We start from the raw sequence: 57671 nt of genomic DNA, 5'->3' as shown, positions 1-57671 counted from the left end.
ATTTATATGTTTGTGATAAAAATAGTGAAGAGTTAAGAAAACATATAGCGTTTCGGGATTACCTTCGTGAACATGACGATGTTGCTGGTGAATATGGACGTTTAAAGGAAGAGTTAGCAAGAGAGTCAAAAAGTAGAACTAGCTATAGTGAAGGTAAGACGAAATCTATTACAAATATATTAGAAGAAATAAACTAAGGCGGCATGGAATACATGCTGCCTATTCTTTTGAAATAGAACGCTGCCATTATAAAACAAATATAAACTGGCCCTGTTGAATGCTACGAGATTTAAATATAATGAGAAATAAAAGATCGGAAAAGAGGGAGCTTATGTACATACCAAAATATTTTGCAATACAAGATGAAGAGGTGAAGTATGAAATAATGGAACAAAATAGCTTTGCGACATTATTTTCTCAACATAACGGGGAACCATATGCAACACATTTGCCATTGTTGTTAAATAGGGAAACACTCACGTTACATGGTCACTTCGCACGGCCGAATGAACAGTGGAAAGATATTGGGACTCAGCAAGTACTAGCTATATTTCAAGGACCACATAGTTACATCTCTCCGTCATGGTATGAAACAAACAATGCAGTACCAACATGGAATTACGTTGCAGTGCATGTATATGGTGAATTAGAAATTGTTGAAGATGAACAGGAATTAATAAATTCTCTTCAAGATTTAGTACATACATATGAAGATCCACAGAGTGCCTACTCACTTGATGATGTAGATCCAAATTATATGGTGGGATTAAGTAAGGGGATAGTTGGTTTTAAAATTAAGATTAGTAAAATAGAAGGAAAAGCGAAGTTAAGTCAAAATCATTCTGTGGAAAGAAGAGCATTAGTTGTGGAGAAACTTGAGAAAGTTGGTAGTGAGGGGAGTAAGGGGATTGCGGAATTGATGAAAGAAACAAAATGAGTTTGGGAAAATAAAGGTGATTTACCGATTTTGTAGAAATATATTTTACTTGCAAGAAAAATGCCTCCGTAGCTCTAGAAGGGAAGAGCGCCGGAAAACATGTCGCACCGGGTCGCAAGGCGAAGGTTTCAGAAGCACCGAAAAGCAAATAAGCTGAGACAGGTGGAATTCCTGTCGGTGAAATTCCGTAGGGAAGCGTGTTCCCCTTAGCCTATGCTTACGAAAGGAGTGCGGGTTCGAATCCCGTCGGAGGTATATGGAAAAACTTGTATGAATAAAGAGTTTATTTATGTTATTCTCATTTAATGGTAAAATTAAAGTTAGGATGTTTTGTAGGAGGAAACAAAATGGAAGTGTTTTTAGTAGCTGCTTTTTCAGCTATTATCATAATGATGACAGTTTTTGTTATAATAAAAGCTTCTTTTACTGGGTACAAGAGGAATGATATATCATTTCGGAAATTTATCCTTTTATCTAGTGCTTCAATAATGATAGGCTGTATAGTGTCATTGGTACTACCATTTGGATATGAAAAAATATTCGAATACATTAACTAAATAAGCGCTTTAAAAAACGAAAGACCTTCTAAATTGAAGGTCTTTCGTTTTTTAAAGTGTCTTTTCAGTTGTTGTTGGGTTATAGTCTTTACTTGCGTCAACGGATTGAACAAGGTCAGGTCTTTGTGGTGCAGGGAGATCGGCGTGACTTGCTTGATATGTAAAAGAACTATTTATGCCAATAGAAATAATACCGATAACAGACAGTCCTAGAACGACAGAACAAATTTTTTTAATCATTTTAGAGCTCCTTTCTCAAACGTTTTTTCTTTTGCTTGTAACGCTTTATGAAAATACTCACTCGCTTTCACATGATTATTTTCATCATAAAATTTAGTTGCTAATTTCTCTGAATATTCTTGAGTGTAGTTATATAAAGATTCTTTGTCGAAATACGTAATTCCTTCAAGAATAATATTTTCTAAATCTTCAGTTGTCTCATTATTGTTAAGGGAATGTAAAATTTTAAAATGAAGTATATATTCAACATTGCTTAGTTCTGTACAAACTTCCAATCCTTTTTTAATAAGTTCTTCAGCAATGTTTATTTCACCAAGTTTATAATGCTCTCTGGCTTGTAAAAAGAGTGCTTTAAAGTGTGTAGGCACTTTGGTTGTTACCTCTGATAAATGTCGAATCGCTAGAGAAGACAGGTTTTGACTTGCATAGAGCCAACCTAGATTATTGCGAACGCTTAAAACTAAATCCTTTTCGTTTAGTTTTTGTAAAATTGAAAGAGCAGAATTGAATTTTTCCTCTGCTTGTTCATATTGCTTTAAAAATACACATGAGGAACCTATTATATTGTCGCAAAGTGCTAACTTGATCTCAAACCCATTTTCAGTCATGAAAATATTTCTGGCTTTTGTTGCTTGCTGAATTGCATCAATCGGTTTATAAAAATGTTGATTAAAGATAGCGAATCGGTAATTATATTCTGCTTCCTCTAGTTTATCTGAAACATTAACTAATAGCTTTTCAGCATGTTCATAATGTTCACCTGCTAAATTATAATTTGTTGTTAAAGTAGCATGAATTGCTTTAAATAAATGATAGTAGTAAGAAAGTTGGTGATTAGGTGAAATCGCGTAAGAATCTATTTTATTGAAACTGTCTTTTGTAATACTTAAACCATCAGTTAAAACTTTGAAACGAAAATCTAGTAGAGAATAGTATAATGCTAAGTTTTCATCTTCTGTAATGTTTAGTTGCTTTTCTTCAATTTCATGCTTTAAGTTTGTCGACTGGGACACATCTTGTTTTAGCATAGCTAAATACCAGTCATTAAATAATTTTGTAACTTGTTCATTACCTTGTAGTTGAACGTTCATGAAATCCCCTCACTTTTTGAATATTCTTATAAAATATAGTATCAAAAATAACAATATTTAGAAATATGATTTTTATTTCTCAATATTTGTTTAACAAATATTTTAGTAAGCCAATTGGAATAGTGATGTTTTTGTTTTGGAGTAAAGAAAGGAATTGGTGAAGAAGCATTTTAAAGTTCTAGTTGAGAGGTGAGGATATAAAAAAGGTGTGTTCACACAATTTGTATGAACACACCTTTTTACATATTAAACAATCAAGTCCCACAAAAAGTACGATAAGGACGATTCGTAGGCGCAGGTGGAACGCAGTATTCTTCTTGCTCTGTAGCATACGCATAAGGATTTGCTAGAGCCTCAAGAAGCTTCTCCATTACGCTATAGTCGCCATTTGTAACAGCTGCTTCTAATGCTTCTTCTACACGGTGGTTTCTTGGAATGATGGATGGGTTATTATTTTTCATCATTTCGTAGGCATTTTCTTTCAATTCTTCTTGTCTTTCTAATCGAGATTGCCACAGTTTGTACCATTCTTTAAATTCAGAACTATCGAATAGAGGGGTATTTTCTAACGTATTAAGAGTTAATGAACGGAATGTATTAGTGTAATCCGCTTTATATTTCTCCATCATTTTTAAAAGTTGCTCAATAAGTGAATGATCTTGTTCTTCGTTGCTAAATAGTCCTAATTTCTTTTTCATTCCAATGAACCACTGTTTTTCATACTGTACACTAAATTTTGAAATTTCATCTTGAGCAATTTTTAATGCTTTTTCTTCATCTTTGTGCAGAATTGGTATTAAAGATTCAGCTAATCGCGCAAGGTCCCATGCGGCCATATATGGCTGATTTCCATATGCGTAGCGACCTTGTGTATCAATAGAGCTAAATACGGTTCCTTGGTCGTAATTGTCCATAAATGCACAAGGGCCGTAATCAATCGTTTCACCGCTAATCGTTATATTGTCAGTATTCATTACGCCGTGAATAAATCCAACAAGTTGCCATTTAGCGATGAGGCTGGCTTGTTTCTTTATGACTTCTTGTAGCAATGCAGTATATTGGTTTTCATGATCTTCAATTTCTGGGTAATGTCTTTTTATTGTATAGTCAGCTAGCGATTGAAGATCTTCGATTGAGCCGCGAGCTGCAGCATATTGAAATGTGCCGACGCGTATATGGCTGCTTGCGACTCTAGTTAAAATAGCTCCAGGTAACTTTGTTTCACGATAGGTTGGTTCCCCAGTTGTGACAACTGCTAAGCTGCGGGTAGTTGGAATATCAAGTGCATACATTGCTTCGCTAATAATATATTCACGTAGCATCGGACCGAGTGCAGCACGACCATCACCACGGCGTGAATAAGGAGTAGGGCCAGAACCTTTCAGCTGAATGTCAAAACGTTTACCTGAAGGAGTAATTTGTTCACCAATTAAAAGAGCACGACCGTCGCCTAACATATTAAAATGTCCAAATTGATGACCAGCATACGCTTGAGCTAATGGATGAGCTCCTTCTGGTAGTGCATTACCGGCGAAAATCGCAATTTCGGTTTCTTTCTTCAGTTCTTCCGGATTAAAGCCAAGAGATATCGCAAGTGAATGGTTTAGCTTAACTAACTCCGGTGAACTTACGGGAGTAGGGGGGATTTCTGTATAAAATGAATGTGGTAAAGTAGCATAACTATTGTCTAAATTCCAACCTGCTTCATTATTTTTAGTCATTGTATCTCCTCCTTGTTTATTTTTTTATTATGTATTTGTACGTATGTATTCTTTGTCAAATTAGCTAAAAGTATAATATGATATTTCCCCTTGCAATCTATTGTAAGGACTTCACTGCACTATGTCTATTTAACAGTAAATATAAAAACTCCATTTTAAAAAATGGAGTTTTTATTATTACTTAATTTTTACGATTATTTTTCCTTTTGCTCTGCCAGCCTCTGAATATTCCATTGCTTTTTGAGCATCTTCAAATGAAAAAACTCGATCGATTACCGGTTTGATTTTTCCGGCTTCAATATAGTTTGCAATAGTACGTAGTTGATCTCCGCTTGGCTTCATAAATAAAAATGAATATTGAGCATTATGCTTCTTTTCAAGTGCAGTAAGTTTTTTGCTTGCTAATGAAAATAAGAGTGTTTTGAAAAATCCTGAACCGAATTCTTTACCGAATCGAGCATTCGGCGTACCTGAAACGGAAACAATGTTGCCACCGCTTTTTATAATGTTGAATGATTTTTCAAGTGTTGTACCGCCAATTGTATCAAATACTGCATCATAATTTGTTAGTATTTCTTCAAATTTTTCTGTTTTGTAATTAATAATTTCATCTGCACCAAGAGACTTGACTAAATTCGCACCAGCTTCACTAGCAGTCGTTGTAACAGTAGCACCCATTATTTTTGCTAACTGAATTGCGAAAGTACCAACACCACCAGATCCAGCGTGAATTAAAATCTTTTGACCTTTTTGTAAGTGCATGATGTCATGTAAAGCTTGATAGGATGTTAAGCCAACGAGTGGAATTGACGCAGCTTCCTCAAAACTTAAATTTTTCGGCTTTAAGGCTATATCATCTTCATGAATGGCTATATATTCCGCGAAAGTACCAATCTTATTTTTTCTTGGACGAGCATATATTTCATCACCGACTTTAAAACGAGTTACTTTTGATCCAACCTTCGTAATGACACCGGAAAAGTCATTCCCAAGGATTAGCGGCATTTCATATTTCAGTAACATTTTTACTTTTCCATCGCGTATTTTAAAATCAATTGGGTTAATGCTAGCTGCATGAATTTCTGCGAGCACTTCATACTCATTTATTTCAGGAGTAGGTACCTCTGTCATATGCATTGGGACTTTTCCGTATTTATCAATTATCATCGCTTTCATTTCTTATACCTCCAAATTTCAATAAAATGAAACTGTGGGGGGCTTCATCCCCCACTGATTATCAGCCCTCACCAATCGGACCTTTATGGGCAGTTAATCCCCTATCTAAATTATTTGCTTTCGCTGAATTTTGAGGTGGGGGTCTTACTGCCCGTTAAAGTGGGATAAAAGTTGTGCAATAGCTTTTCAATGTCTAATACAAGATTTTTTAATAAACTTAATTTTGTACGTATATCAATATAATAAAAGTTTTTTGTACCTTCTTTACGCATTAAAATAATACCGGCTTCTCGTAAAATCCTTAGGTGATGTGATACCGCTGGCCGAGAAAGGTGTGTTTGTTTCGTAATTTCTCCTACACGTAATCCGGTTTGACATTCCGTTTCCATGAGAACTAACAAAATAGCTTGACGTGTTTCATCGCCAATTGCCAATAATACTTTTTGAGAATCAATAAAATCTTTTTTTATAACATTTAATTGTTCTTGTTTATTCATTTCAATCACTTTACCTCCAAAAATTAGTCGAAAGGTTTAAAATGATGGACCATTATTTCGATACCGTAATGCTACATGATTGTTGTATGAACTGCAATATTGGGAAAGAAAATCGAGACGAATGAATTTTTTATGTTGAAAATGATAAAGGGGGTAGAAAAGAATTACATATTGGAATGGATAAAGTTTTAAAATAGAAAATGATTTAATAATACGTTGTTTCTAGATGAGGATAGTTAAGCCATTGAACAAAAAATTAAGCGGTCGTAACCCTGTATAATTTTTAGGGTTACGACCGCTTATCATGTTTTTATTATTTTAAAGTGAGTTGTTTCGTTTTACTCTTTCATACATACATAATACAAGCGGATTATAGATATATGAAAGAGTAAAAGTAATTTGGGGCGTAATCTATCTATATGATACTTTAAAATGAAATATAAGTCTATATTTTTGTTGTTTTTTTGATTATATTTATGTCACTGAGCTCAGAACAATGATGTGGAGGATAAATATATGAAATCGAATGATGTACCAGTTTTAATTGTTGGAGGGGGATTATCAGGATTAGCATCTGCGTTATTCCTTGCAAAACATAACATTAAGTACTTACTTATTGAAAGGCATCCGTCTACTGCAATTCATCCAAAAGCGGGTGGAATTACTTTTCGTACGATGGAGTTATTTCGAGAATTAGGTTTAGAACAAAGAATTAGATCAGCGGGTAAAGCGTTAGAAAATTGCCGAGGAAGAATAGCGGTTCATACAATAGCTGAGGCGAATCAGGAAGAATTAGCACAAATGAGGGCGAATCAGTATGAAAATGATGAAAAGTTACTTCAGAAAATAGAAGAGATTAGTCCATCAAAACAAACTGCTTGTTATCAAATTACTTTAGAAGAGATCATGTTACAAGAAGCGAGAACATTAGGCGGAGAATTATCTTTTTATCATGAATTAGTTTCTTATGAACAAAATGAGCAAGGGGTAATCGCAACGATTCGGAATCGCGAAACGGAAGAAGAAAGTATTATTCATTGTGATTATGTAATTGCAGCAGATGGAGCAAAAAGTAAAATACGTAAGGAATTAGGGATTACAACTGAGGGTCGTGGAACCATTGGCGGTTATTATATGAATATTTATTTTGAAGCGGATTTAAGTGAGTTTATACAAGGAGATGCATTTGGTTTTACTATGGTACTTCATCCGGAAGTTCTTGGTGCGTTCATTCCAGTCGATAACGAAAAAAGATGGATTTACCATGTATCCTATGATCCATTAAAAGGAGAGAGATCAGAGGATTTCGCTATAGAACGTTGTAAACAAATTATTCAAACCGCAATTGGAAGTACAAATGTTGAGTCAGAAATAGTAAGTGTTTTACCGTGGGAAGCGACTGAAAGTACTGCTACAAAATTTCAAGATAATCGCGTTTTTTTAGTTGGCGATTCTGCACATATTATGCCGCCAACTGGAGGGTTTGGTTCCAATACAGGAATACAAGATGCGCACAATTTAGCTTGGAAATTAGCGGCTGTTATAAAAGGCAAGGCAAAACCAAAATTGTTAGAAACATATCATGAAGAGAGATATCCTGTTGCAAAATTAACGACAGATTATGCGAGTAGTTTACTGTTTCGTGCTGCGAATAGAGAGGAAGGCAGTTTGAATAATATGGACGGTTTAGCTGTTACAGTTGGATATCAGTATTGTTCAGAGGCGATTATAGATGACTCAGTCATTCCACATAGAATGGATAGCGTAGAGTTGAACGGAAGACCTGGAACACGAGCACCGCACTTTTGGGGGATGTATAAAGGGAAAGAAGCTTCTATATTAGACTTATTTGGTAACAATTTTGTATTACTTACTGGAGTAGACAATAGCTCTTGGGCTGAAGCTGTATTTGATGTTTCATCTAAATTAGGAATAAATATTAAACTGTATCGAGTAGGGGGAAGTGGAGACTTTATTGCTCAAGAAGATATTTTTAGTAAATTATATGGGATAGAGAATGGCGGAGCTGTATTAATTAGACCAGATGGTTTTATAGGATGGCGTTTGGAAAAAGAGGTAGCAAATCCAGATGCAGTACTTAATGAAGTAATGAATCATTTATTATGTAATTTTTAAGTAACGAGGAAGAATTGTCTTATATAAGGCAATTCTTCTATTATGCTTTCAACTTACAAAATAAAAATATTGTAAGTTGAAAGAGGATGTGTTAATCTTATAACCTAATTGAAATAGTATTTTTTTGCACTTAGCTTACAAAAAATAAAAAATGTAAGTTGTTTTTGGAATGATATTGTTATGTAAATAAAATGGACGGTGAGAAAAATGACAGATAAGGCGTTAACGAAAAATGTTGTTTTAGATGCAGCGGAAAAAGAGTTAATGAAATATGGATGGAGCAGAACGACACTTGTTAGTATTGCGAAGTCACTTGATGTTAGTCATGCAGCTTTATATTCTTATTTTCGGAGTAAGGCCACGCTGCGCGATGCTATTTTAGAAAGGTGGCTGTTCAAATACTCGGATCAGCTTGAGAAAATTGCAGGAAAAGATGGAGAGACGGAAAGCATTTTACAAGAGTGGTTCTTTCGTTTATTTCAGCTTAAAAAGAAAGAGTTGCTGGAAAACGAAGAGTTATTTACATTGAATAGTTCATTAGTGCAGCAAAAGAATAAGGTAATTCAAAAGCATGAAGAAAGATTAGTTGGACAACTGGAGAATGTGATAAATCGCGGGATAGAGCGCAATGAGATTGAAAAACAAGATAGTTTGTTTTTAGCGCATACGCTATTTCGGTTACTTTCAGTGTTTTATCATCCTGCCTTTTCTGAGAGATGGAAAGAAGAGAGGATAAACGAAGAGTTCCAAAAGTCATGGGAGATTGTTACCTGTGGCATTTTTCGAAAGTAAAAAGTTACGTATCATATAAGGCTTTCAAACAGTATGAGAAGGGGAGATTATATGAGTCATTATAAAGAAGAGAAAAAACGTGTAAATATAGTCATTGAAAAAGTAGATGAAGAACTGAAAGAGCTTGATGGCCGAGTTGGATCGGTGAAGTCTGAAATTGTTAGTATTAGAAAAAACTTTTGGGAAGATGTAAAAGTAAATATAGATAATATTAAAGAAGCGGTTGAAACGGCGGCGAGTATTAGGCAAGAGGCAGAGCTTCTCGCTGAAAGAGAACATACACATCGTCATACGAAAAATGAATATAACCTTTTAATGAAAATAAAAGAAACGCCGTATTTTGGCCGGATTGATTTTAAAGAAGATGATGAAGCGGATGCCGATGAAATGTATATCGGTATCGGCTCTTTTTATGATAAAGAAAATGATGAGTTTTTAGTATATGATTGGCGGGCACCTATTTCGAGTCTTTATTATGATTACACTTTAGGCAGGGCACAGTATAAAGCGCCAATAGGTACGATTTCAGGTGATTTGCTTTTAAAACGTCAATACATGATTCGAAACGGAACGATTCAAAGTATGTTTGATACAGGTGTGACGATAGGTGATGAATTATTACAAGAAGCACTGGGACGAAATGCAAGTGAACAAATGAAAAGCATTGTAACGACAATACAAAGAGAACAAAATCAAATTATTCGAAACGATAAAAGTGATGTGTTAATTGTGCAAGGAACTGCTGGGAGCGGGAAAACTTCAGCGGCACTGCAGCGCGTTGCTTATTTATTGTATCATTACCGCGGCACGGTTCATGCGGATCAAATGTTACTGTTTTCTCCGAATGAGTTGTTCAATAGTTATATTGCAAACGTTTTGCCAGAGCTTGGGGAAGAGAATATGCAACAAACGACTTTTCAAGCGTATGTGGAACATGTGATTGGAAAAAGCTTTACTGTAGAAGATTCATTTGCGCAGTTAGAATACGTATTAACGAAGAAGCATGAAAGTACGTATGAAACTAGAGTGAAGGGAATTCAATATAAATCCTCGGTTGAATTTATGGGACTACTTGAGAAATACGCGAAAAGTCTAGGGGAAAAAGGTTTACACTTTCATGATGTTACATGTAAAAGTGAAGTACTTATAAAAGCAAAATCCATATGTGATTATTTTTATAGTCTAGACATGTCTATTGCTATACCGAATCGAATGCAACTTACAATGGAATGGGTTCTTCGGAAGTTAAATGATTTTGAAAAGATAGAAGCGAAAAAAGATTGGGTGGAACGAGAAGTTCAGTATTTAAATAAAGAAGATTACAATCGCATATATGAAAAAATAGAGAAAGATAATCAATTTGATTATTATGAGAAAGAACATGAGTTATTAACGAAATATGTAGTGAAGAAACATTTTCGTTCGCTACGTAGAAAGGTGAAAAAATTTGCTTTTGTAAATCATCCTGCAATTTTTGAGCAGTTATTTGAAAGTAAGCAGAAAGATATTTTCGTACCAGATTGCTGGGAAGATATATGTAAGCAGACAGTGAAGCGTTTGAAGGATAAACAGCTAGCAAATGAAGATGTTACGCCGTATTTGTTTTTAAAAGAATTACTTGAAGGTTTTAAAACGAATCATCTTGTGAAATTTGTATTTATCGATGAAGTGCAGGATTATACATCCTTTCAATTAGCATTTCTAAAACGACTATTTCCGAAGGCGAAATGGACATTACTTGGTGATCTTAATCAAAATATTTTCTCTCATGATTACAATAGAGAGAACAATTTTATCTCCGCATTATTTGCAGATCGTAAAGTAGAAACAGTCAAGCTTAACCGTAGTTATCGATCGACAAAACCAATCATTGAATTTACAAAGTGTATGATTCCAAATGGAAATGATATTGAAGCTTTTAACAGGGATGGTAAGAAGCCCGTTTATATAAAAGTAAGTGATGAACGAGAGCATGTAGAAAATATGATTTTTAAGGTGAAAGAGTTAGAAGAAAAAGGACATAAAACGATTGCAGTTATTTGTAAAACAAATGAAGAATGTATGAAAGTGATGGATTTAATAGGGAATACATTACACGTCCATCTTATGAAAAAAGAGAATACAACTTATGAGAAAGGCGTTGTTGTTATTCCTGCTTATTTGGCGAAAGGGATAGAATTTGACGCTGTTATTATATTTGATGCTTCTCATGAAAGTTATTATAGGGAGTCTGAACGCAGTTTATTTTACACAGCGTGTACGAGGGCGATGCATGAATTATATGTATATTATGCCGGGGAGCTAACGGAATTTCTTACACATGTTCCAGAAGAATTATATATAAGGGAGAGATGTTAAATGGCGAATCAATATAATACTTTTCAAAATTGTAGTAAAGAAGTGTCAATGTTATTACCACTTCCGAAGTATGTAAAGTTAGTACGGGAGCATGAAGAATTACGTGACGGTGTACAAGTTTCCATCAAGCGCTATCAGGCAGAAGAGTTGTTACATTATGGCGGTGCTCATATTACAACCATTACTACTCAAAATGATAAGTATTTGTTAAGTTATACGAATATGATGCCGGTATACTCAAATAAACTGCCTCGTAAAGATGATGCTGAACAAATAGCAATGGATGTAATGGAAAAGGTTGATCAACAATATGCAAGTGGTTTAACTTTAATTCGTATAGAAAAACAAACGAGACAGTATAAAGGTGAAGGAGAAATTGTTACTTTTCCTGTTTTATGGGTGAAAATGATGCATGATAATGGGAGTTTTAACTGGGTGACAATTGGAGGCGACGGACAAATCATCGAATTTGAGCGTGAAGTACGCTGGGATTATATGATGAGTCGTCGTCAAACGGAAATGTGGTATTACGATGATTGGGTGTTGGCACGTATGGGAAAGGGTCCGCAGTTAATGCCGCCGTTTGCTTTAGTATAGAAAATATCTATTTAAATAATATTCACAAATATTAATAGGTTTGGTATGATTAATTTCGACAAGTTAATCGAGGCCGGAGATATGTGAGATAAGCCATAAATTTATTTAGGGATACAGAAGTGTCCTTTAAATAATTTATGGCTTTTTTTATTGATGAACTGTAATCAATAGGAAGTTACATGTGAATAGGGGGGATATGGAAAATAAATAGTATAGTAATAACATAGGGGAATTATATTTGTAAGATTGGAATTTTAATATAAACTTATAAAAATGATGAAAGTATATCTTCTATTTCGTGTAAATCTCATTAACTTGTTGAAATTTGCAGCGTAGGAAGGATTAGAAGGATGAGAAAAATTATTAGCGTGTTAGTTATCTTCTTTATGACGGGAAGTATCTTTGCTGGGGGAGCTGTTCATGCGAAAGCAGAAGGGAAGCATGAATGGAATACGAATAAGTTTTTAAATATTGCACATCGCGGAGCAAGTGGACATGCACCTGAGCATACTTTTGCTTCTTATGATCTTGTGAAAAAAATGAAAGCGGATTATTTGGAATTAGATATTCAGTTAACTAAGGACGGCCAGTTGATTGCAATGCATGATACAGCAGTTGATCGCACTACAAATGGAACAGGTGAAGTACGAGATAAAACGTTAAGTGAAATAAAAAGCTTAGATGCAGGATCTTGGTTCAATAAAGCTTATCCAGAAAAGGCTAAGCAAGAGTACGTTGGTCAAAAGGTTCCGACTCTTGAAGAAATTTTCCAAAAGTACGGAAGAAGCATGAAGTATTACATTGAAACAAAATCACCAGATGTGTATCCAGGAATGGAAGAGAAATTATTAGCTTTATTAGAAAAATATAATTTAATAGGTCAAAACATGTCTTCTAGTCGTGTTATGATTCAATCATTTAGTAAAGACAGTTTAACAAAGATTCATAGTATGAATAAAAACATTCCGTTAGTTCAACTGCTTTGGTATTATCCAAATGAAAACAATGAAATTGTTGAATGGTCTGGTATTACACATGAACCGAAACGTGTAACGAATGAAGATTTTCAAGAAATTAAAAAGTATGCAGTTGGTATTGGACCAAACTTACTTAATGATAACGGAGAATTAATTATTGATGAGTCATATATGAAAATGGCTAGAAATAATGGACTGCTAATTCATCCTTATACAATTAATGAGAAACCAGATATGAGATTGTTAATAAAATGGGGTGCTACAGGAATGTTTACAAATTACCCTGATCGATTACATAGTGTACTAAAAGAAAAATAAGTGAGATAGGAGAAAAGGTATACCGACGTTTTGGTATACCTTTTTCTATTATGCTAGAGTATAGTAGTAGGATACATATTCTTCTAAACCTTGAACTTCTTTTTCCGGTGGTTCAATGCCACCTTTTCTACCGTAGCAAATATTTCTCAAGTATTCTCCAAAAATCATAGAGCGGCTTTTCTCATTTTCCATCCAATTATATCTATTAATTATAAACTCACCATCGAAACTTGTATCAAATGTATATGGGATACAAGTAATAGTTTTAGGTAAATGTTTTTTTAATACTCTGTATTGCCGACCAGCGCCTAAGCTTTTGCAAACAAATAGTAGGCGATTAATCTTTGTAAAATCAAAAATCTTTTTCGCTTCTATTACATTAGCGATAGAATGGAGGGAGTTTTTCTCGAACATGATAGCATCTTTTGGTACGCCATGTTCAATTAATTTAGTTACAATTACTTCTGCATCTGACAAATCCCCGTAATTCCAGCTCGGATGTTTCATGCCATGCAAACTAGTACCACCTGTAACGATAATTTGATTTCCTAAACCTTGTCGGTAAGCTTCTAGAGGAGCTTGCCAATTGCCGGGATGAGAACCGCCGAAAACGAAAATAGCATCACATTTTTGTGTTGTTATTTCTTTTAGAAAAACGATTTCTGTAATTTGATCGATTTGTTTTTTCGTAAGAGTAGGGACATCAGGATATTTAGGTATTACCATTTGAAAACCTCCTATAAAGTAAAACGATAAATTCATTATATAGCGATTTTATTAAGTGGAAAAAGGGAAGCTTTTCATTTGAAAGTACCCCTTTTAAGATAACTCTCCAATAAACCAAATCTCTTTTTTATCGATTGCATCTTCATCATAAATGACTTCTAGAAAGTGCAACATTTGGGCAGTAGGGCAAATTGAAATTCCCCAAGTTTCCCAAAAATTAATTTCAATTGAAAGAGGGATCCATGTTTGAAATTCATTATTTCTATTGAAAAAAATTTGAAAGTAGTCATCGTTTTTAAATACGATAATTTGCGATCTCCATAAATTTTCTATAGAAATTATAGTAACAACTCGATATGTATGTGTATCACTTGGTTTTATTTTTATTAAATGATTTACTCGATCTATTAAGGTTTGTATACATAATCGTTTTACTTTTCTAGGTGTTTTATGAGACTCGATAAAAGCTTGAGAAACTGGTAAAGGCATATACCAATATTCATCGTTATAGAAAGTAGAAGGGAACGTTTTTGTATGTTCCTCAATGCGCTTAATCATAGTGTTTGTTTTTCGTTTCATACCCCGTATTTTCTTTTCATGCATTGTGAGTCATCTCCATAAATTTTTGTAATGCAGCTGAGCGAAATATATCGTTTCTAGTAATGAAAGTAGTAGGAACTTTTTTGAAGCTATTGGGTAAAGGATTGAATGATACGTCATGTTCATGCCCCTTTAAAATTGATTTCATCATAATCGCTACGCCCATACTTGATTTTACACATGCAAGTATAGCTTCGATTGTCCCGAATTCTAAAACTCGTTTAGGTGAGATGTCTTCTTCTTGAAGCCAGTCTTTTAATAAACTTCTATAATAGCACCCGTGACTAAAAGCAAGTAAATTCATATCTTCTATGTCTGTAAGAGAGGACAAAGGTTTTTTACTAATGAGAACCAATTCTTCTTCATGAAATACAGTTGTATGGAGTTCAGTATGCTGAGTAGAGCCAGCTATAAACGCTCCGTCTAGTTTTCGCTCTAATACAAGCTTAATTAGTTGTTCAGTCGTATTTGTTTTCAAAATCAATTCGACTTCTGGGTACCTCTCATAGTAGGCCGTTAATATAGAGGGAAGCCTTACCGCAGTTGTAGATTCTGTACATCCGATTGTCAAAGTGCCTTTAGGATCAGTTCCATTACTTTGAACCGCTTTTATAGATTGATCCATTAAGTGGATAATTTGTTTGGCGTACGTTAATAAAATCTCACCGTTAGAAGTTAAAGTTACACCTTTTCCGTTACGGTAAAATAAAGGCACGCCTAATTCATTTTCTAGTTGTTTCATACGCATTGTTACGCCTGATTGCACGTAGTTCAAATTTTTCGCTGCGTGAGAAATATTATTTTCCTTCGCGACCTCGTAAAATACAGTTAAATCTTTTATGTCCACTTATCATCCCTCCGAAAAGGTATCAATTTTTTTGATGGATTATATGATGAATCTTTATTTTATATGATATCAGAACTTTCATACAATGGAAGGGGGGAGGGATTATTATGTTGATTGAAGAAAGGGTGAATCGTACTTATAAATGGGTTATGTTAATTGTTGCGACGATTGCTCAAACAACAGCGACACTTATAACGTATGGTGTCGGGGTTTTCGCTTTATTTTGGAAAGAAGAATATGCGCTTACGAATACGGAGAGTGGATTGTTAGTAAGTGTTGTAAATATTGGACCGTTATTTTGTATGCTTTTTGTCGGTCGGCTACTTGATCAATATAATGAAAAAATATTAATTTCTATCAGTTCATTTTTTCTAGGGAGTTCGCTTTTACTAACTAATATAGTAAGTGGATTTAATGGGTTATTATTTGTACTTTTATTAATAGGAATGTTTTATAGTGTTTCTCAGCCAGGAGGAAGTAAAGTGATTTTAAAATGGTTCCCAAAAGAAAATCGTGGGCTAGCGATGGGAATAAGGCAAGCTGGTATACCGATTGGTGGCGCGTTAGCGGGAGTACTAATCCCGTTTCTTACAATACAATATAATGTGACTTACGCGATCAATAGTATTGCATGCATTTGTATTATTGGAGGGCTATTATTTTTTATGTTTTATAAAGAGCCATATGTTAAGGAGGAAGCGAGGAAAGGACATATTAAAATTTCCTTTTGGACAAAGCTAAAAGTAGTGATATGTAAAAAAGCGTTGTATCCAATTTATATGGCGGGTATTTGTATGATTTCTTTACAAATGGTGTTAGTTGGACACTTCATGAAATTTTTAGTAAGGGAACAATCAATTACATCTATTGTAGCCGGAACAGTATTTTCAGTTATGTTCTTTTCTGGAATGATTGGCCGTGTTGTATTAGCAGCTATTAGTGATGTGTTTTATAAGGGAAATCGGCGCATACCTTTATTTATAACTGTCTGTGCTTCTATCGGTTTGGTTCTATTGTTAGTAATAAGTATACATACAATAACGAGTGGAGTATTGTATGGTGTAAGTGCATTGTTAGGATTCTTTTCAATTGGATGGTTTAGTCTTTTTATAGCCGAAGTTGCTGAGTTGGCAAGTGAAGAATCTGTAGGAATAACAGTGGGTTTAGCGCTTACATTAAATCAAATTGCGATTATTATTGCACCTGTTTTATTTGGTTATATTGTGGACGCGAAAGGATATACGTATGCATGGTTGTGTATAGTGGTATTACTAAGTATTTCGGCAGTGAGTTTATCCCGCAATTTGCCAGGCAGCCAGTAAAAGCCGGATTGGGGTGGGCTAATAATCAGTGGGGACGGACAAAACACCACTGATTAAAGTTTCACTTTATATAGCAAAAATAAAAGAAAGTTAGCAATGTAAATTTTTTATGAAGAAAGTCTAAAGAAATGCCGAATGAGCGACATTTCTTTTTTATATGTTGTATAATTAAAATGTAAATGAGATTCGTTTTCAGTTATGCTCATTTCCTCTTTCGAAATTGCCTGTTACTTTAGCCATAATGAGTTGTTTTTCTGTATCATTATGTGCATGATTTATTTTGTATAAAAATTTGTCAGCGTCATTTCCTTTTAATATGATAATCTATTTTATGTAATATTCAATTAAAACTATGTTTTTTTTGTTACCCTGTAATGAAACATCCTATCATTTAAGCGATTGCGTTTGTCAGTATTTTTCATCGTAACAACTCCGTTTCTTATCATGTGTAACAAATGTTACATAAGATGTTGAAATTATAGTAGGGTGCATCCGATTGTAAGGTGGAAATTTTGCAAGAAAGAAATACAATAGAGAGTAGCTAAAAACTGAATATGAGAAAAAGGAATCTAGTTCATTTAGGTGAATAATAGGTAGTATTATAAAATATTTGAAAATAAAAAGATATAGAACAGAATGGATGTACGTTAAGTGAAACTATATAAAAGAGGGTTCCTATTATGCTAAAGAAATGGTTAATCGTTTTCTTTGTTTTTGCTATTTTTTGTGGGAGTGTCGTTGCACTAATACATGCAAATAAAGGTAAGAAATATGATATAAAGGCATTTTCTAATTTAAATAGTAAGCAAAAGGACGATATGCAAGAAGTTGATGCAACTGAGAAAAAACGCTATGAAGCTGTAGCTGGAAAACTAGATCAATATTTAAAAGATAAAGGATTTAATGGGAGCGTTCTTGTAGCTAGTAAAGATCATGTGATTTTACGAAAAGGTTATGGATATGCGAATGTGAAAGATAAAGTAGTAACAACGCCAAGAACGAAATATCGTATTGGTTCTATTACGAAAACGGTCGTTGCAATATCTATTATGCAGCTAAAAGAAAAAGGGAAATTAAACATTGAAGACAATGTAAATAAGTATATTCCATCGTTTCCAGCAGATAAAAACATTACGTTACGAAATCTATTAACACACACATCTGGCTTGCCAGATCAAGGACAAGGTAGGGTGGATGCAGGGTCACGTTTAAAGTTAGTAACGTGGATTGGAGCGCAAAAATTGCAATTTCCTGCAGGGACAGGCTGGAAATATACAGACTATAATTATATGGTGCTTGCATATATTATAGAAAAAATTACGAATAAACCGCTCGCTGAATACGTCAAAGAAAATATTTTTACTTCTGCTGGCATGCATGAATCTGGAATGGGGGCGACTCTCCCAGAAGATATTTTTTTAGCAGAAGGTTATACGAGAAAAGATAATGAATTAATAGCTGCACCCCGCTTAAAAATGAACTGGTTGTATGGGTGTGGTGAAATGTATACAACTGTTGAAGATATGAAAAGATTAGATGAGGCAATAATGGATGGAAAGCTGTTATCTAAACAAAGTGTATTAGATATGTTTACGGCATCACCTGCAAGAAGATATGGATTTAGTTTCTATACGTATCCAGATTATTATCATAACCACGGCGTATTAGCGGGGGGGAATACTTTTAATAATTTTAACTGGGATAAAAAAACGTTTGTCATATTATTCTCTAACGTTCAAAATGGTATGAATGATGCATTTAATCAAGAGTTTAGGAAAATGGCGAATGATTTAATAGAAGGAAAATAATAATTTGAAAATCGGTATTGATATGTAATTATCAATACCGATTTTTTTATTTGGGGATGTTAAGTTTGCTGAAGAAGTAATGATGAAAGGGGAATATTAGAATAATTTTGTATAGGAAGTTAAATGATATGGATGTTAAATATAGGAAAGTTGCTGCGTGGAGTTCATCTATACGTAATGAATTTATGCGGAAAAATAATTGGTAAATTTTACATCGGTAAAAAAAGCTTGAGCTTCACACTATGTGAAGCTTTACATTATTGAAGTAACGAACAGGAGGTTAGAAAAATGAAAAAAGCAATAAAGTTTTGTTTAATAGCTACACTCTCTACAGCGATTGTTAGTGGATGCTCTTTTGAGGGGAACAATGAAAATGCTAAGGGGAAAGAAGGAGAAAAAGTAGAGATACAGAAAACCGTCGGAAAATATACGATGCCAGATGAAAAAGATAAACATGAAGGTACATGGCTGCAATGGCCTCATGAATACACATATGGTGAAGAGTATAAGCAGGAAGTTGAACCGATTTGGGTTAAGATGGCAAGTGTTTTAACTGAGGGGGAAAAAGTCCACATTGTTGCATACGACGAGGAGGAGAAAGAGCGAATCAATAAACTTTTAATAGATAAAGGACTGAATATGGATAAAATTGATTTCTTTATCGCTCCTACTGATGATGTATGGGCACGAGATAGTGGACCAATCTTTGTTTATGACAATAATAAAAATTTGAAAATATTAGACCCAGCATTTAATGGGTGGGGAAAGAAAACGCCGTACAAAAATGATGCTCGTATACGTGAAAATGTGAGTAAACAAGCAGGAATTGAAAGAATTGATTGGGGGAAATTTGTCCTTGAAGGCGGTGCAATTGAATTAGACAGCAATGGGACGGCTTTATTAACTCGAAGTGCGGTAACAAATAAAAATAGAAATCCTAATTTATCAGAAAAGGAAATTGAAAAATATATAAGTGACCTGGGTGTGACAAACTTTATTTGGTTAGACGGAGTGCCTAATTTAGATATTACTGATTTTCATATTGATGGGTTTGCTAAATTCCATAATAAATCTACCATTGTAACGATGAAAGAAGATGACCTAGCCGAATGGGGTTTATCTAATAAAGATATGGATACATTGTTAGATGCAAAAAATGCTTTAGGAAAAAAATATAAGTATGAATACTTACCGCTTAGTAAAGAAAAGGTTGTATTAGAAAATGGAAAAACTCTCGATTATAAGGGATCATATATCAATTATTATATTGGAAATACAGTAGTGTTGGTGCCTAATTATAATGATCCGAATGATAAAATCGCAAACGATACGATTCAGAAATTATATCCAGATCGTAAAGTAGTCGGTATTGATGTGAGAGAGCTTTATAAAAATGGCGGTATGATTCATTGTGTGACACAACAACAACCGATTGCATTGAAGTAATAGATTGGAATTTCGTTGTGCTGCTATATAGACAAAATAGGTGAAATATTATCTTTGCCTATTTTGTCATGTTTTATTTTTTGCAAAAAGGGAGTAACGGTATTGAAAGAGATAATCTTAACTAGCTTCATAATGATAGGGATTATGATTCTATTATTAAATTTCATACTTTCATATGAATTCTTAATATTGTATTTTAAAATCCTGTCAATAGTCGATCTTTCGCTTAACTAAGGTTTTGTATATATAATATTTCACCGTACTATATCCACCCAAGAAGTGTTGAGGAAGAGTGGGCTACTTAATTACTATAAAAAAGCGAGGGAAAGAAAATGGAACAAAAACAAAAGGGAATTATTTTTACTGCGATACCAGATGAATCAAATGAATATTATGAACCGTTTTATGAAGAAATTATTTATTTTAATGAAAATTTAAATAAAAAAAAGGGAGCTACAGATCAATTTATTTCTTTATCTGTTGAAGAACAAGACTTTTATACAAGCTTTTTTGAGTATGATGATATTTGGCTAAGAGATGTAGCGCCAGTTGTAACGAATCATCTTGTTAAATTTAAATATCGACCAAATTATTTGCCAGGTGATCAAGGGAGATATTTAGATCAACATTTTAATAAATGGTTGAAAAAGAACGACTTTGAATATGTGAAGTCCCCGTTAATATTAGATGGTGGTAATCTGATTTGGAATAAAAAAGATACCATTATAGTAACAGAACGCATATTTGATGATAATGATGATTGGACAGAAGAGGAAATTATTGAGCAATTAGAGTGGGATTTAGATGTAAGCCGGGTTATTATTATTCCTGCTGAAGAAGGAGATGTACTGGCACACGCAGACGGAATGGTTAAATTTATTGATGAACATACGATGTTTATTAGTGATTTTTTAGGGGATCATGAATTTAGATATCATGTTCAAGAGATTATTCAAGAGCAAATGCCAGAAGCTGAATTTATAGTTGTTCCTTCCTCATATACAGAGAAAGGGCAATATGATCAAGAAATAGCGTCGGCAAAAGGATTATATATAAATATGTTGGAAACATGTGATGCTCTTTACGTCCCTAAGTTTGGGCTAGCTAAAGATAGAGAAGTTTTACGATATATTCAACAACATACAGAGAAACAAGTTATTCAAATTCATGTAGGAGAAATATCGACCATGGGAGGCGCAATGAATTGTTTAACGTGGTATTGTCCGAGTCATTTGTTACCTTCAAAGATGAAAAAATTGAACAATCAGAATGAAAGTTCTTCAATTAGAAAGTTTTTAGATTGGTTTTAATAATAAAGTTTACAAAGGAAAATGTATTCAAGGGGTATGTATATGTATACAATTACTGAATTTTCTCGGATTTGTAAAATGAGTACACGGATGCTAAGGCATTATGATAAAGAGGAAATATTGAAACCGGCATATGTAAATCCGGTAAATGGATATAGATTTTATGAGCAAGGGCAGCTAGAGATAGCACTGAAAATTAAAAAGCTGAGGGAGTACAAGTTTCCTTTGCCGAAAATTAAAGTAATACTGCAGTCATCAGATCAAGAGTCATTTATTCACCATATGCAGGCGCAAATTATCGAGTTGTCTCATGAGGTGAAACAAAATTTACAAGTTATTTCTGAAATGAATGAGATGGTAAATATGAATACGGCTTTAAATATTGCTCGTCATAGAAGTTACGATATATTAATTGGGATGAGAAATGAAATAACAGTAATTGCTCAAAGGTTACAAATAGATATAGATTATATGGATGATTATTTTTATGATTTATATGAAGAAGTACAAAAAAGTAGTTTGCAAATAGTAGGCTCTCCTTCTACAGTTTTTTATGATGAAGAGTTTATGCCGGGTCACAGTGATATTGAATTACGAATTCCGATTATGGATGGTGACGATAAAAATGAATTGCAAGGATGCGAAATAAAAAAGATACATCAACATCAAATTGTTACTACTTTGCATTATGGTAGTTATGACTATATAGGTTATGCTTATATGGCATTAGAAGAGTGGGTGGAAAAGAACGGTTATACAATAGATGGTCATCCATATGAAGTTTATATAAAGGGGTCTGAATGTGATTGTTTAGTAGAAGAGTATGTGACACAAATTTGTTTTTTAGTTACGAAAATAGCATGAGGATAAAGTGATTCAAATGAGAAAGCATGCAGAGCATATACTCTGCATGCGTTTTATAATGCTGAAAACTCTTCAACAAGTTCACTAAAACGATTTAATGCACTTTCAATCGGTTCTGGCGTAGTTAAATCAACACCAGCTTTTTTCAATAAGTTTAATGGGTAGTCTGAACTTCCGCCTTTAAGGAATTCAATATAATGTTTTTGAGCATTTGGATCGCCGCTCAATAACTTATCGGCAATTTGGATTGCAGAAGCGAATCCAGTTGCATATTTGTACACGTAAAATGGACGATAGAAATGCGGTATTCTAGCCCATCCGTATTTTACTTCTTCGTCAAATACGAGGGAGTCGCCATTATATTCTCTAAACAAGTTTTCGTAAACCTCGCTAAAGGTTTGGGCATTTAATGGTTTACCTTGCTGTGCCATTTCATGTGTGATTTTTTCAAACTCAGCGAACATGATTTGTGTAAAGAAAGTGCCTTTAAATTTGTCGATGAAGTGATTTACTAAATGGTTACGTACATCAGCATCTTTTGCTTCTTTTAATAAATGATGAATTAATAGCACTTCATTTACTGTAGAAGCGACTTCTGCGACGAAAATAGTATAGTGTGCAGAAATTCTTGGTTGGTATCCGTGTGAATAGTGCGTATGCATACCGTGCCCGCATTCATGAGTAAGAGTGAAAAGGCTATTTAAATCATCGTGATGATTTAAAAGAATGAATGGATGAACGCCGTATACACCAAAGTTATAAGCACCGGAACGTTTTCCTGGTGTTTCTCTCACATCGATATAACGTTTATCTTTAAAGCTCTTTAATGTTTCAATATATTCTTCACCTAAAGGGGCTAGTGATTCAATCATGATGTCAAACGCTCTATCGTATGGAATGTCCTGTTTTACACCAGATACTAAATCAACACTTAAATCATACTGGCGTAGTTCATCTACATTTAATTTTTCTTTTCGAAGTTTATTATAAGTATGTAAAGAATGAATGTTTTTTTTCGTTGTATCAATTAGGTTTTCATATACTTCTTTCGGAACCATATCGCCAAATAATGATTTTTCTAAAGCTGATGGATAGTTTCTTAGCTTAGAAACAGTAACATTATTTTTAATAGCTGCAGATAAAGTAGAAGCGATAGAATTCTTTAATTGAACGTATGGTTTGTAATAAGCTTTATAGGCTTCTTTACGTTTTTCACGGTTCTCATCTTCTATTAACTTTGCATACATTCCTCTTGTTAAAGTAACTTTTTCTCCATCATTAGTCGTCACTTCACCAAAGAGTATATCTGCATTATTTAACATGCCATATGTATGTTGCGGAGAGGAGAGCGCTTCGCCCATTTGTGATAAAATCTCTTCTTGGTCTTTATTCAATACGTGTTTTTTATAACGATATAATTCAAATAAGTCTTCTTTATAATATTGTAAGCCCTCTGCTTCTTCTATGTAAGATTGTAATGTGTTTTCATCTATGCTAAGTAAGAAGGGGGAAAAGAAAGATTTAGCCGCACTTACTTTCACTTGTAATTGTGTTACTTTATCGACAAGAGATTGAGCGTCAGTATCGCATGTATCAAGATCAGATTGTAATCGTGCATAAGCGAACATTAAAGTTATTATGCTAGAAATTTCTTCACTCTTTGTTAAATAGGTTAATAAACTATTGCCATCGTGAATATTTCCATTAAACTCGTGTAATTCTTTCGTTAATATTTCAATTTTATGAAAATCGCTTTCCCAATCTTCAATGGTATCGTAAATATCCGTTAAATCCCATTTTTCTTTATCCGCTACTTGTAGTCGATCTTTAAGTTCTGTCATAATCATTTCCTTTCTAAATATGTAGTTATATTCCTATATAACTATGAAATACAACAAATTGCAAAAAATCCCTGCTGAAAATTGAAAAGCCTTGCTAAAATGGCAAGGCTTAAAAAATTATAATGTAATTCCGAATTTTGCATGTAAAAGATTTTTATATTGCACATCTGTAATTTTTTCTTTCATTTTTTTACCGTTTTTCGCTATTGTGAGACTATCCTTTGTTAAAGATGCATGCCCATCTTCAGTTAGTTTTACAATGAGAGGTACTTTGTTAAATGGTGAGTCCTCATGTTCAACGATAATTTTTTGTGATGCATTTGCTTTTTCTTCATCCACTTCTTCTATATAAAATGCATAGCCTAACGTCCAATCATCAGTAGAAGATTGATCCAAAAACTCATTGTTTTTACGCATCTCTAACATGTAGTTTCCTTTTTCGGTCATTTCTTTACGAATACGATAATCTCCTGTAATGGAGTGAATGACTTCACCTGAGAAAGGAACAGGTGCAAGAGGTAAGTATGATCCGAATCCAACTTCAATTAGATAAAGCTCATTATGATGTTTTAAAACGGTTGCGATATGGCCAGAATCAACAGCCCATATGGAGTTTGCAGCGTTATACACTGTTCCTGAAACGAGATGAACATCAAATCCAGCGTCTTTAAGGAAGTAATACATAGTAGGATTGAGTTCATAACAAAGACCGCCGCGGTTGTTTACTAAAATTTTTTCTTTTAGATTTTCTTTTGATATTTCTGTAAAGTTGTTTTCGAGAATATTTAAGTTTTCAAAAGGGACAGTTTGTGCCATCGCGTACATAATGTTAGGTAAATCTTCAAATGAAACTTTGTCTTTTTTTTCTATATGTAATCGTGCGAAAAATTGTTTTTGAAAGTCTGTCATGGAAATCCCTCCGTTAAACGATTTATATATATTGTATCTAATATTGCAAGAGGAAACATCTGCATATGTGCGTACGACTAAAGTATGACACCTTTACTTCTTGCTATACATATAGTATGATGATTTCAGTAAATTAGATTTCAATGATCATAATATAAAATAATGAGAGGTGCTTTTTGTGAGTGCGGTAGGTACTAAATAGGAAAAATTGAATGAAATAAATCGGATAAGAACAGGGGATTTTTATGTATACCATACCCCTAATTTTGTCATGGATTTATTTCGATACCTATGAAGATACCTACAATACTTTATAAAGCGTGTAATAAGGGGATTTCCATCCGTTTTTTTATGGTTTATTTCCCCATATGTTATTACTCATGCCTTGTAAATGTAAAAGCTGCGGTATCCCCGCAGCTTTTTTGTGTATATTTTTAATATTTAAAAATGGTAATTGAATCATGTAGAACTCATTGAAATCTAATGAGTAGGTATCTTCATTTATGATAGAAATCAATCATAGTGAGGAGAAACAAAATGAATACGATGACTTTTGAAAAGTTACAATATAACGAATTAAAGGATATAGTGAAATCTTATTGTGTAAGTGGATTAGGAAAAGAATTAATAAATAAATTAGAGCCGAGTACGAGTATAAAAGTAGTAAGGAATCGATTAAATGAAACGACAGAAGCACGAGCTATATTAGATGCAGAAGGGCATTTTCCTTTTTTCGGTATTTCAAATATTGCTAGTACAATTCAAAAATTAGAAAAAGGGATGATTTTAGATCCAGAAGAATTAGTAAGTGTTTCAGACTTTTTACGTGGATGTAGAAAGATTAAAAAGTTTATGTTAGATAAAGAATTTTTTGCGCCAGTATTAGCTTCTTATGCAAATTCAATGACTGAATTTAAAAGTATTGAAGAGGAAATTAATTTTTCAATAAAAGGTAATAGTATTGATTCTGCCGCTAGTAAAGAGTTAAAACGAATTCGAAATAACATTGATTCGGTAGATGGGAAAATAAAAGAACGTTTAACGAAGTTTTTAAATAGTAGTGCAAATAAGAAGTATATTCAAGAATTCTTTATTAGTAAAAAGGACGATAGGTACACGATTCCGATTAAATCTTCTTATAAAAATCAAGTTGCGGGAAGTATAGTTGAAGCCTCCGCCAAAGGTTCTACTGTATTTATAGAACCACATACGGTTACAAAGTTAAATGTGGAACTCGCAAGTTTGAAAGCAGAAGAAGCGATGGAAGAATATCAAATTTTAGCGACTTTATCAGGAATGGTAGTAGAAAATATTTATCATATAAAAATTAATATGGAATTGATTAGTCAGTATGATATGGTGTTTGCGAAAGCGAAGTTTAGTAAATCAATCGATGGAATAGAGCCGAAGTTAAATGATCATGGCTACGTTCATTTAGTAAATTGTAAGCATCCGCTTTTAAGTGGAAAAGTAGTACCATTAAACTTTGAAATCGGTCAAAACTATCGTAGTTTAATTATTACAGGGCCGAATGCGGGCGGGAAGACAATTGTATTAAAGACGATTGGATTGTTAACATTAGCGACAATGTCAGGTCTTCATATTGCAGGGGATAAAGAAACAGAAATTGCTATTTTTGAAAATGTATTTGTAGATATTGGTGATAATCAAAGTATCGAAAATGCATTAAGTACATTTTCATCACATATGAAAAATTTATCTGAGATTATGAGGATGTCAAATAATAATACGTTGCTACTATTTGATGAAATAGGAAGCGGGACTGAACCGAATGAAGGAGCAGCACTTGCAATTTCTATTTTAGAGGAGTTTTATCTTGCTGGATGTATTACAGTTGCGAGTACGCATTACGGTGAAATTAAACGCTTCTCAGAAATGCATGATGATTTCATGAACGCAGCAATGCAATTTAATAGTGAGACACTAGAACCGCTTTATAAATTAGTGATCGGTAAATCAGGTGAAAGTAATGCGCTTTGGATTGCAAATAAAATGAACGTAAGAGAACATGTACTGAAAAGAGCGAAAGAGTACATGGGAAATAAAGAATATGCATTAGAAAAAGTGAATGAAAGTAAAATTAGAAAACCGAAATTCGTGCAAGAAAAAAGAGAAAATCACTACGAGTACAAAATCGGTGATCGTGTAAATTTATTAGATTATGATGATTTTGGTATTATCTATAAGGAAATAGATAATTTCTATAATGTTGTTGTATATTATAACGGCGAATTTGTTGAAGTAAATGTAAAACGCATTAATTTAGAAGTAGCGGCAAAAGAATTATACCCAGAGGGATACGATTTAAATACACTATTTGTCGATTATAAAGAAAGAAAAATGCAGCACGACATTGAGCGTGGATCGAAAAAAGCGCTTCGTAAAATCCAAAAAGAAATAAGGAAGAATAGAGGATAAATTAAAATGGTAACGATTAGACAAGAACAACAAACCGATTATAGAAAAACGGAAGAAGTTGTACAACAAGCATTTTTATATGAAGAATTTAGTGATAAAAAAGAACATGAACTTGTAAAACGTATTAGAGAATGTGACGCGTTTATTCCTGAGTTATCTATCGTTGCGGTAGACGAAGAAATAGTCGGGCATATTATGTTATCGAAAATTACGATAGAAAAGAATGGAACTTCTGTAGAGTCGTTGGCACTTGCACCAGTTTCAGTTGCTAGGGACTATCAGAAAAAAGGAATTGGTGGAAAGCTTATAGTAGCTGCGTTAGAAAAAGCGAAAGAACTTGGATACGGATCAGTTATAGTATTAGGACATCCAGAGTACTATCCGAAATTTGGTTTTAAGAAAGCAAGTGAGTGGAATATAAAAGCACCATTTGAAGTGCCAGATGAAGCGTTTATGGCGGTTGAGCTAAGTGAGAACGCTCTGCAAAGTATAGAAGGAGTTGTGCAATATTCGAGTGCATTTGCTGAGTAGGAGTATTGTTTAAAAATATAATCATAAAAGATGCTATCTTTTTGTAGGGATATACAGAAAGATAGCTTTTTTATTAAACAAATGCACTTACGTATATTTTGCTCAATGAATAATTAAGGTGATAAAATTGATATAGAAATGTAAAGGGAGAGAATTGAATGAAGAAGCGAGAAACAAATAGCAATGAGAATGTAGTTACGTTATATGTTACAAGACACGGTAAAACAATATTAAATACGAACCATCGCGCGCAAGGTTGGGCAGACTCTCCGTTAGTAGAAAAAGGTGTGGAAGTTGCCACGAATTTAGGAATGGGATTAAAAGATGTTCATTTTATGAATGCGTATAGTAGTGATAGCGGTCGAGCGATTGAAACTGCTAATTTAGTATTAAAATATAGTGAGCAATCAAAATTGAAACTTGAGCAAAGGAAAAATTTAAGAGAATTAAATTTCGGTATTTTTGAAGGTGAAAAGCTTGAAAATATGTGGGATGCGGTTGGAAAAGCTGCGGGCGTTGCATCACCAGAAGAACTTATGAAGTTTTCTATTCAAGAAGTTATTGATCTTATTAGAACAGCAGATCCTACAAAACAGGCGGAAGATTGGGAATTATTTTCTACTCGTATAAAAGCAGAGATAGATAAAATTAGTGAAGAAGCTGCTAAAGATGGTGGCGGTAACGTTTTAGTTGTTGTTCATGGGTTGTTGATTACTACCTTAATAGAAATGTTAGACAGTAGTAAAACAAAACTTGGAGTGAAAAATGCTAGTGTAACGAAGACTGTATATCAAGATGGAACATACACAGTCGAGTCGGTTGGAGATATGAGTTATGTTGCAAAAGGGACAGAAAGTGTGGAAATATAAAGTGAAACTTTAAGCAGTGGGGGTCTTACTGCCCATTAAAGCGGGATAAAAATAAGAAAAGGAAGATAGAGAAATCTAGCTTCCTTTTTTTACTGGAACGATTATGGGATTAATAAAATCTTCCCTGTACTTTTTCTGCTCTCTAATAATTCATGTGCACGGGCACCGTCTTGTAAAGAGAATGTAGTAGGGCTCGCAATGTTTAATTTTCCACTTGCGATCCAATCAAATAATTGAGTAGAGCGTTTTTTTCGTTCTTCAAAAGTAGTAAGCACATTCCAAAGGTCTCCGCCAGTTAAAGTTTTTGAAGTATCCATAAGCATACGCGGATCAACTGGCGCAGGATTACCACCGGCCATTCCGTAAAATACGACAGTGCCGCCAGTTTTAGTAGCGCTAAAACTTTCCTCTAATGTAGAACCTACTGATTCATATACAACATTTACTCCAGTGCCGTTTGTTATTTCAAGTACTTTCGCAGGCCATGCTTCCGTATATAAAAATACGTGGTCAGCACCAGCTAATGTAGCTATTTGTGCTTTTTCTTTTGATGACGTGAGGCCGATTACCTTTCCGCCTAGTAGTTTAATGATTTGAATAAGAAGTTGTCCAACACCACCAGCTGCGGCATGGACTAAAGCTATATCACCTTGTTTTATTTCATAGCTATCTTTCGTTAAATAATGTGCCGTTAGACCTTGTAATAAGACAGAAGCGGCTGTTTCAAAAGAAATAGAATCTGGAAGCGGGATTGCTTTTTTTGATGGAACGGCAACTAATTCTGCATTTGCAAATGGAACGTCAGCAAATGCAATGCGGTCTCCAGGATTAATATTCGTAACGTCAGCTCCTACTTTTTCAACAATACCAGCGCCTTCATAACCTAATATATAAGGTGGATTGCCAGCGAGATGATAATCACCGCGGCGTCTATAAATATCGGCGAAATTTAAACCGATTGCTTTCGTGCGGACAAGAATTTCATTTGGATTTATGATTGGATCATTTAGTTCTTTATATTGTAGTACATCCGGATTTCCAAACTGTTCGAAACAAAGTGCTTTCATATGGAATACCTCCATTATATTGTTTGTCGATGCTCTTTATCATACAATATAAATATCAATAGACAAAGAGGATTATTTCGATGAAATCAATCGGGAATATCGATTGAAAAGAGGGATGATAAATGGAGATAAAACAATTAATTACATTTAAAGTAGCGGCAGATACTTTGAACTTTACACAAACTGCGAAGAAATTAAACTTTGCTCAATCGAGCGTGACAGCGCAAATTAAAACGTTAGAAGCTGAGCTAGGTACGCCGTTATTTGAAAGATTAGGAAAACGCCTTTTCTTAACTGAAGCGGGCAGAAAGTTTCAACTATATGCCGACAAGATGATTGCACTTAGTAACGAAGCGAAGGTGGCTGTGAAAGATGATGAGGAAATAGCAGGTACGTTAATAATCGGTGCGCAAGAAAGCCAATGTACATATAGACTTCCTTCTATATTAAAGAGGTTTAAAGCGCAATTTCCTCAAATAAAACTTATATTTAAACCAGCGCATTCCAATAAAGATGCGAAGGAACAATTGATGGAGGGAAAAGTCGATCTTGCATTTATTTTGGACGAATGTAAAACAGAAGATGTTTTATATGTGGAGCCGCTTATGAAAGAAGAATTAAAAGTAGTAGCTGCTCCAGGGCATCATTTACTCCAGCAAACTTCCGTTTCTATAAAAGATTTAGAGAAGGAAACACTTTTATTAACAGAACTAGGGTGTTCATATCGAATTTTATTTGAAGAGTTATTTCGCAGTCAAGATGTGTATCCAGTAAATAAGATTGAGTTCGTTAGTGTAGAGGCAATTAAACAATGTGTGATTGCAGATTTAGGTGTAGCAGTTTTGCCAGCGATAGTAGTAGAAAAAGATATACGAGAGGGAACGATAAAAGAGTTACACCTAGACAATACTATCAATCCAATTTTCACACAAATTGCTTGGCATAAAGACAAATGGATGACAGTGCCACTGCAGCAATTTATTGATGTAACGAGGGAGTTTTTTACAACAGACTAAGTGGAGAAATATTTATTTTATATAAAAGAAAAAATGGCAATTTTGTATAAAAGAACTGATGCTTGCATGGAACAAGTATCGGTTCTTTATGTTTTAAATAAAGGATGTTTTCAAATGTGTATTTCTCAACTTTTTTTCTTAAAAGGATAAGTAAATTTCTTCGTATATTCCAATAATCGTAAGGGAATTTACAACTTTTATTCGTTTCTGTAAGATGCCTCTAGGCAGCACGAAAGGAGGGGCGTACATAGGGGATAGATATACGTACTTATTTTGAGGGAGGAGATTTACAATGTTTAAAAAGTTAATGAAAGTATGTGTGTTAAGTGTAGCGAGTGTAGGGGTATTATTTAGTTTTCAAGGAAGTACATTTGCAGCTACCGATCTGAGTAGTTATTATGACGGGAAAAATCCAGCAACAACGAAAGTATACGGAGGCAGTACAACATGTGATGCAGATGGATTTAATGCAAAGTCTACAGCGGTGTATGAAGGTAGTAAAAAAGTAGGAACAGTGTATTTACGTTACAGTAATAAATGTCATGCGGTATGGTCTAAGCTTGTTTTAGATCAACCAGCACCTTCTGTTTCTGGAGGAGTATATGCTTACGCTGTTATTAATAAATATAAAAATGGTGTATTTCAAAAATCAGTAGATTCTAATAGTGGTAATGGAGCAATTAAAACGGGGCAAACGAGCACCTATACAGGAATGGTATTTGATTTAACTGCTGATTTTGGTTATACAGCTGATGCTGAAGCGGTGACGATTAATAATGGCTACGGGAAAACTGGACGTTATTAATAAAGGAGTGGAATTCTATGAAGCTTTTTAAAAAGGTAAGCGCATGTCTTTGTCTGGCATTGCTCGTTGTAACTAGTATGTTTAGTACGACGAATAATGATAAAGCATTTGCAGAAGACCATTCATATGATGGAAAAAGCCCTTACTACAATAGCTGTGATCAATCAGCAGTAACGAAAGAAAAGAAGTGGATTGATTCTAATTCATATGTGGAATTAAAATTTAGCACGACGTGTAAAACAGCGTGGGCAAAGGTTACTGTAACTCGTCCAGCGCTTTATAATAACGAAGCTGATGCAAGGATCGTCAGAAAAACCGATGGAAAGGCATATACTTGCGGAAGTGCTGGAGGAAATGGTGTTGTAAATAAAGGGCAAACATCATGCTATACGCCGATGGTATATGATTTAGATCCAAGAAAAGCGCAAGCGCAGGGGAAACATGCAATTCCGAATAGTGATGCATATAATTATGCTGAGACTATTTGGTATTGATGAGGATATGGAGATTGTAAGATAGAATATTTTAAGAGCATGTTTTGATTGGATTTCAAAACATGCTCTTTTTTGTTCGTCTATCCAGTATTAACGAATAGTAAGACCTTAACTTCGAGCTTTAATTGAAGTGAAGCAGATAGCGGGATATTTCGTAAAGGTCTAATTGAGTATGGATATTTCTTTCGGATGTTGGGATAATTTAACATAATTTGTTTTCATACTTCGAAATTTGTGCTCTAATTAAAACAAAGGAGGCAAGTAGATGAGTAATGATATTAAACGATATGTAATTTGTACTTTTATAGGTACATGGACACTTTGGGGGTTATTAATTAACTTAATAAAATTAAACATTACGACATTGGGTACACCGCTTGCGATGATATTATTTGTTTTCGGTGGGATCATGCCGGCAATCATTGCGATTAGTTTAAAGAAAAAATATGGATCACAAGAGGAGTTTAGAAGGTTCATTGAAAATATTGTAAATCCTAAACATCACTTTGCATGGTATATTCTAATCATTATTCTAGCTTTTATTAGCTGTTATCTTCCGACAATATTTGGTGGAGCAACAGTGCAAAAACCATTATACGTGGCATTAATTAGTTTTCCAATAATGATCATTGGTGGAGGTCTTGAAGAAATTGGATGGAGAGGAATCTTACAACCTGCTCTTCAGAAAAGGTTTTCAGAATTTTTTAGTACGATTATTGTGAGCGTTATATGGGCTATTTGGCACTGGCCGTTATGGTTTATTCCGGGCACGAATCAAACTCAAAGGGATTTTCTAGCCTTTATAATTACGACAATTGCCGTATCTTTCTTATTAACTACAATTATTAACGCAACTAAAAGTATTTTTATGTGTCTAATTTTTCATGCGCTTCTTAATTCTTTTTGGAGTGTGTACGTGCCAAATGATAAAGTGTTACCAGCGTTTTCAACTTTTATTTTCGGAATTTTCGTGTTTGTTTTGTATACATTCATAATAAAAAGAAAGAACCTCTTATTGATTAGGTAACTGAAATTATAGAAGGAAACATATTAATATATTTTTTATGGATATGAAACTAGTTAGTAAGAACACGACACAAACATAATTAAAATATATTACAAGTTTGTGCCGCAAAAAAATTGCAAAACTATAAACAACATCAAAAAGAATGAAGGGCCTTTCCATATATATAAACACTGCTAACGATAGTTATAGTAATTCATTTGTTTGAACGATTGAATTAATTAAGATTAAGATCTGTATTAGGAGGGGTGTACCCAAGGTGACGAGCCATAGATACAATTTGGCCTTTATGGTGAAATTCATGCGTTTCCGTATGAGTTAAAAGCCATAGCGGAGTTATGCTCCAAGGCTCTTTTTGCCATTTCACTTCATTTGCTATATTTTCGAGCCACCGGTCGTTGTATTCCTCTAAAAACCGTTGTACAGTCTCATCTACTAACTTAAATCTAGCACGGACTTTCTCTACATCTGCATGCTCAATTTCGTCATCACTAGCAAATGAAAAATCTGCTCGTTTTTGCTTGAATGCGAATGATCCAAGCCAGTATCGGTAGCAATCGGCTACATGAATATGGGTCTTTATAATACTACCGTTTCCGAAATTGGGAACAGTGCTATGTAATTTTTCTAGTGGGATTTCTTCCAAAAATGAAAATAGAGTTTCTCTTGTAGAGCTAATAAGATGATATTGCTGTTTTAAAACATGTAACATGTGATTAACACTCCTCTTTTAGTTACTAAACTATTTGTGTAGTAACTAATTCTATATGTACGAGAGGTGAACCTTTTTATTATTTTTACTAAGCATATTTGATGTATTTCTTCATTGTTTCTGATAGATTAAACAAGGTGAAACTTTAATAAGTTGAACATTCTTAGTTCATAATAAATGGTACATGAAGAAGGGAGACGATCAAATGAATAGACTAGTTGGCTTAAAACAATTTGAAATAACGCGTGGGGAATTGCTTAAATTTATGGAGACGCTAGACGATAAAACTGTAGATACGCAGCCAGAGGGTTTTAACAATACAATTCGCTGGCATATCGGTCATGTATTAACGGCAGCAGAAGTTTTCATGTTTGGAAAAGAATTTAAACAATTACCAACTGAATATCCAGGTATGTTTGGGTATGGATCAAGACCATCTAAATGGAAAACAGAAGGACCAACGTTAGAAGTGTTAACGGCTCAATTAAAAGAACAAGCAAAGCGTATTAACGAAATTCCAGCAGAAGCATTTGAGAATAAACTGCCAGAGCCATTCCTAGGATTGGAAACGGTAGGGGAGCTTTACGGCATGATGCTTTATCATGAAGCAGATCATATTGGTCAAATGAAGGCGATGGAACGTATTATTAAAGCTCTTTAGTCTTAATTGCATATAACAAGCAATACAGGTGTAATGTTAAATAATATATACAAAAAAAGGTAGATAAATTATTATCTACCTTTTTTTGTATAACTTCTTGAAGGATTAGGGGGTATCATCGTGCTACTGATGAAGAAGGACAAGAAACCTTCTAATTTTTAAGATGTGATTATGAAATAAGGTATTCCTAAATATGGAATATACGTATAATAAAAGAGAAGAACTAGAAATAGGGGTGAATACTATGATTACATTAGAACAAAAGTTGGAGCAATACACACATACATATGCACAGATAAAGGGAGAACTAAAATGGAAAACGAGTGATTCTCGAACAGGAATGATGATTGCTGCTATGTATGCAAGTAGTGATAAATTGCTTGATCTCAAACGTTTTTTAGAAATTAGTAGTTATATTAAGAATGAGGTAGGAATGTTTTCATACTTAAAGTCTTATCATCGCTTTGTGGTGGCCGCAACATTAGATATTCACTTTACAGATTACAAGAAAGCTTTTCGGAAGTTTTTAGATTTATATGAACAATTGGTCGCTGGTGGTTTTAGCCGGAGTATATTTACTTATCTTGCAGCGGCTGTGCTTTTAACAGAAGATAATGAACATCATGGCACGCACATTCAGCGTTCGATGCAAGTATATAAACGTATGAAAGAGGATCATCTTTTTCTAACAGGTACAAATGATTATCCGCTCGCGGTTTTATTAGCGGGACAATCAGAGCATGTAGAAACACTTATGGATCGAGTGGAGCGTCTTTATCAGAAACTAGCGAAAGCTGGCTTACGTAAAGGGAATGATCTTCAATTTTTAAGTCATATTCTTTCATTAAAGAAGGATGTCCGTGAAGAAATATTAGTTGCAACATGCACAAACATATGGAATTTGTTAAAGCAAGAAAAGGTAAAAGTGAAACAAATGCATTACCCAGCAATCGGGCTATTAGCGTTACTAGAGGATGGAGAAAAAGAGATTCATTCTATTAAAGCGTTGATTGAAAAATTGCAGGGGGAGAAATTGTTCCGTTGGCATACAGATACGAATATTCTTATTGCTATTCAACTGTTCGTAAGTCAGAAAGGTGAGGAAAGTAAAGCTACCAACACAGGTTTACAAACTATGATAGAAGTCCTCATCCAAGCGCAACAGGCAGCTATGATGGCAACGATTGCCGCTTCATCTGCAGCAACCTCTTCTGCTAGTAGTAGTTCATAATGTGCAAATGCTTATGCTCTTGTAAATTATGATGAATTTATAACGAACGGTTTAAAAAATATTAATAAAAAAGCCCATTACTCTCTAATGAGTGATGGGCTATCTGTTTTTACATAATCAGCGTTATCTTTTCGACGCCTTCAAATATTTAAGTTGTGTAACAATCATAATGCTAATAACAACGAGTAAAAACCATGAGCTAATTTTGCTTAAGTGAACGAGATTCCATACTTCTCGTTGATTTGGATATTGCCATGCTCCGAAAAATGTTGCGATGTTTTCGGCAATCCAAATAAAGAATCCGATAAGAAAAAAGGAGAGAACGAGTGGTATTTTATATGTAACGCCTCGTAATGAAAATTCCACAAATGTCCGAAAGAAAACAATGAATAATAGTAAAGTTAATACCCACCTAAAGTCATATAGAAAATGATGTGTGAAAAAATTAAAGTAAATCATTGCTCCTAGCGGTACGGCAAAAATAGCCCTCGGCCAGAGATACATTTGTAAATGCAATCTTCTCCACGCTTGGCATATGTAACTTGCAACACTTGCATACATAAAGCCGCTGTAAAGTGGAACTCCAAAAACCTTTGAATATGCCTCTTCCGGATAACTCCATGAACCGAAATGAACTTTATATATTTCTAGTAAAAGGCCGATGAGGTGGAAGACAGTAATTACTTTTAATTCGTCTTTCGTCTCAAGGCCAGTCTTATACATAATCCACTGCATAAGAAGACATACGATGAGTATGAAATCGTAGCGGTAGAATCCTGGGATAGAAATGATTTTTGATAGGGCTAGTGTTAAGAAAATAACAACTGGGAATAAGCAAGATAATGCTTGCTCGTAAGTGAAGTATAGTAGTTGTTTTAAATAGAACATTGTGTCACCTTCGATTTTTTTGTTAGAAAACTCAAAATAATGATTAAGTATACTACAATTTAAAAAATATTCCAGTAGTCTATTTTGCATGTATTTGTAAGTTTTGGATAGAAATCGTAATAAGTATTTTAATATTTAACAAAGTAAAAAAATAGTTTGCTATTTAAAAAAAGTGGCGATATAATATCTAAATGAAAATGATAATTATTATCAATAATAATTACAAATAAAAAATAATTATAAAAAACAACTGAATATAAAGGATGAAATGAAACATGTTACATAAGCCTGCTGTATATGCTGGCAATAATCGCTGGCTACATATTAAGTTCATATGTTTCATGAGCTTAACAATTTTATCTTTAATCGGCTCTATATTTTTAGCTGTTGCATTTGGTGCAAAGGATATCCATTTGCAAACCGTATGGACAGCGGTTTTTGATTATAATCCGAAATTAACGCAGCACCAAATTATTTATGAATTAAGACTTCCAAGGGTAATTGGTGCAGCAGTTGTAGGAGCGGCTTTTGCAGTGGCTGGAGCTGTTATGCAGGGAGTAACACGAAATCCTTTAGCGGATGCAGGTGTGCTTGGCATAAATGCAGGTGCGATGTTTGTAGTAGCACTTAGTTTTGCCTTTTTCCCGCATATGCCGTATTCCTATTTAATGATTGTCTCCTTTATTGGAGCGGTCTTAAGTACAGTGCTCATTTTTATTATCGGATCAGCAACATCAGGCGGATTAACACCGATGAGGTTAACGATCGCTGGGGCAGTTATGGCTGCGCTTTTACATTCGTTAAGTTCAGGTGTCGCGATTTATTATGACTTAAGTCAAGATTTAGCGTTTTGGTACGCTGGTGGTGTTGCAGGTGTTAAGTGGGAACACTTGAAATTTTTAGTTCCTATTATTCTCATAACAATTCTTTTTGCAACAGTGATAGGGCGGTCTATTTCACTCATATCAATGGGGGATGACGTCGCTACGAATTTAGGAGTAAAAACGAACCGAACGAGAATACTAGGGATGATTATAGTAGTCATTCTTGCAGGTGTATCTGTTTCAGCAGTTGGTTCTATCGGATTTGTAGGACTTGTTATTCCGCATATTGCTAGAAAATTAGTTGGTGTGAATTATCGACTTATTATTCCTATGTCGGCGTTATTAGGAGCTATGTTATTAGTTTTAGCTGACTTAGGGGCAAGAACAGTAAATCCTCCTAAAGAACTTGCAATAGGAATTATGGTGGCTCTTGTTGGAGTTCCGTTCTTCCTCTATATAGCACGTAAAGTTGGGAGGGAGTTGTAAGTGAAGAAGATTTTAAACACGGATAAAAAGAGAGCCGTTACTGTAACTACAATATTTGGTTGTATTGGTCTCGCTGCTATTTTGCTTAGTTTAAATACGGGGACACTTAGCATTGCACCGCTCAAAGTAATTCAAACGCTTTTCGGTCATGCTGATTTTGAGAGCGCAACTGTGCTATACGATTATCGTATGCCAAGAATTATAATCACAATGTTAGCTGGTATTGGCCTTGGAATTTCCGGTGCGATTTTGCAAGGGTTATCAAGGAATGCGTTGGCCGATCCTGGTATTCTTGGACTGCATTCCGGTGCATCTTTCGGGCTAATTATATTCGTTACTTTCTTTCATTCTATTAATGAGAATGCATCGATTTTAATACCGTTATTTACATTTGGCGGAGGAGTATTAGCTGCATTTCTTATTATTTTACTTGCGAGTGATCGGTCAAAAGGTTTACTTCCTATTAGACTTATTCTCGTTGGTATTGCTGTTTCAGCTGGCTTTAGTGCAATTTCGTTATTTTTCTCCCTTAAGTTAAATGATGAGACATATACATTCGCTTCTAGATGGCTAGTTGGTAACGTGTGGGGAAGGGATTGGATTCATGTCTTTGCATTATTATCTTGGATATTCATACTAACCCCTTATGCGTGGCTAAAATCTAAAACGTTAAATGCATTGTCACTAGGTGATAGTGTAGCAGCAGGACTTGGTGTTTCTGTTCAAAAAGAACGGTTATTACTTTTAGCTACAGCGGTTGGATTATCTTGCGCAAGTGTATCGATGGCAGGAGGAATTGGTTTTATCGGTTTAGTTGCTCCGCATATCGCAAGGAAGTTAGTAGGTACTACCTATCAACACTTTCTTCCTTTAGCTGGTATTATTGGAATGATTATTTTAGTGCTAGCAGATACGATAGGCCGTTCTATATTTGAGCCAAACGCTATTCCGGCTGGTGTAGTAGTGGCCGCATTAGGAGCACCGTATTTTCTTTATTTACTTACAAAAACAAAATAAATACTTCAAAGAGGAGAACATATGAAAAAGAAACTTACTATTTTATTTAGCATCATGTGTATTTTAGGATTAGCAGCATGTGGTCAAACGAAATCTAATGAAGAGGCAACGAAAAAAACGGAAAAAAGTAATGACCCAAAAATTGCTTCAATGTCTATTCATTTAACAAATGATTTACTTGCATTAGGAATTACACCAGTAGGTTCTGTAATTGGTGGAGATTTAAAAGATTTCTTACCACACGCAAAAGAACAACTGAAAGATACGAAGAAATTGGGTGTTGTAACTGATCCGAATATGGAAGCATTACTTCAATTAAAGCCTACTGACATTTATGTGGATGAAAAATACGCGGGTAAAGATGTAGCGAAATACGAAAAAATTGCAAAAACGCATACTTTCAATTTAGATGAAGGTACGTGGAGAGACCATTTAAAACAAGTTGGTAAACTTGTAAACCGTGAGAAAGAAGCGGATCAATATATTCAAGATTACGAAGAGCAATCAAAACGAGTAAAAGGTTTAATAGATAAAGAGCTAGGTAATAACGAAAAAGTAATGGCAATTCGCGTTACTGCAAAAGAATTACGTGTATTTAGTACGAAAAGACCGATGGGACCAATTTTATTCCAAGACTTAGGATTACAACCTGCAAATGGTGTAGAGAAAATCGATGGAAACCGTCCTTTCGAAGTCATTTCACAAGAAGTATTACCTGACTTTGATGCAGATGCTATTTTCGTTGTTGTAAACAGAGACGATAAAGCAAAAGCTGCATTTAAACAACTTCAAGAAACACCAATCTGGAAAGACTTAAAAGCAGTTAAAGGCAAGCACGTATACATTATCAATGACCAACCATGGCTTGACTATTCTGCTTTAGGAAACAAAATGGCAATGGATGAAGCGGAGAAAATGTTTACGAAATAATATAGTTTTGCTATTAGGGAAGGCCCTCTAAATTTGGAGGGCTTTTTATTATTGTTAGAATAAACGAAAAATTATACAATGAAGTTAATTTCGTGTAGAGGAGATGTGCCAATGTCAGCGCTTATTGTAAGTATCCCGTTTATAAAGCAGTTTATGGAACAAGGGGATAGATAGGCTAATAATTATCCCCGTTATTAAAAAAGGGGAGTTTGAAATGACAATGAATCTTTTTCAAAATAAAACGATTAAATTATCAGCTATTAAAGAATCAGATGCTGAAGTAATGGCTATGTGGCAAGGTGATAGTGAGTATTTAAGAAATGTCGATACAGATATAGCATTCCCACAATCTTTACAGGAAATAGCAAGTGATGGGTTATTAAAGGGAAGAAGATCGAATAGTGTATCTTTCATGTTGAGGACAGTTCAAGATGATCGTTTAATTGGTTTTGTTGCAATTCATGGCATAGAGTGGAATAACAGAATGGGTTTATTAGCAATTGGTATAGGCGATGTAAATGATAGAGGAAAGGGATATGGAAGAGAAGCGATTCATCTTATCTTAAAATATGCTTTCTATGAATTGAATTTACACCGCGTTGGTCTTGATGTTATTTCTTATAACAAAGCTGCTATTGAGTTGTATAAAAAGATGGGTTTTCAGATGGAAGGCTGTATGAGAGAAGCAGTGCAAAGAGATGGGAAATGTTTTGATCGTATCATTATGGGGATACTGCGGGATGAATGGATAGAGCTGCAAGATTAAAAATGCATTCTTATATGTGTAAAATGCAGGAGATATAACGATAATTGGCGAATTTTTACAATGTACTGATTGAACTTATCCCGCGTTAACTGTCCGTAAACGTCCGATTGGTTCAACTAATAATAAGTGGGGGATGCCCCCCACTTATTAAAGTTTCACTTTATAAGGAGTCATGCAAAATGAATTTAGAAAAAGCAAAACCAGTAAATGAAGAGGTCGCTGAATTGAAGGAACTAATTAAAGAATTACACGGAAGTGTACATCAACTTCAAAGCGAAGTGCAGCAACTAAGGCACGAAAGACCGGTTGTTGAAGTGAGGAAAGGTGTTCAACTATCACCAACAATCGTTGGACAAATTGGCGGTATGATTTTAGGCGGATTAGCAATTATCGGTATATTTTGGTGAACGAAAAAAGGTATGCAGTTTAGCGCTGCATACCTTTTTCGTTGTCGTTATTTGTCGGTAAGTCGATATTCTCTGTCGAATCGTCGATATAATTTCATGCAATACAACTTTTACATTAAATAACGTAAATATATATAAGCATGTGATAATAGTAATGCAATGATTGTTAACGGCAAACCAATTTTTAAGAAGTCCATATAAGAGAAAGCATGTCCTTCACGTTTAGCGATACCAGCAACGACTACGTTTGCTGATGCTCCGATTAACGTTCCGTTTCCTCCTAAGCAAGCTCCAAGTGATAATGCCCACCATAGTACTTCGATTTGCGGAGAATCGACAGATAGTCCGAGCCCTGTAGCTAAATCTTGAATAAGTGGGATCATCGTTGCGACAAATGGGATATTGTCAATTGTCGCAGATGCGGTCCCTGATACCCATAAAATAAGTATAGCGGCAAAACCGATATCACCATTCGTTACGTCGAGTACTTCTTTTGCGAGTGAAGAAATAAGTCCGATATCAATTAACCCGCCAACGAGAACAAATAGTCCAGCGAAGAAGAAAATAGTTACCCATTCAACGTGGGCAAATACATCTTCAATATCGTGTTCTTTTACTTCAATTAGCATAAGAAGTGTAGCGCCTGTCATCGCGACAACCGCAGCGTCTACATGAATAACAGAATGAAGGATAAACCCTAAAATAGTTAGTCCCAAAATCGTGATCGATTTTAAAAGGAGGCTTTGATCTTTAATATAATCTTTTTCATTTAATGACATTAATTTTTCGATTTGCTCAGGTGTTGTTTTTAGTTTGTTACGATACAGGAAGTAAATAATGCCAAGTGTCACGATAGAAATAATAATTACGATAGGAGCTAAGTTAAGTAAAAAGGCATTAAAGTCTAAATGCTTATTTGCTGATCCAATCATAATATTAGGTGGGTCACCGATTAATGTTGCTGTTCCGCCTATATTTGAAAATAATACTTCTGAAATCAAATAAGGAACAGGATTTACTTTTAAAATACGTGTAATAGATAGTGTAACAGGTACGATTAATAAGACGGTCGTTACATTGTCCAAAAATGCAGATCCGACAGCAGTTAATAGGGATAGCAGTAATAAAATACGGATTGGTTTTCCGCCAGCTGCCTTCGCTGCTTTAATGGCGACAAATTCAAAGACGCCTGATTGACTCGTAATATGTACGAGAATCATCATCCCAATTAAAAGAGTGATCGTTTCCCATTGAATATGTGATGTGAAAGCGGTATGTAATTCAACAACTCCAAAAATAATCATAATAGCAGCACCGAATAGTGCGATTACAGCACGATTCAATTTCTCAGAAATAATAAATCCGTACGTGACTAAAAATACGGCAATTGCAAAATAATATTGCCAATTTGCTACTTCATGTGCTGATTGTTCCAATCATGTCACCTTCTTTAAAGTATGTATTTAATTGTCAAAATGTATCTCGCTGTATTCATACGGGATAAAATATATTGTAGCAAATTCAAAAAAGAAAGAAAACTATTTAACAAAGTGAAGGAAAAAATGATGATTTTACAGATTTTCCGAATAGGAAAGCCCACTACGGTGCGATAGTACCCCCTTTAGGGGTGGATGATAGTGAGGTCAAATGCGATGTACAGATAAAATACCGAAAGTATGTTCTGTACATCAAGTATTTGAAATGGTATAATTTTCATAACAGACAAGTAAAAGTCTCTAAAACAATCTTGTTCTCTGAAAACAGAATACATATGAGGTTGGAGTAACAAATTCTTCTGCTCCGTAAAATGTATTGAGTCGTCAAGTACAAGACGCTAAAACACATTTGAGAACTCACAATCTGACTCGTTTGGTAATAGAACGAGTGCCGTATCTGCTAGATGCACTGGATACGGAGTGGTGATGGCACACCGCAATCTTGCACGTCAGCGATACTAGAAATAGACGTCGCCTTTGGTAGCAAGAATCCCATTGACGTTAGTCAGCTTGCGGCTTTAGCCGTGGGAGTGTCAAATATGATATAAAAAAATGAAGAAACACAGTGCAAATTATTAGGAAAAGTGGGCGTTGTCCTCTAATATAGAGATAGCAATTTACATTATTTTTGCGTAAAATGGTTTAAAGAGGTGAATTCCGATGGAAATAGTAAAAGATAGTTCTCTTATTCAAAATGAAATTGAACGTTTTGTAAATAAAGATGTATATATTCATTTAGAAACGACGAATGGAGCGTACGCGTCACACTTTAATGAAAAGATGATGACAGTTGGAGCATTCATTCGAAATGCAATGATTCGCTTTGAGCGCGGAAAGATTACTGGAACAAACCCATACCGAGTTGGTCTAAAGATGGATCATGGCTGGGTATATGCAGAAGGTATTACGCACTGGGAAGTAGACGATAAAGAGCGTTTATTACTTGCAGGGCACGATAACCAAGGCCGCTTAGCAGTTGCACTTGAGTTAAGCTTAACGCCATTTAAGTAAGAAGGAGGGAAACTTATGGAGAGACATGTACTTGTTGTATTTCCGCATCCAGATGATGAAGCATTTGCGGCGGGAGGAACAATTCGCTTATTAACAGATCAAGGAGTACCTGTAACGTATGCGTGCGGTACGCTAGGACAAATGGGACGTAACATGGGTAAGAACGTATTTGCTAACCGTGAAACGATTCCGAATATCCGTGAAAAAGAATTAAAAGATGCATGTGAAGCGATGGGAATCAAAGATTTAAGAATGCTTGGTTTCCATGATAAAACGTTAGAATTTGAAGATGTTGATTTCGTTGCAGACAAAATTGAAGCGATTATTCAAGAAGTAAATCCATCTCGAATTATTACATTTTATCCAGAGCACGGCGTACATCCAGATCATGATGCATTTGGCCGCGCTGTAGTTCGAGCTGTATCACGTATGTCAAAAGAAGAACGTCCAGTTATTCATGCGGTTGCGATTACGAAAAATCGCGAAGCTGTACTCGGTGAGCCGGATGTTGTAAATAATATTAGTGAAGTATTTGAGCATAAATTAGCTGCACTAGGTGCGCACCGTTCGCAAACAGAAGCGATGCTTGAAGAAACACACGCGAAAATTAAAAACAAAGATGCAGCAACATTAAAATGGTTGCAACTGGAACAATTTTGGACTTATAAATGGGAGTAGACTAGAAGGGTATCTTCTAGTAGCTCTTACATAGAAAAAGCACCGTCATTTGTGACGGTGCTTTTTTGTGCTATTAACAATATTAGCATCATCCCTTTCTAAAGATAGGACAGCTTTAGCTACTTTCTTACTAGAATGAGGATGTTATAAGAAAGTTTGTTGCTTTTATCATTATTTGGAATCTGTATTATTACATAAAGTTCAAGTGGAGAAGAGAGTATACTTTTTGTATGGTGTAATAAAGATATAGCCCGCCTACAGAAATAGGCAGGCTATTTTTTATAAAGAAAAGACAACTTAAGGCTAGAGCCCTTGTTAAGAAATAGGGTGAAAACAAGATTTTTTAACGAGAGATAAGGTCGTTCAACAGATAAAGATATCGTATTTGAAACACGTGATTATTCGTGGGTTAAGTTATATTTTTGATAAAAAATCTTTAAAAAGCATTACAATTCCTAGAAGAGATAAGACTTCAATCGAAAACCAAAATACACTTTTTTGAGGTTTTTTAAATTCCATTATTATGGAGAAAAATAAAAAGATAGCAATGAGAAAAAAAATTAAGAGACGAAGTATATCAAACATCAATAGCACTCCTAATAGTTAATTTGTTTCACTATATAGTTATTTCCAATATTACAGAACTTAAGAAGCGACTAATTAATATTAAAGCAAAAAGTTCTCAGAATCCATGAATTAAAAATGAAAAAATTTGAGCCACTGAAAACAGGGGGATTATATATTAATTAGTTTAGCGATTGAAAGAGTAATTTTTTAATCTTGTAAATGTCTGGTTAGTTTAACTAAACAATTAGTGGGGGATAGATACCCCTCTTAATGATTAGAATTTCATTTTATTTGTTTTCTTTTTTATATAAAGTCTTAGAACTGGAATTTAGTAATGGTTTATAAGAAACATATATTTTGAATTGTTTAATAGAATAATATATATTTATATAGATTTAATGATTTTAGTTTGTTAAAAATGGGGAAATCGATATGAAGGTTAAATTTGCTGTAATAAAAGATGAAAACTTTGACTGTAGTTTATTAAAAACAAAATTACTGAAAACTTTTAAAGAAGTAGATTGTGAAGCAGATATTGTAAAGGTTGAGGATGGAATTTTTGAAAACAATGGTATACAAACGCATTTATTAGAAATAACCATTCATGTTACTGGAAAAAATATTGGGTATAGGTCTGTTTCCGCCAGTATATTTATTGTTCTAGAGAGTTTATCAATGGAACTATTTCGTATTACTATTAGTATACATTAAGCAGCTAACAAAGTAGACTCTTCATAAAATCATACTGACTATATTGAGTTAGTAAACATGAAAATGGTGATGAAAACAATAGAAATTATCTTAGGTGCTCTCATATGCTGGAGAGCACCTTGTTTGCTGTTACATAAACAAGAGATTCCTTTTCTATATTTAATTTATCCTAACGCTAATTTAAATATAGAAGAATGGAAACATAATTAGATTGTACAAATAATTTGGTGCGCACATATACGGAATGTATTCACCGGTAAGAGGGTTGTCTCATAATATATATAGATTTTTCTATTAAGATGAACAGAGGGTGTGAATATATGGAAGATGTTTACGCTAAAATTGACAGTCTCAAGGCGGAGCAAAAAGAAATGATGAGAGACATTCGTGCTTTAGAAACGCGTACCACTATTAATGAGAAAGACATAGCAACAATCAATAAGCAATTAGAAAAAATAAGTACAAATACGACTTGGATTTTGCGAATTATTATTAGTGCGATAATAATGTCAGTTTTAGGATTGATATTAAAAGGGATGATTTAAAAGAAAGAGGGGAGCTCCCTCTTTCTTTTAAATAAATAAGAAACTATAAATTTTCCGTTTCCTTTTCATCTGCATACTTATCCTCTAAGGAAATTAATAGAGGGATTGATATAGTTACAAGAATGATTAAAGTGGTGATAAAAGATTTAGAAAGAGAAAAAGAACCTTCAATTAAAGGTAATAAAAACTTGAACGAAAGTATACTTGTTAGTAAGGAAATTACTAACAAGCTAAAAAGTAATATATTTTTATTCTTTATAGATGCCTCTATAAAGTCTTTAATACAGGCTATTACGACAAATATAGTTAATATGATCAGAGAAATAAAATAATGTGTTACATTTGTCATACTAATAGTAGGATCGTCTATGATATAAGCAAGTAACTTAGATACTAACATGCCTCCAAACAATAAAATAATAAAAGCGAGTAATCCTTCCGATATATAAGTGCTGAAATTATCTTTCTTGTTAAAAAGCTTATAGTTCAGAGTAGATTGGGTTATTTGAATTAGGAATAGGCTAATAATCCATACATAATATACAATTGGTAATTCTCCTGAGAATAGAGAGATTAGGAAGTTTAATAGTGTCCTTAAAATTTCAATCATTACGAAAGTCCTCCTGTTTGTAAGCATGGCGAAATTAGAAATATGCTAGTCTATCGTTTAATAATTAGATCTATTGATTCAAACCATTTCTAATTATTCCATAAAAAGGTTGTTGATTCAAGGTATCTCTTTAATAAATCTGCCAAGGCCGAGTACTAGAAAAAGAAACACAATATGTAATATAATTGAAAAAGTATAGTTAAAAATCGATGTTAATATTACCCTCCTATAAGTATTAACATACGTAATTGAGGTGTTTTCTTTGTTGTTTTATGAGCGAATTTCTATCATGGCCCCTCCTGTTCCGTAGCTAAAGAAAGTCTTTTTATTTCTGAGATTTTCAAAGTTATAGGAGGATATGAAAAATGAAAAAAGTCTCAGTACCATCACTGTTGTTAATGATTATTCTTGTCGCATTTCCGCAAATTAGTGAAACGATTTACACACCGTCTTTACCGGACATTTCAAAGGCGTTGCACGTAAGTAATAATGAGGTACAGTTAACACTTAGTATGTATTTTGCTGGATTTGCTTTAGGTGTATTTTTTATTGGATGGTTATCAGATATAATTGGCCGTCGCCCGGCAATGTTACTTGGAATTGTCGTATATGGCGTTGGGAGTTTCTTATGCTTTATTACAAATTCCATTGAAGTTTTATTGGTAAGTCGTTTTATTCAAGCGTTTGGAGCAAGTGCAGGATCAGTTGTGACACAAACGATTCTACGTGAAAGTGTAGAGGGGCATAAGCGCCACGTTATGTTTGCTCAAATTTCGGCAGTTATTGCTTTTACACCAGCGATAGGACCGTTAATTGGTGGCTTTCTTGATCAAATGTTTGGATTTAAAATAGTATTTTTAAGTTTAGTAGTTATGAGTATCGGTATTTTTCTGTATACATTTGTTTCTCTTCCAGAAACAAAAACGGACTCGGTAACGAATAAAATAAATGTGTTTGCAGTCTTAAAGAAGTTAATTACAAATCCGAAAGTAGTAACATACGGGTTATTAATTGGAGGAGCGAATGGTGTTTTATTTAGCTACTATGCAGAAGCGCCGTTTATCTTTATTGAATACTTTCAGTTATCGCCTAGTATGTATGGATTTTTAGGGATTGTTGTTGCGTCTGCTTCTATTATTGGAGCGAAAGTTTCAAAACGTTTACTTGCTACTTATAAACCAGAGAAAATTATATATTTCGGTTGTCTCATAATGACAGGAGGAGCTATCCTTTTATCTGTTATTACGTTTGTGGGATCAAATCCGAATGTAATATATATGGTTGTATTTTTAATAGCGATGTTTATATTGCTATTAGGAATCGGAGTAGCGCTACCTAACTGTTTAAGTTTAGCATTAGTAGATTTTCAAGATGTTATTGGTACAGCTGGAGCTTTATTTAGCTTAGGGTACTATGTAATTGTAACGATGACAATTTGGGGAATGAGTCATCTGCATACGGGCTCATTACTCGTGATGCCACTTTATTTTCTAGCTATAGTCGTTATCATGATGGTGTTTACTAAAGTGTTTATTTTAGGTAAACAAACTTCAAAAATGATTTAAATATGAAATGGTAAAAGAGTCTCATTAAAAATGAGACTCTTTTATATTTTATCCCGCTGTTTTGAGGTAGTAAGATTCCTGCCTCAAAATTAGATTAAAGAAGTTAGTAGTTTATTAATATATTAAATTTCTGGTTGGTATATGAATCGGATGCGTGGGAAATTACGTTATCAACTATAACGATTGAAGTACATGAGATGTGAAACCGAGGGAAAATGCTCTCCTCGGTTATTTATACTGTAATAATATTCATACCGGAATCATATTGAATAGATGTATTTTATTGTTAATTCAGTTGAAATTCAAACGTAATCATGCATATTAATTTATTGAAAAAATAATTGAATTTTTCAGATTAATGAATTAATATAAGGTAAGTAATTTTAAGATTTATAGAATATTGGAAGATGAAAGGTTTTGAGAATTTTATAAGAAGCAATAAAAACGATTTTAGGATAGCTTTAAAGCTAGTGTAAAATGACGTTTGCTTCATCATTTTCAAGGCCGAAAAGAATTAGGGGAAAGCATCTTGTTTTAAAATGCGGCTATGAATCATCTAAGAGGGGGAAGTGAAGTGGCAAACAAAGAATTGAAAAGAGGTTTAGAAGCACGTCATATTCAAATGATTGCTTTAGGCGGAACAATTGGTGTTGGTTTGTTTATGGGGTCAGCCAGCACGATTAAATGGACAGGTCCGTCAGTTATGCTTGCTTATGCAATTGCAGGTATTTTTATCTTCTTCATCATGCGTGCCATGGGAGAAATGTTGTATATGGAGCCAAGTACAGGGTCATTTGCAACGTTCGGTCATAAGTATATTCACCCGTTAGCTGGTTATATGACAGCGTGGAGTAACTGGTTCCAGTGGGTTATCGTTGGGATGTCAGAGATTATCGCGGTTGGGGCGTATATGCAATATTGGTTCCCAGATTTACCAGCTTGGATACCAGGTGTAATTGCAATGGTTATTCTTGGTGCAGCTAACTTAATTTCTGTTAAGTCATTTGGTGAATTTGAATTTTGGTTTGCGATGATTAAAATCGTTACGATTTTATTAATGATTATTGCGGGATTTGGACTTATTTTCTTTGGAATTGGTAACGGCGGAGAAGCGATTGGTATATCAAATCTTTGGTCAAATGGTGGTTTCTTTACAGGTGGTTTTTCGGGATTCTTCTTTGCATTATCACTTGTAGTAGGAGCGTATCAAGGAGTGGAATTAATCGGTATTACTGCTGGTGAAGCGAAGGATCCGAAGAAGACACTTACAAGAGCGATTCAAAGTACAATTTGGCGTATTTTAATTTTCTACATCGGTGCTATTTTCGTTATTGTAACTGTGTATCCGTGGGATCAATTAAGTACAATTGGTAGTCCGTTCGTAGCAATTTTTGCGAAGGTTGGTATTACGGCAGCAGCTGGACTTATTAACTTCGTTGTTATTACAGCGGCAATGTCTGGTTGTAATAGTGGTATTTATAGTGCTGGTCGTATGCTATATACGTTAGGTGTAAATGGACAAGCGCCGAAATATTTCACGAAACTTTCTGGAAATGGTGTACCTTTATTCGGAACAGTTGGCGTAATTATCGGTTTAGCGATTGGTGTTGTATTAAGTTATATCGCACCGAAAAATTTATTCGTATATGTATATAGTGCGAGTGTACTTCCTGGTATGGTACCATGGTTTGTCATTCTAATTAGTCAAATTAATTTTAGAAAAGAAAAAGGGGCAGAGATGAAAGATCATCCTTTCAAAATGCCATTTGCTCCTGTTACAAACTATTTAACAATTGCCTTTTTAATTATGGTATTAATCGGAATGTGGTTTAACGATGATACGCGCATTTCATTAATTGTAGGTATCATTTTCTTAGCTATCGTTACAATTAGTTTCTATGCTTTCGGAATAGGGAAACGACCTCCGTTAGATGTTCAAAATGATCAAGAGATTTCAAGTAAATAAAGATAGTAAAAAAGTCCGATTTCTCATTTGGAAATCGGACTTTTTGTTATTAAAACTTTTCTAAAACGATCTTCCCAATTGTACTGCCGCTTTCAAGCAGTGCATGTGCTTTTTTTACATTTTCAGCGTTAATTGGTGTAAATGTTTCATTTAAAGTAGTCTGTAAAATGCCTTCATCTAGTAGTTCGCTTACTTTATTTAATAGTTCGTGCTGCGTAATCATGTCTCCAGTTTCATACATCGCTTTTGTGAACATAAATTCCCAAACGAGTGTAGCACTTTTACTTTTTAAAATGCCCATCTCAAGAGGGTGCTCATTTTCTACGATAGAGCAAATTTTTCCTTGTGGTTTAATGAGGTCACATATTGCTTGCCAATGTTGATCTGTATTGTTTAGGCAGAAAATATAATCTACATCTTTTAGCCCAAACTCTAATATTTGTTCTTGTAAAGGTTGGTGATGGTTAATGATATAATCGGCACCGAATTTTTTAACCCAGTGTATCGTTTCATTGCGGGATGCAGTTGTGATAACATTTAGTCCGGCCCATTTTGCAAGTTGAATGGCAATTGAACCTACACCACCAGCACCGCCTATAATTAAAATGTTTTTAAAGGAGTTCGTATCTTTCTTATTATAATCAATACCTAAACGTTCGAATAAACCTTCCCAAGCTGTAATAGCTGTTAACGGAAGTGCTGCAGATTCAGCATCACTTAACGTTCTTGGTTTTTTACCAACAATTCTTTCATCAACTAGGTGGTATTCACTATAGGTACCTTGTCTCGTAATACTTCCAGCGTAAAACACTTCGTCGCCTTCTTTAAATAACGTACAACTTTCGCCAGTTTGTACAACAACACCACTCGCATCCCAGCCAAGTATTTTCGCTACTTCTTCTTTTTTATCTTTCGGAGAGCGAACTTTTGTATCAACTGGATTAACGGAAATAGCGTTAATTTTAACGAGTATATCTCTCCCTGTAGCAACAGGTTTTTCAACTTCCATATCAATTAAACTGTTTTCTTCTTCAATAGGTAAGTATTCATGTAAACCAATTGCTTTCATTTGTATTCCCTCCATTAAAGTAAGAGTCATTTACTCTTTTATTATAGTAGGTGGAGTGTCATTATGTAAAAAAGTACACTCTTTTTTATTTATGCTGGTATGAAAGTGTGGAAGGAGTTTATTTCTAAAAAGAAGAATTTTTAACTGTGTTACTTTATCTAAAACTAAATGTAAAGATGGATACGTAATGACAGTAAAGAAACTTTATTTCATCCCAGCAGGTCGTTGTATGTTGGATCATTCGTCTGTTAACAGTGCGTTAACACCGGGAAAACTATTAAACTTGCCGGTTTGGTGTTATCTTTTGGAGACGGAAGAAGGTCCTATTTTAGTAGACACAGGTATGCCAGAAAGTGTAGTTAATAATGAAGGGCTTTTTAACGGTACATTTGCAGAAGGACAGATTTTACCGAAAATGACTGAAGAAGATAGAATTGTAACTATTTTAAAACGTGCAGGGTATGAGCCAGATGATCTCCTATATATTATTAGTTCGCACTTGCATTTTGATCATGCAGGAGGAAATGGTGCTTTTTTGAATACGCCAATCATTATACAACGTGCTGAATATGAGGCGGCACAGTATAGAGAGGAATATTTGAAAGAGTGTATACTGCCAAATTTAAACTACAAAATTATTGAAGGTGATTATGAAGTGGTACCTGGTGTTCGGTTATTGTATACACCAGGACATTCTCCAGGACATCAGTCATTATTAATTGAGACGGAAAAAAACGGTCCTGTATTATTAACGATTGATGCATCTTATACGAAAGAGAATTTTGAAGATGAAGTGCCGTTTGCGGGATTTGATTCGGAATTAGCTTTATCTTCAATTAAACGTTTAAAAGAAGTTGTGACAAAAGAGAAACCAATTATTTTCTTTGGACATGATATAGAACAGGAAAAGGATTGTAAAGTGTTTCCTGAATATGTATAGTGCAAAAAGTCATGAGCTCACGTGCTCATGACTTTTTCGTTTAAATAATTTTTTTAAATAAGTTATAAACTTTTTTGGAACTATCTTCATTTAATTGATAGTACGTTAGGTTTACATCATCAGGAGTATCTTGCTGAGCAATCATCACTTCGTTATTGTGATGATCAACTACCCATATGAAATATTTTTTATAAGTTCCATCTTCGAAAGTAATCCACATATCACAATCTATTAAATCTGATCCTTCTTCATCTAATGTTAATTTTCCTTTTTTTGCGGTATCCATACTATTAATAAACGTTTTTAATTCATCTGTTTTTGTGAGGAAGAGATCCTTTTTTGTTTTAATGGATTCGACATGTATATCTTTTATTTCCTGTTTTCCTAAAAAGACAGGGGGCTCATTTGGATCCCTTTGAGTGGAAATAATAGTAGCTTTTTTCTTGGGCTTATTTGCTGTATAGAGATCTTGAATAGATTTTCCAGAGTTTATAAACCATACGATTCCACAAATAATCAATGTGCTACAAATCAGTAAAATAATTTTCTTAATAGAATATTCTCCTCTCTATTACTTCGTATGAAGAGCTTTTCTATTAATATATGATAGGTAAGCGTAAAGTATTATAGTTGAACGTGGCTATTCTTAACAGTTTTAAGAGGGCGATCAACGAGTAAATTGTAAGTAAGCCCAATTAATACGAAAACACCGCCGATAATCTTTCCAGTTGAGAGTTCATTTGTCAGGAAGAAATCAATGATAGTCCCTGCAAATAACTGTCCGATAAAGATGAGTAACGTTAAATAAAATGCTGATATTTTAGGAGTGATATAGTTCGATAATGAAATAACGATAACGCCTACTAATCCCCCTAAATATACAGCGATAGGTATGGATTGTAACGTATGCATTGGAATATACATTGAATCTGAACTGAAAATTAAAAATAACATAGAGAAAAATAAGCCAGTAATATAATTAAAAAACGTGCCTTCCCAATTCCCAATTTTCTTTGCTAAATTCGCGTTAATAATTCTAGCAACAACGATAGAAACACCAGCTAAAATAGCGATCGTAATATATAACATTTTCTTGCCCCCATTAATAAATTGTCATGATTATAATTCCAGAAGAGATGAAACATAATCCAATTAGTTTTTTCTTTTCAAATTTAGCAACTTTCATTCCTAATAAACCGAAATGATCAATAACGATGGAAGCAATGGATTGACCGAGTAAACTTAATGCGATCGTAATAGAGGCACCAAGGACCGAGAAGCTTATATTGTTAAAAAGAACAGTGAATACTCCAATCGCTCCAGCGCTATATAAAAAAAGCGGAATACTTTTATCAAAATGGATTTTATGTTTGTTTATGATTAAAACGAAAATAACTGCAATTAAACCGACAAAGTGAATGACAACACTTGCTGTATACTTGCCAATTAACTCAGATAAAATCCCATTCAATGGAAGCATAACGGCGATGAGCACACCAATAAAGACAGAAAGAAAGTTATACAATGTAATATCCCCTTTGTATTTCATATTTGTAATGACTGTATCATGCTGAAATTGTGTATTACTATGACATATGTCATAGTGGAGGAAGAAAATTTTGATTACAATGGGGATGAGTCGTAAAGGTGGGGGACTATGAAGAAAATATGTAATTCAATTAAATTAGCAGAGTATATGAAACAAAATAACATTGATTCATTTTTTACTAATGATATGAAACCATATATGGAGCTTATATTTTTTAAAAAGAATGAGTTTATTTGTAGAGAAAATGAAGAGATAGATTATTTGTTTTTCTTCGTTGAAGGAAAAGCAAAAGCGTTTAATACATTAAGTAACGGGAAATCTGTATTATTATGCTTTTATGATAGTTTGCAGCTGTTAGGAGATGTGGAGTTAATTCATTCTCAAAAGACGGCTTCAAACGTACAAGTAATGGCAGATTCATATTGTGTTGGTTTGCCTTTAGGAAAAGTGAGAAATCAACTATTTCATGATGCGAAATTTTTACGATGTATTTGTGGATCGTTAGCACATAAGTTAAATCGACTTTCAAAAAATAGTACAATTAATTTATTGTATCCGCTTGAAAATAGACTTGCGAGTTACATGTTAGCAGCAGGGGAACGAGCGGTGCAGCACGGAAATAGAATTGTATTTAGTGGGAATTTAACTGAAACAGCGGAATTATTAGGAACGAGTTATCGGCATTTATTGCGCACATTAAATATTTTTTGTGATAAAGAGATTATAAAAAAGAACGATGGATGCTTTGAAGTAGTGAATGTGGATGTTTTGAGAGAATTGGCGGCAGATGTTTATAAATAATATAGTAAAGTGGGGATTTAGATGAAAATAGCTATAATTTCAGATGTTCACGGGAACAGTCATGCATTAAAAGCAGTATTAGAAGATATTAAACATCGCAAGGCTGAAATGATAATAAACTTAGGGGATAGTCTGTATGGGCCGTTAGATCCTTTAGGGACAATTGAAATATTGATGAAGAACGAGATGATACATATTAAGGGTAACTGTGATCGCATGCTTTGGGAACCTATACAAGGGCAGTCTGCTACACTAACTTTTGTCCAAAATCAATTAACAGAAAATCATATAGATTGGTTACAACAACATCCTTCACAATATATTGTAGACGATATTTTATTTTGTCATGGTACGCCAACTTCAGATGAGGTGTATTTACTAGAAGAGATGGACGAGAATGGTGCAGTATTAAAGAGTGAAAAAAATATAATGGATCAACTCCAAAATATAGAACAAAAAATAATAGTATGTGGTCATACACATATTCCTAGAGTTGTTTATTTAGCAAATGGAAAAATCATAATAAATCCAGGGAGTGTAGGACTTCCAGCGTACAAAGATGAATTACCCATTGTGCATAAAATGGAATCAGGAACTCCGCATGCAAAATATGTAGTGATAGAAAAAGTTTCGGGAGAATGGATAATTGAACAAATTTCAGTTTCTTATAATTGGGAAGAAGCAGCTGGATTGGCTGTTCAACAGGAAAGGTATGATTGGGCACAGGCGCTAAAGACTGGGAAGATAGAATGAAGGGGAGTTTACTTTATGGTAAGCTGCTCTTTTTTATTTTGAGTACATATTGAATCATATAAAAATTAAATGTTATGATTATGGAAACATATGAATATGTGAACAAGTATTCATATGTTTAAAAAGAGGAGGGGTTAGAATGAAAGACCTAATTATTATTGGGGCGGGTCAAGCTGGATTAACAATGGGATACTATTTGAAGCAAGAAGGATATAATTTTTTACTACTCGAGGCAGGAAACCGAATTGGTGATTCATGGAGGAATAGATATGATTCTTTACAGCTCTTCACACCGAGGGAATATAGTAGTTTACCAGGGATGATATTAAAAGGAGAAAGGAATGGATTTCCACATAAAAATGAAATTGCAATGTATTTAGAAGAATATGCACAGTATTTTCAACTACCGGTACAATTGCAAACGGAAGTTTTAAAAATAAGGAAGGAGGAAGAAATATTTGAATTGCACACTCCGACAGAAGTTTTACAATCGAAAAAAGTTATTATCGCAACAGGTGGTTTTCAGCAACCGTTTATTCCCTCAGTTTCAGCAAATCTATCATCACATGTTTTTCAAATACATTCATCACAATATAAATCACCACCACAAATTCCTAAGGGGAAAGTACTCGTAGTAGGTGGCGGGAATTCAGGAATGCAAATTGCAGTAGAACTTGCAAAAACTCATGAAGTTATGATGTCTATCAGTCATCCTTTAACGTTTTTACCGTTACATTTTTTTAGAAAAAGTATTTTTAATTGGTTAGAAAAATTGGGTTTATTGTATGCTGAAGTTAGTACCAAGAGGGGGAAATGGTTTCAGAAGAGAAAAGATCCTATTTTTGGATTTGAAGGTAAGGAACTTATTCGTAATGGAGCAATACAACTACAGGAAAAAGTAGTAAGTGCATCAGAAAATAACATTATGTTTCAGAACGGTGAAACATATAGTGCAGAAAGTATTATATGGTCAACAGGCTTTATTCAGAATTATAAATGGATTGAAATTGAAAAGGCAATGAATGAGAATGGACTTCCCAATCATGTAAAGGGGATAAGTCCAGTAGGAGGATTGTATTATATCGGCTTGCCATGGCAGTCTCAAAGAGGTTCTGCACTTATTTGTGGTGTAGGAAAGGATGCGGCGTATTTACTTTCTGAAATCAAAAAAATAGATCAGTAGCAGCGACTACTGATCATCCATATGTACATGAATTAGGAGAGGTCAAACATTTATTAACTTTATTATAATAGATTTTCAAAAGAATAAAAACTGAAAATTCTAATTTTATGTTGAGAAAGTTTTTTGTATCGAAATATATAAAAGAATAAGGGTTTTTTAGTAAAAAGCAAAATGATATTTATATTTTAATAAATTGTGATATAGTTTATAAAGAACGGATTACATAAAATGTTATTTTATTACATATAAAGTAAGGGGGGATGGTTGTGAAGTTTGATGATCAACGCCTACTAGGAGTACGATTAGGTTCTGTACTTGTAACAGAGGAAAATCAATATTTAGTAATAAAGAAAAAAGATCATTATGCACTTTTAAATATACATAATTTAGAATGCACACATGTTGAAGTGCAGCTAGAACATATTGAAGAAATGTTGCAGGAAGATTTCCAAGAAAGTATAACGGAGATTATTGCACCAGAACATATAAAAATTGTTGCGAAAAATGTTATATAAGAAAGAAGCTGAAAGGAACAGCTTCTTTCTTTTCATTATAAGGATAACGTTTTTAAAACATCGCCAATAATCCCTTCCGTTTGATGAACACCTAAGTCAGCGTTCGTCATTATAATAGCGCCATTCCCTCGGTATGGGTAGCTTACCATCATACATTGAAATCCAACGCCCCATCCAAGTGAATACATTTGTAAGTCTTCGTTAGAATCATCTAGAAAAACACCTAGTCCAGTCCATTTTGAGCAACCTTGAGGAGAAATCATATCTTGAACTGTTTTTTGAGAAAGTTTTAGTTTACCCTTTCCTTGTAAGGAATGAATGATTTCAATTAATAAAGTTGATAAGTCAGTTGGTGTTGTCCAAATACCTGAAGCAGCTGCGAATGGATAGAATGGATACTTCTCATTTGTAACGGTGCCATCTTTATTATGCCCGCAAGCAAAAGCATCGGTTTTATCTATGTCTTCAGGAGAGA

58 protein-coding genes and 1 pseudogene (2 of these 59 cut by a window edge) are annotated in these 57671 nt (G+C 34.2%); 38 read left to right on the top strand and 21 right to left on the bottom strand.

Features of this window, described 5'->3' with window-relative positions; genetic code table 11:
* The 3 genes from PDQ68_RS10420 to PDQ68_RS10410 all read left to right on the top strand — a co-directional run.
* Positions 1–197: the 3' end of a GrpB family protein gene (locus PDQ68_RS10420; RefSeq protein WP_061183450.1), read on the top strand. Its footprint begins 331 nt before the window's first position; 197 of the gene's 528 nt are visible here — the last part of the coding sequence; the start codon falls outside the window, past its left edge; it ends in the stop codon at positions 195–197.
* Between the two features lie 134 nt (positions 198–331).
* Positions 332–937 carry an FMN-binding negative transcriptional regulator gene (locus PDQ68_RS10415; RefSeq protein WP_016718173.1) on the top strand — a complete coding sequence of 202 codons (606 nt, stop codon included), beginning with the start codon at positions 332–334 and terminating at the stop codon, positions 935–937.
* Positions 938–1284: 347 nt separating this feature from the next.
* Positions 1285–1494 (top strand): hypothetical protein, encoded by a 210-nt coding sequence (locus tag PDQ68_RS10410; RefSeq protein ID WP_061183451.1) that lies wholly within the window; start codon positions 1285–1287, stop codon positions 1492–1494.
* A gap of 51 nt (positions 1495–1545) precedes the next feature.
* On the opposite strand, the gene PDQ68_RS10405 is transcribed toward PDQ68_RS10410, so the two are convergent.
* The 5 genes from PDQ68_RS10405 to PDQ68_RS10385 form a co-directional block, all read right to left on the bottom strand.
* Positions 1546–1734 (bottom strand): Phr family secreted Rap phosphatase inhibitor, encoded by a 189-nt coding sequence (locus PDQ68_RS10405; RefSeq protein WP_061183452.1) that lies wholly within the window; start codon positions 1732–1734, stop codon positions 1546–1548.
* The gene (locus PDQ68_RS10400) at positions 1731–2825 is read right to left on the bottom strand and encodes a Rap family tetratricopeptide repeat protein (RefSeq protein WP_061183453.1); all 1095 of its coding nucleotides are present in this window, start codon (positions 2823–2825) and stop codon (positions 1731–1733) included. The genes PDQ68_RS10405 and PDQ68_RS10400 overlap by 4 nt, the downstream gene beginning before the upstream one ends.
* A gap of 254 nt (positions 2826–3079) precedes the next feature.
* Positions 3080–4546: a protein adenylyltransferase SelO gene (locus tag PDQ68_RS10395; RefSeq protein WP_061183454.1), complete on the bottom strand. Its 1467-nt coding sequence runs from the start codon at positions 4544–4546 to the stop codon at positions 3080–3082.
* A gap of 177 nt (positions 4547–4723) precedes the next feature.
* Positions 4724–5722: an NADP-dependent oxidoreductase gene (locus tag PDQ68_RS10390; protein ID WP_016718168.1), complete on the bottom strand. Its 999-nt coding sequence runs from the start codon at positions 5720–5722 to the stop codon at positions 4724–4726.
* Positions 5723–5832: 110 nt separating this feature from the next.
* Entirely contained in the window at positions 5833–6228 is a 396-nt protein-coding gene (locus PDQ68_RS10385) for an ArsR/SmtB family transcription factor (protein ID WP_000571883.1), read from the bottom strand.
* A gap of 507 nt (positions 6229–6735) precedes the next feature.
* Here PDQ68_RS10385 and PDQ68_RS10380 point away from each other — a divergent pair.
* The 5 genes from PDQ68_RS10380 to PDQ68_RS10360 all read left to right on the top strand — a co-directional run bounded on the left by PDQ68_RS10380 (position 6736) and on the right by PDQ68_RS10360 (position 13397).
* Positions 6736–8355, top strand: coding sequence for an FAD-dependent oxidoreductase (locus tag PDQ68_RS10380; RefSeq protein WP_061183455.1), 1620 nt, complete (start codon positions 6736–6738; stop codon positions 8353–8355).
* A 207-nt stretch (positions 8356–8562) separates the two neighbouring features.
* Entirely contained in the window at positions 8563–9147 is a 585-nt protein-coding gene (locus tag PDQ68_RS10375) for a TetR/AcrR family transcriptional regulator (protein WP_061183456.1), read from the top strand.
* A 51-nt stretch (positions 9148–9198) separates the two neighbouring features.
* Positions 9199–11505: an RNA polymerase recycling motor HelD gene (helD, locus tag PDQ68_RS10370; protein WP_061183457.1), complete on the top strand. Its 2307-nt coding sequence runs from the start codon at positions 9199–9201 to the stop codon at positions 11503–11505.
* Complete coding sequence (locus tag PDQ68_RS10365) at positions 11506–12102, top strand: hypothetical protein (protein WP_016718164.1); 597 nt, start codon at positions 11506–11508, stop codon at positions 12100–12102.
* A gap of 350 nt (positions 12103–12452) precedes the next feature.
* A complete protein-coding gene (locus tag PDQ68_RS10360; RefSeq protein WP_061183458.1) occupies positions 12453–13397 on the top strand; it encodes a glycerophosphodiester phosphodiesterase in 945 nt (314 codons plus the stop codon).
* A gap of 48 nt (positions 13398–13445) precedes the next feature.
* Here the strand turns inward: PDQ68_RS10360 and PDQ68_RS10355 are convergent, their stop codons facing one another.
* The 3 genes from PDQ68_RS10355 to PDQ68_RS10345 all read right to left on the bottom strand — a co-directional run bounded on the left by PDQ68_RS10355 (position 13446) and on the right by PDQ68_RS10345 (position 15570).
* Positions 13446–14123, bottom strand: coding sequence for a YdcF family protein (locus tag PDQ68_RS10355; protein WP_061183459.1), 678 nt, complete (start codon positions 14121–14123; stop codon positions 13446–13448).
* Between the two features lie 93 nt (positions 14124–14216).
* On the bottom strand, positions 14217–14726 hold the full coding sequence (locus PDQ68_RS10350) for a DUF3916 domain-containing protein (protein WP_000544604.1): 510 nt from the start codon (positions 14724–14726) through the stop codon (positions 14217–14219).
* A complete protein-coding gene (locus PDQ68_RS10345; protein WP_061183460.1) occupies positions 14719–15570 on the bottom strand; it encodes a LysR family transcriptional regulator in 852 nt (283 codons plus the stop codon). The genes PDQ68_RS10350 and PDQ68_RS10345 overlap by 8 nt, the downstream gene beginning before the upstream one ends.
* A gap of 107 nt (positions 15571–15677) precedes the next feature.
* On the opposite strand from PDQ68_RS10345, the gene PDQ68_RS10340 reads away from it, so the two are divergent.
* A complete protein-coding gene (locus tag PDQ68_RS10340) occupies positions 15678–16892 on the top strand; it encodes an MFS transporter (protein WP_061183461.1) in 1215 nt (404 codons plus the stop codon).
* A 192-nt stretch (positions 16893–17084) separates the two neighbouring features.
* On the opposite strand, the pseudogene PDQ68_RS10335 reads toward PDQ68_RS10340, so the two are convergent.
* Positions 17085–17314 (bottom strand): annotated as a pseudogene (locus tag PDQ68_RS10335) (hypothetical protein).
* Between the two features lie 258 nt (positions 17315–17572).
* On the opposite strand from PDQ68_RS10335, the gene PDQ68_RS10330 reads away from it, so the two are divergent.
* The 4 genes from PDQ68_RS10330 (at position 17573) to PDQ68_RS10315 (ending at position 22320) form a co-directional block, all read left to right on the top strand.
* Positions 17573–18700 (top strand): serine hydrolase domain-containing protein, encoded by a 1128-nt coding sequence (locus tag PDQ68_RS10330; RefSeq protein ID WP_270786677.1) that lies wholly within the window; start codon positions 17573–17575, stop codon positions 18698–18700.
* Positions 18701–18988: 288 nt separating this feature from the next.
* Positions 18989–20146, top strand: coding sequence for an agmatine deiminase family protein (locus tag PDQ68_RS10325; RefSeq protein ID WP_061183462.1), 1158 nt, complete (start codon positions 18989–18991; stop codon positions 20144–20146).
* Positions 20147–20478: 332 nt separating this feature from the next.
* Entirely contained in the window at positions 20479–21456 is a 978-nt protein-coding gene (locus tag PDQ68_RS10320) for an agmatine deiminase family protein (RefSeq protein WP_000435968.1), read from the top strand.
* A gap of 42 nt (positions 21457–21498) precedes the next feature.
* A complete protein-coding gene (locus tag PDQ68_RS10315) occupies positions 21499–22320 on the top strand; it encodes a MerR family transcriptional regulator (protein WP_061183463.1) in 822 nt (273 codons plus the stop codon).
* A 53-nt stretch (positions 22321–22373) separates the two neighbouring features.
* Here PDQ68_RS10315 and pepF read toward each other — a convergent pair whose 3' ends face one another.
* Together pepF and PDQ68_RS10305 are read right to left on the bottom strand one after the other, a co-directional pair.
* Entirely contained in the window at positions 22374–24161 is a 1788-nt protein-coding gene (gene pepF, locus PDQ68_RS10310) for an oligoendopeptidase F (RefSeq protein ID WP_270786676.1), read from the bottom strand.
* A 117-nt stretch (positions 24162–24278) separates the two neighbouring features.
* On the bottom strand, positions 24279–25070 hold the full coding sequence (locus PDQ68_RS10305; protein ID WP_061183465.1) for an arylamine N-acetyltransferase family protein: 792 nt from the start codon (positions 25068–25070) through the stop codon (positions 24279–24281).
* Positions 25071–25607: 537 nt separating this feature from the next.
* On the opposite strand from PDQ68_RS10305, the gene PDQ68_RS10300 reads away from it, so the two are divergent.
* The 3 genes from PDQ68_RS10300 (at position 25608) to PDQ68_RS10290 (ending at position 28909) form a co-directional block, all read left to right on the top strand.
* Complete coding sequence (locus PDQ68_RS10300; RefSeq protein ID WP_061183466.1) at positions 25608–27509, top strand: endonuclease MutS2; 1902 nt, start codon at positions 25608–25610, stop codon at positions 27507–27509.
* Positions 27510–27515: 6 nt separating this feature from the next.
* Positions 27516–28040, top strand: coding sequence for a GNAT family N-acetyltransferase (locus tag PDQ68_RS10295; RefSeq protein ID WP_061183467.1), 525 nt, complete (start codon positions 27516–27518; stop codon positions 28038–28040).
* 158 nt (positions 28041–28198) lie between these two features.
* A complete protein-coding gene (locus PDQ68_RS10290; protein ID WP_061183468.1) occupies positions 28199–28909 on the top strand; it encodes a histidine phosphatase family protein in 711 nt (236 codons plus the stop codon).
* Positions 28910–29010: 101 nt separating this feature from the next.
* Here PDQ68_RS10290 and PDQ68_RS10285 read toward each other — a convergent pair whose 3' ends face one another.
* On the bottom strand, positions 29011–29976 hold the full coding sequence (locus PDQ68_RS10285; RefSeq protein WP_061183469.1) for a quinone oxidoreductase family protein: 966 nt from the start codon (positions 29974–29976) through the stop codon (positions 29011–29013).
* 122 nt (positions 29977–30098) lie between these two features.
* On the opposite strand from PDQ68_RS10285, the gene PDQ68_RS10280 reads away from it, so the two are divergent.
* The 4 genes from PDQ68_RS10280 to PDQ68_RS10265 all read left to right on the top strand — a co-directional run bounded on the left by PDQ68_RS10280 (position 30099) and on the right by PDQ68_RS10265 (position 33318).
* Positions 30099–30992, top strand: coding sequence for a LysR family transcriptional regulator (locus PDQ68_RS10280; protein ID WP_061183470.1), 894 nt, complete (start codon positions 30099–30101; stop codon positions 30990–30992).
* Between the two features lie 292 nt (positions 30993–31284).
* A complete protein-coding gene (locus PDQ68_RS10275) occupies positions 31285–31797 on the top strand; it encodes a DUF2690 domain-containing protein (RefSeq protein ID WP_061183471.1) in 513 nt (170 codons plus the stop codon).
* Between the two features lie 17 nt (positions 31798–31814).
* Positions 31815–32291: a DUF2690 domain-containing protein gene (locus PDQ68_RS10270; RefSeq protein WP_000765225.1), complete on the top strand. Its 477-nt coding sequence runs from the start codon at positions 31815–31817 to the stop codon at positions 32289–32291.
* Between the two features lie 265 nt (positions 32292–32556).
* Positions 32557–33318, top strand: a complete 762-nt coding sequence (locus PDQ68_RS10265; RefSeq protein WP_061183472.1) for a CPBP family intramembrane glutamic endopeptidase — start codon at positions 32557–32559, stop codon at positions 33316–33318.
* Positions 33319–33532: 214 nt separating this feature from the next.
* Here PDQ68_RS10265 and PDQ68_RS10260 read toward each other — a convergent pair whose 3' ends face one another.
* Complete coding sequence (locus PDQ68_RS10260) at positions 33533–34027, bottom strand: DinB family protein (protein ID WP_016718142.1); 495 nt, start codon at positions 34025–34027, stop codon at positions 33533–33535.
* Between the two features lie 184 nt (positions 34028–34211).
* Here PDQ68_RS10260 and PDQ68_RS10255 point away from each other — a divergent pair, with 184 nt between their 5' ends.
* A complete protein-coding gene (locus tag PDQ68_RS10255; protein WP_134197728.1) occupies positions 34212–34688 on the top strand; it encodes a DinB family protein in 477 nt (158 codons plus the stop codon).
* Between the two features lie 193 nt (positions 34689–34881).
* On the top strand, positions 34882–35919 hold the full coding sequence (locus PDQ68_RS10250; RefSeq protein WP_061183474.1) for a DUF4003 domain-containing protein: 1038 nt from the start codon (positions 34882–34884) through the stop codon (positions 35917–35919).
* A gap of 123 nt (positions 35920–36042) precedes the next feature.
* On the opposite strand, the gene PDQ68_RS10245 is transcribed toward PDQ68_RS10250, so the two are convergent.
* Positions 36043–36807 (bottom strand): DUF817 domain-containing protein, encoded by a 765-nt coding sequence (locus PDQ68_RS10245; protein ID WP_061183475.1) that lies wholly within the window; start codon positions 36805–36807, stop codon positions 36043–36045.
* Between the two features lie 275 nt (positions 36808–37082).
* On the opposite strand from PDQ68_RS10245, the gene PDQ68_RS10240 reads away from it, so the two are divergent.
* The 5 genes from PDQ68_RS10240 to PDQ68_RS10220 all read left to right on the top strand — a co-directional run bounded on the left by PDQ68_RS10240 (position 37083) and on the right by PDQ68_RS10220 (position 41237).
* Positions 37083–38117: a FecCD family ABC transporter permease gene (locus tag PDQ68_RS10240; RefSeq protein WP_000902675.1), complete on the top strand. Its 1035-nt coding sequence runs from the start codon at positions 37083–37085 to the stop codon at positions 38115–38117.
* Positions 38118–39134 carry a FecCD family ABC transporter permease gene (locus PDQ68_RS10235; RefSeq protein ID WP_061183476.1) on the top strand — a complete coding sequence of 339 codons (1017 nt, stop codon included), beginning with the start codon at positions 38118–38120 and terminating at the stop codon, positions 39132–39134.
* Between the two features lie 21 nt (positions 39135–39155).
* Positions 39156–40064, top strand: coding sequence for an iron-hydroxamate ABC transporter substrate-binding protein (locus PDQ68_RS10230; protein ID WP_061183477.1), 909 nt, complete (start codon positions 39156–39158; stop codon positions 40062–40064).
* A 214-nt stretch (positions 40065–40278) separates the two neighbouring features.
* Positions 40279–40830 (top strand): GNAT family N-acetyltransferase, encoded by a 552-nt coding sequence (locus PDQ68_RS10225; protein ID WP_061183478.1) that lies wholly within the window; start codon positions 40279–40281, stop codon positions 40828–40830.
* Positions 40831–41009: 179 nt separating this feature from the next.
* Positions 41010–41237, top strand: coding sequence for a coiled-coil domain-containing protein (locus tag PDQ68_RS10220; RefSeq protein WP_001047304.1), 228 nt, complete (start codon positions 41010–41012; stop codon positions 41235–41237).
* A 110-nt stretch (positions 41238–41347) separates the two neighbouring features.
* Here the strand turns inward: PDQ68_RS10220 and PDQ68_RS10215 are convergent, their stop codons facing one another.
* Positions 41348–42673, bottom strand: a complete 1326-nt coding sequence (locus tag PDQ68_RS10215; RefSeq protein ID WP_061183479.1) for an ArsB/NhaD family transporter — start codon at positions 42671–42673, stop codon at positions 41348–41350.
* Between the two features lie 720 nt (positions 42674–43393).
* Between PDQ68_RS10215 and PDQ68_RS10210 the strand changes: the two genes are divergently transcribed.
* The 4 genes from PDQ68_RS10210 to PDQ68_RS10195 all read left to right on the top strand — a co-directional run bounded on the left by PDQ68_RS10210 (position 43394) and on the right by PDQ68_RS10195 (position 46245).
* Positions 43394–43744 carry a YojF family protein gene (locus tag PDQ68_RS10210; RefSeq protein ID WP_000407043.1) on the top strand — a complete coding sequence of 117 codons (351 nt, stop codon included), beginning with the start codon at positions 43394–43396 and terminating at the stop codon, positions 43742–43744.
* 15 nt (positions 43745–43759) lie between these two features.
* Complete coding sequence (gene bshB2, locus PDQ68_RS10205; RefSeq protein WP_000439461.1) at positions 43760–44422, top strand: bacillithiol biosynthesis deacetylase BshB2; 663 nt, start codon at positions 43760–43762, stop codon at positions 44420–44422.
* 999 nt (positions 44423–45421) lie between these two features.
* Positions 45422–45700 (top strand): hypothetical protein, encoded by a 279-nt coding sequence (locus PDQ68_RS10200; RefSeq protein ID WP_061130367.1) that lies wholly within the window; start codon positions 45422–45424, stop codon positions 45698–45700.
* Between the two features lie 320 nt (positions 45701–46020).
* Positions 46021–46245, top strand: coding sequence for a hemolysin XhlA family protein (locus PDQ68_RS10195; protein WP_000390468.1), 225 nt, complete (start codon positions 46021–46023; stop codon positions 46243–46245).
* A 43-nt stretch (positions 46246–46288) separates the two neighbouring features.
* Here the strand turns inward: PDQ68_RS10195 and PDQ68_RS10190 are convergent, their stop codons facing one another.
* On the bottom strand, positions 46289–46855 hold the full coding sequence (locus PDQ68_RS10190; RefSeq protein ID WP_061130366.1) for a DUF5823 family protein: 567 nt from the start codon (positions 46853–46855) through the stop codon (positions 46289–46291).
* A gap of 365 nt (positions 46856–47220) precedes the next feature.
* Between PDQ68_RS10190 and PDQ68_RS10185 the strand changes: the two genes are divergently transcribed.
* Both PDQ68_RS10185 and PDQ68_RS10180 read left to right on the top strand, forming a co-directional pair.
* Positions 47221–48420, top strand: a complete 1200-nt coding sequence (locus PDQ68_RS10185) for a multidrug effflux MFS transporter (RefSeq protein WP_270786675.1) — start codon at positions 47221–47223, stop codon at positions 48418–48420.
* A gap of 574 nt (positions 48421–48994) precedes the next feature.
* Positions 48995–50386 carry an amino acid permease gene (locus tag PDQ68_RS10180; protein ID WP_061182842.1) on the top strand — a complete coding sequence of 464 codons (1392 nt, stop codon included), beginning with the start codon at positions 48995–48997 and terminating at the stop codon, positions 50384–50386.
* A 49-nt stretch (positions 50387–50435) separates the two neighbouring features.
* Here the strand turns inward: PDQ68_RS10180 and PDQ68_RS10175 are convergent, their stop codons facing one another.
* Positions 50436–51455 carry a zinc-binding alcohol dehydrogenase family protein gene (locus tag PDQ68_RS10175; RefSeq protein WP_061182843.1) on the bottom strand — a complete coding sequence of 340 codons (1020 nt, stop codon included), beginning with the start codon at positions 51453–51455 and terminating at the stop codon, positions 50436–50438.
* 187 nt (positions 51456–51642) lie between these two features.
* Between PDQ68_RS10175 and aiiA the strand changes: the two genes are divergently transcribed.
* Positions 51643–52395 carry a quorum-quenching N-acyl homoserine lactonase AiiA gene (aiiA, locus tag PDQ68_RS10170; RefSeq protein WP_061182844.1) on the top strand — a complete coding sequence of 251 codons (753 nt, stop codon included), beginning with the start codon at positions 51643–51645 and terminating at the stop codon, positions 52393–52395.
* 40 nt (positions 52396–52435) lie between these two features.
* Here aiiA and PDQ68_RS10165 read toward each other — a convergent pair whose 3' ends face one another.
* The 3 genes from PDQ68_RS10165 to PDQ68_RS10155 all read right to left on the bottom strand — a co-directional run bounded on the left by PDQ68_RS10165 (position 52436) and on the right by PDQ68_RS10155 (position 53944).
* Entirely contained in the window at positions 52436–52930 is a 495-nt protein-coding gene (locus PDQ68_RS10165; protein ID WP_061182845.1) for a hypothetical protein, read from the bottom strand.
* 89 nt (positions 52931–53019) lie between these two features.
* On the bottom strand, positions 53020–53484 hold the full coding sequence (locus tag PDQ68_RS10160; protein ID WP_000965818.1) for a DMT family transporter: 465 nt from the start codon (positions 53482–53484) through the stop codon (positions 53020–53022).
* A gap of 13 nt (positions 53485–53497) precedes the next feature.
* Positions 53498–53944 carry a DMT family transporter gene (locus PDQ68_RS10155; RefSeq protein ID WP_029141168.1) on the bottom strand — a complete coding sequence of 149 codons (447 nt, stop codon included), beginning with the start codon at positions 53942–53944 and terminating at the stop codon, positions 53498–53500.
* 108 nt (positions 53945–54052) lie between these two features.
* Here PDQ68_RS10155 and PDQ68_RS10150 point away from each other — a divergent pair, with 108 nt between their 5' ends.
* From PDQ68_RS10150 to PDQ68_RS10135, 4 genes are all read left to right on the top strand, one after another.
* Positions 54053–54745, top strand: a complete 693-nt coding sequence (locus PDQ68_RS10150; RefSeq protein WP_061182846.1) for a cyclic nucleotide-binding domain-containing protein — start codon at positions 54053–54055, stop codon at positions 54743–54745.
* Between the two features lie 21 nt (positions 54746–54766).
* Complete coding sequence (locus tag PDQ68_RS10145) at positions 54767–55498, top strand: metallophosphoesterase family protein (protein ID WP_000684257.1); 732 nt, start codon at positions 54767–54769, stop codon at positions 55496–55498.
* 139 nt (positions 55499–55637) lie between these two features.
* Positions 55638–56681, top strand: a complete 1044-nt coding sequence (locus PDQ68_RS10140; protein ID WP_061182847.1) for a flavin-containing monooxygenase — start codon at positions 55638–55640, stop codon at positions 56679–56681.
* A gap of 266 nt (positions 56682–56947) precedes the next feature.
* Positions 56948–57196, top strand: coding sequence for a hypothetical protein (locus tag PDQ68_RS10135; protein ID WP_000666946.1), 249 nt, complete (start codon positions 56948–56950; stop codon positions 57194–57196).
* Between the two features lie 35 nt (positions 57197–57231).
* Here the strand turns inward: PDQ68_RS10135 and PDQ68_RS10130 are convergent, their stop codons facing one another.
* Positions 57232–57671, bottom strand: the 3' portion of a protein-coding gene (locus PDQ68_RS10130; RefSeq protein ID WP_061182848.1) for a serine hydrolase domain-containing protein. The gene runs 598 nt beyond the window's last position; 440 of the gene's 1038 nt are visible here — the last part of the coding sequence; the start codon falls outside the window, past its right edge; the stop codon is at positions 57232–57234.

The organism is Bacillus cereus group sp. Bc010 (assembly GCF_027716745.1).
Classification (GTDB): domain Bacteria; phylum Bacillota; class Bacilli; order Bacillales; family Bacillaceae_G; genus Bacillus_A; species Bacillus_A pacificus.
Note: the sequence above shows the minus strand (reverse complement) of the source record. Positions and strands in the feature narration are given on the sequence as shown.

Coding starts and splice junctions, on each gene's coding strand:
- PDQ68_RS10155 (WP_029141168.1), bottom strand. CDS start 53,944: ATGAAATACAAAGGGGATATTACATTGTATAACTTTCTTTCTGTCTTT.
- PDQ68_RS10225 (WP_061183478.1), top strand. CDS start 40,279: ATGACAATGAATCTTTTTCAAAATAAAACGATTAAATTATCAGCTATT.
- PDQ68_RS10305 (WP_061183465.1), bottom strand. CDS start 25,070: ATGACAGACTTTCAAAAACAATTTTTCGCACGATTACATATAGAAAAA.
- PDQ68_RS10280 (WP_061183470.1), top strand. CDS start 30,099: ATGGAGATAAAACAATTAATTACATTTAAAGTAGCGGCAGATACTTTG.
- PDQ68_RS10230 (WP_061183477.1), top strand. CDS start 39,156: ATGAAAAAGAAACTTACTATTTTATTTAGCATCATGTGTATTTTAGGA.
- PDQ68_RS10185 (WP_270786675.1), top strand. CDS start 47,221: ATGAAAAAAGTCTCAGTACCATCACTGTTGTTAATGATTATTCTTGTC.
- PDQ68_RS10160 (WP_000965818.1), bottom strand. CDS start 53,484: ATGTTATATATTACGATCGCTATTTTAGCTGGTGTTTCTATCGTTGTT.
- PDQ68_RS10355 (WP_061183459.1), bottom strand. CDS start 14,123: ATGGTAATACCTAAATATCCTGATGTCCCTACTCTTACGAAAAAACAA.
- PDQ68_RS10175 (WP_061182843.1), bottom strand. CDS start 51,455: ATGAAAGCAATTGGTTTACATGAATACTTACCTATTGAAGAAGAAAAC.
- PDQ68_RS10300 (WP_061183466.1), top strand. CDS start 25,608: ATGAATACGATGACTTTTGAAAAGTTACAATATAACGAATTAAAGGAT.
- PDQ68_RS10220 (WP_001047304.1), top strand. CDS start 41,010: ATGAATTTAGAAAAAGCAAAACCAGTAAATGAAGAGGTCGCTGAATTG.
- PDQ68_RS10195 (WP_000390468.1), top strand. CDS start 46,021: ATGGAAGATGTTTACGCTAAAATTGACAGTCTCAAGGCGGAGCAAAAA.
- PDQ68_RS10390 (WP_016718168.1), bottom strand. CDS start 5,722: ATGAAAGCGATGATAATTGATAAATACGGAAAAGTCCCAATGCATATG.
- PDQ68_RS10380 (WP_061183455.1), top strand. CDS start 6,736: ATGAAATCGAATGATGTACCAGTTTTAATTGTTGGAGGGGGATTATCA.
- PDQ68_RS10145 (WP_000684257.1), top strand. CDS start 54,767: ATGAAAATAGCTATAATTTCAGATGTTCACGGGAACAGTCATGCATTA.
- PDQ68_RS10265 (WP_061183472.1), top strand. CDS start 32,557: ATGAGTAATGATATTAAACGATATGTAATTTGTACTTTTATAGGTACA.
- PDQ68_RS10260 (WP_016718142.1), bottom strand. CDS start 34,027: ATGTTACATGTTTTAAAACAGCAATATCATCTTATTAGCTCTACAAGA.
- PDQ68_RS10410 (WP_061183451.1), top strand. CDS start 1,285: ATGGAAGTGTTTTTAGTAGCTGCTTTTTCAGCTATTATCATAATGATG.
- PDQ68_RS10325 (WP_061183462.1), top strand. CDS start 18,989: ATGAAAAAAGCAATAAAGTTTTGTTTAATAGCTACACTCTCTACAGCG.
- pepF (WP_270786676.1), bottom strand. CDS start 24,161: ATGACAGAACTTAAAGATCGACTACAAGTAGCGGATAAAGAAAAATGG.
- PDQ68_RS10150 (WP_061182846.1), top strand. CDS start 54,053: ATGAAGAAAATATGTAATTCAATTAAATTAGCAGAGTATATGAAACAA.
- PDQ68_RS10270 (WP_000765225.1), top strand. CDS start 31,815: ATGAAGCTTTTTAAAAAGGTAAGCGCATGTCTTTGTCTGGCATTGCTC.
- PDQ68_RS10350 (WP_000544604.1), bottom strand. CDS start 14,726: ATGCATGAAAAGAAAATACGGGGTATGAAACGAAAAACAAACACTATG.
- PDQ68_RS10405 (WP_061183452.1), bottom strand. CDS start 1,734: ATGATTAAAAAAATTTGTTCTGTCGTTCTAGGACTGTCTGTTATCGGT.
- PDQ68_RS10210 (WP_000407043.1), top strand. CDS start 43,394: ATGGAAATAGTAAAAGATAGTTCTCTTATTCAAAATGAAATTGAACGT.
- PDQ68_RS10400 (WP_061183453.1), bottom strand. CDS start 2,825: ATGAACGTTCAACTACAAGGTAATGAACAAGTTACAAAATTATTTAAT.
- PDQ68_RS10340 (WP_061183461.1), top strand. CDS start 15,678: ATGTTGATTGAAGAAAGGGTGAATCGTACTTATAAATGGGTTATGTTA.
- PDQ68_RS10360 (WP_061183458.1), top strand. CDS start 12,453: ATGAGAAAAATTATTAGCGTGTTAGTTATCTTCTTTATGACGGGAAGT.
- PDQ68_RS10245 (WP_061183475.1), bottom strand. CDS start 36,807: ATGTTCTATTTAAAACAACTACTATACTTCACTTACGAGCAAGCATTA.
- PDQ68_RS10250 (WP_061183474.1), top strand. CDS start 34,882: ATGGAATATACGTATAATAAAAGAGAAGAACTAGAAATAGGGGTGAAT.
- PDQ68_RS10375 (WP_061183456.1), top strand. CDS start 8,563: ATGACAGATAAGGCGTTAACGAAAAATGTTGTTTTAGATGCAGCGGAA.
- bshB2 (WP_000439461.1), top strand. CDS start 43,760: ATGGAGAGACATGTACTTGTTGTATTTCCGCATCCAGATGATGAAGCA.
- PDQ68_RS10200 (WP_061130367.1), top strand. CDS start 45,422: ATGAAGGTTAAATTTGCTGTAATAAAAGATGAAAACTTTGACTGTAGT.
- PDQ68_RS10290 (WP_061183468.1), top strand. CDS start 28,199: ATGAAGAAGCGAGAAACAAATAGCAATGAGAATGTAGTTACGTTATAT.
- PDQ68_RS10255 (WP_134197728.1), top strand. CDS start 34,212: ATGAAGAAGGGAGACGATCAAATGAATAGACTAGTTGGCTTAAAACAA.
- PDQ68_RS10285 (WP_061183469.1), bottom strand. CDS start 29,976: ATGAAAGCACTTTGTTTCGAACAGTTTGGAAATCCGGATGTACTACAA.
- PDQ68_RS10275 (WP_061183471.1), top strand. CDS start 31,285: ATGTTTAAAAAGTTAATGAAAGTATGTGTGTTAAGTGTAGCGAGTGTA.
- PDQ68_RS10415 (WP_016718173.1), top strand. CDS start 332: ATGTACATACCAAAATATTTTGCAATACAAGATGAAGAGGTGAAGTAT.
- PDQ68_RS10330 (WP_270786677.1), top strand. CDS start 17,573: ATGCTAAAGAAATGGTTAATCGTTTTCTTTGTTTTTGCTATTTTTTGT.
- aiiA (WP_061182844.1), top strand. CDS start 51,643: ATGACAGTAAAGAAACTTTATTTCATCCCAGCAGGTCGTTGTATGTTG.
- PDQ68_RS10315 (WP_061183463.1), top strand. CDS start 21,499: ATGTATACAATTACTGAATTTTCTCGGATTTGTAAAATGAGTACACGG.
- PDQ68_RS10295 (WP_061183467.1), top strand. CDS start 27,516: ATGGTAACGATTAGACAAGAACAACAAACCGATTATAGAAAAACGGAA.
- PDQ68_RS10320 (WP_000435968.1), top strand. CDS start 20,479: ATGGAACAAAAACAAAAGGGAATTATTTTTACTGCGATACCAGATGAA.
- PDQ68_RS10365 (WP_016718164.1), top strand. CDS start 11,506: ATGGCGAATCAATATAATACTTTTCAAAATTGTAGTAAAGAAGTGTCA.
- PDQ68_RS10190 (WP_061130366.1), bottom strand. CDS start 46,855: ATGATTGAAATTTTAAGGACACTATTAAACTTCCTAATCTCTCTATTC.
- PDQ68_RS10395 (WP_061183454.1), bottom strand. CDS start 4,546: ATGACTAAAAATAATGAAGCAGGTTGGAATTTAGACAATAGTTATGCT.
- helD (WP_061183457.1), top strand. CDS start 9,199: ATGAGTCATTATAAAGAAGAGAAAAAACGTGTAAATATAGTCATTGAA.
- PDQ68_RS10240 (WP_000902675.1), top strand. CDS start 37,083: ATGTTACATAAGCCTGCTGTATATGCTGGCAATAATCGCTGGCTACAT.
- PDQ68_RS10140 (WP_061182847.1), top strand. CDS start 55,638: ATGAAAGACCTAATTATTATTGGGGCGGGTCAAGCTGGATTAACAATG.